44 protein-coding genes and 2 pseudogenes are annotated in these 45,725 nt (G+C 44.2%); 32 read left to right on the plus strand and 14 right to left on the minus strand.

All coding sequences use genetic code 11. The features are described 5' to 3' along the window. The 9 genes from HP568_RS25570 to mleBRB all read left to right on the plus strand — a co-directional run. A partial coding sequence (locus HP568_RS25570; RefSeq protein WP_173630571.1) for a TraB/GumN family protein occupies positions 1-798 on the plus strand: 798 nt, incomplete at its 5' end. A gap of 142 nt (positions 799-940) precedes the next feature. After that, complete coding sequence (locus HP568_RS25575; protein ID WP_048031763.1) at positions 941-1,444, plus strand: tellurite resistance TerB family protein; 504 nt, start codon at positions 941-943, stop codon at positions 1,442-1,444. 183 nt (positions 1,445-1,627) lie between these two features. Further along, a complete protein-coding gene (locus tag HP568_RS25580; RefSeq protein WP_048031764.1) occupies positions 1,628-2,347 on the plus strand; it encodes a lipoprotein BA_5634 family protein in 720 nt (239 codons plus the stop codon). 26 nt (positions 2,348-2,373) lie between these two features. Beyond that, the gene (locus HP568_RS25585; RefSeq protein WP_173630572.1) at positions 2,374-3,060 is read left to right on the plus strand and encodes an ABC transporter ATP-binding protein; all 687 of its coding nucleotides are present in this window, start codon (positions 2,374-2,376) and stop codon (positions 3,058-3,060) included. Between the two features lie 24 nt (positions 3,061-3,084). Next, positions 3,085-5,067, plus strand: a complete 1,983-nt coding sequence (locus tag HP568_RS25590; protein WP_173630597.1) for an ABC transporter permease — start codon at positions 3,085-3,087, stop codon at positions 5,065-5,067. Positions 5,068-5,207: 140 nt separating this feature from the next. Beyond that, the gene (locus tag HP568_RS25595) at positions 5,208-5,906 is read left to right on the plus strand and encodes a response regulator transcription factor (protein ID WP_173630573.1); all 699 of its coding nucleotides are present in this window, start codon (positions 5,208-5,210) and stop codon (positions 5,904-5,906) included. A 4-nt stretch (positions 5,907-5,910) separates the two neighbouring features. Beyond that, on the plus strand, positions 5,911-7,146 hold the full coding sequence (locus HP568_RS25600) for a HAMP domain-containing sensor histidine kinase (protein WP_173630574.1): 1,236 nt from the start codon (positions 5,911-5,913) through the stop codon (positions 7,144-7,146). Positions 7,147-7,319: 173 nt separating this feature from the next. Continuing rightward, a complete protein-coding gene (locus HP568_RS25605) occupies positions 7,320-7,721 on the plus strand; it encodes a DoxX family protein (RefSeq protein ID WP_048031766.1) in 402 nt (133 codons plus the stop codon). Positions 7,722-8,153: 432 nt separating this feature from the next. After that, positions 8,154-8,999: a BRB family alpha/beta fold macrolide esterase gene (mleBRB, locus tag HP568_RS25610; protein WP_173630575.1), complete on the plus strand. Its 846-nt coding sequence runs from the start codon at positions 8,154-8,156 to the stop codon at positions 8,997-8,999. Positions 9,000-9,149: 150 nt separating this feature from the next. Here mleBRB and HP568_RS25615 read toward each other — a convergent pair whose 3' ends face one another. Next, positions 9,150-10,202: a 2,3-butanediol dehydrogenase gene (locus HP568_RS25615; protein WP_173630576.1), complete on the minus strand. Its 1,053-nt coding sequence runs from the start codon at positions 10,200-10,202 to the stop codon at positions 9,150-9,152. Between the two features lie 336 nt (positions 10,203-10,538). Here HP568_RS25615 and HP568_RS25620 point away from each other — a divergent pair, with 336 nt between their 5' ends. Continuing rightward, positions 10,539-11,570: a LacI family DNA-binding transcriptional regulator gene (locus tag HP568_RS25620; protein WP_173630577.1), complete on the plus strand. Its 1,032-nt coding sequence runs from the start codon at positions 10,539-10,541 to the stop codon at positions 11,568-11,570. Between the two features lie 74 nt (positions 11,571-11,644). Here the strand turns inward: HP568_RS25620 and HP568_RS25625 are convergent, their stop codons facing one another. Next, positions 11,645-12,382 carry a cyclase family protein gene (locus tag HP568_RS25625; RefSeq protein ID WP_173630578.1) on the minus strand — a complete coding sequence of 246 codons (738 nt, stop codon included), beginning with the start codon at positions 12,380-12,382 and terminating at the stop codon, positions 11,645-11,647. A 267-nt stretch (positions 12,383-12,649) separates the two neighbouring features. Between HP568_RS25625 and HP568_RS25630 the strand changes: the two are divergent. Beyond that, positions 12,650-12,742 (plus strand): annotated as a pseudogene (locus HP568_RS25630) (winged helix-turn-helix domain-containing protein); the annotation flags it as partial. Positions 12,743-13,001: 259 nt separating this feature from the next. Here the strand turns inward: HP568_RS25630 and HP568_RS25635 are convergent. From HP568_RS25635 to HP568_RS25655, 5 genes are all read right to left on the minus strand, one after another. Continuing rightward, complete coding sequence (locus HP568_RS25635) at positions 13,002-14,120, minus strand: Ger(x)C family spore germination protein (RefSeq protein WP_173630579.1); 1,119 nt, start codon at positions 14,118-14,120, stop codon at positions 13,002-13,004. Further along, entirely contained in the window at positions 14,113-15,192 is a 1,080-nt protein-coding gene (locus HP568_RS25640; protein WP_173630580.1) for a GerAB/ArcD/ProY family transporter, read from the minus strand. Before HP568_RS25640 ends, HP568_RS25635 begins: the two co-directional genes overlap by 8 nt. A gap of 13 nt (positions 15,193-15,205) precedes the next feature. Further along, on the minus strand, positions 15,206-16,723 hold the full coding sequence (locus HP568_RS25645; RefSeq protein ID WP_254551512.1) for a spore germination protein: 1,518 nt from the start codon (positions 16,721-16,723) through the stop codon (positions 15,206-15,208). A gap of 403 nt (positions 16,724-17,126) precedes the next feature. Then, complete coding sequence (locus HP568_RS25650) at positions 17,127-17,630, minus strand: EVE domain-containing protein (RefSeq protein WP_254551514.1); 504 nt, start codon at positions 17,628-17,630, stop codon at positions 17,127-17,129. Between the two features lie 563 nt (positions 17,631-18,193). Continuing rightward, positions 18,194-19,279 carry an L-dopachrome tautomerase-related protein gene (locus HP568_RS25655; protein WP_173630600.1) on the minus strand — a complete coding sequence of 362 codons (1,086 nt, stop codon included), beginning with the start codon at positions 19,277-19,279 and terminating at the stop codon, positions 18,194-18,196. A 281-nt stretch (positions 19,280-19,560) separates the two neighbouring features. On the opposite strand from HP568_RS25655, the gene HP568_RS30300 reads away from it, so the two are divergent. Beyond that, a complete protein-coding gene (locus tag HP568_RS30300; RefSeq protein ID WP_375154945.1) occupies positions 19,561-19,812 on the plus strand; it encodes a CBO0543 family protein in 252 nt (83 codons plus the stop codon). Positions 19,813-20,395: 583 nt separating this feature from the next. Here the strand turns inward: HP568_RS30300 and HP568_RS25660 are convergent. Then, the gene (locus tag HP568_RS25660) at positions 20,396-20,677 is read right to left on the minus strand and encodes a hypothetical protein (RefSeq protein WP_173630581.1); all 282 of its coding nucleotides are present in this window, start codon (positions 20,675-20,677) and stop codon (positions 20,396-20,398) included. Positions 20,678-20,868: 191 nt separating this feature from the next. Here HP568_RS25660 and HP568_RS25665 point away from each other — a divergent pair, with 191 nt between their 5' ends. The 7 genes from HP568_RS25665 (at position 20,869) to HP568_RS25695 (ending at position 24,562) form a co-directional block, all read left to right on the plus strand. Next, on the plus strand, positions 20,869-21,111 hold the full coding sequence (locus HP568_RS25665) for a spore gernimation protein GerQ (protein WP_173630582.1): 243 nt from the start codon (positions 20,869-20,871) through the stop codon (positions 21,109-21,111). Positions 21,112-21,123: 12 nt separating this feature from the next. Next, entirely contained in the window at positions 21,124-21,510 is a 387-nt protein-coding gene (locus HP568_RS25670; RefSeq protein ID WP_173630583.1) for a spore coat protein, read from the plus strand. Then, the gene (locus tag HP568_RS25675; RefSeq protein ID WP_173630584.1) at positions 21,507-22,643 is read left to right on the plus strand and encodes a zinc-dependent alcohol dehydrogenase; all 1,137 of its coding nucleotides are present in this window, start codon (positions 21,507-21,509) and stop codon (positions 22,641-22,643) included. Before HP568_RS25670 ends, HP568_RS25675 begins: the two co-directional genes overlap by 4 nt. Positions 22,644-22,673: 30 nt before the next feature. Beyond that, entirely contained in the window at positions 22,674-22,874 is a 201-nt protein-coding gene (locus HP568_RS25680; RefSeq protein WP_049738590.1) for a hypothetical protein, read from the plus strand. An 11-nt stretch (positions 22,875-22,885) separates the two neighbouring features. Further along, positions 22,886-23,182, plus strand: a complete 297-nt coding sequence (locus tag HP568_RS25685; protein ID WP_173630585.1) for a spore coat protein — start codon at positions 22,886-22,888, stop codon at positions 23,180-23,182. A gap of 368 nt (positions 23,183-23,550) precedes the next feature. After that, complete coding sequence (locus HP568_RS25690; RefSeq protein WP_254551516.1) at positions 23,551-24,054, plus strand: hypothetical protein; 504 nt, start codon at positions 23,551-23,553, stop codon at positions 24,052-24,054. Positions 24,055-24,145: 91 nt separating this feature from the next. Further along, a complete protein-coding gene (locus HP568_RS25695; RefSeq protein WP_173630586.1) occupies positions 24,146-24,562 on the plus strand; it encodes a VOC family protein in 417 nt (138 codons plus the stop codon). A gap of 70 nt (positions 24,563-24,632) precedes the next feature. Here HP568_RS25695 and HP568_RS25700 read toward each other — a convergent pair whose 3' ends face one another. Further along, positions 24,633-25,451, minus strand: coding sequence for an S-layer homology domain-containing protein (locus HP568_RS25700; RefSeq protein WP_142495807.1), 819 nt, complete (start codon positions 25,449-25,451; stop codon positions 24,633-24,635). A 126-nt stretch (positions 25,452-25,577) separates the two neighbouring features. On the opposite strand from HP568_RS25700, the pseudogene HP568_RS25705 reads away from it, so the two are divergent. The 4 genes and pseudogenes from HP568_RS25705 to HP568_RS25720 form a co-directional block, all read left to right on the plus strand. Further along, positions 25,578-25,739: pseudogene (locus HP568_RS25705) on the plus strand (VOC family protein); the annotation flags it as partial. Positions 25,740-25,883: 144 nt separating this feature from the next. Next, positions 25,884-27,890 carry a serine hydrolase domain-containing protein gene (locus HP568_RS25710; protein ID WP_173630587.1) on the plus strand — a complete coding sequence of 669 codons (2,007 nt, stop codon included), beginning with the start codon at positions 25,884-25,886 and terminating at the stop codon, positions 27,888-27,890. A 50-nt stretch (positions 27,891-27,940) separates the two neighbouring features. Then, the gene (locus tag HP568_RS25715; RefSeq protein ID WP_173630588.1) at positions 27,941-28,648 is read left to right on the plus strand and encodes a response regulator transcription factor; all 708 of its coding nucleotides are present in this window, start codon (positions 27,941-27,943) and stop codon (positions 28,646-28,648) included. Next, positions 28,635-30,014, plus strand: coding sequence for a HAMP domain-containing sensor histidine kinase (locus HP568_RS25720; RefSeq protein WP_173630589.1), 1,380 nt, complete (start codon positions 28,635-28,637; stop codon positions 30,012-30,014). The genes HP568_RS25715 and HP568_RS25720 overlap by 14 nt, the downstream gene beginning before the upstream one ends. A 43-nt stretch (positions 30,015-30,057) precedes the next feature. Here the strand turns inward: HP568_RS25720 and HP568_RS25725 are convergent, their stop codons facing one another. Beyond that, a complete protein-coding gene (locus tag HP568_RS25725) occupies positions 30,058-30,393 on the minus strand; it encodes a hypothetical protein (protein WP_173630590.1) in 336 nt (111 codons plus the stop codon). A 48-nt stretch (positions 30,394-30,441) separates the two neighbouring features. Between HP568_RS25725 and catA the strand changes: the two genes are divergently transcribed. Both catA and HP568_RS25735 read left to right on the plus strand, forming a co-directional pair. Further along, entirely contained in the window at positions 30,442-31,101 is a 660-nt protein-coding gene (gene catA / locus HP568_RS25730) for a type A chloramphenicol O-acetyltransferase (RefSeq protein ID WP_173630591.1), read from the plus strand. Positions 31,102-31,182: 81 nt separating this feature from the next. Further along, positions 31,183-32,346: a PstS family phosphate ABC transporter substrate-binding protein gene (locus HP568_RS25735; RefSeq protein ID WP_048031776.1), complete on the plus strand. Its 1,164-nt coding sequence runs from the start codon at positions 31,183-31,185 to the stop codon at positions 32,344-32,346. Between the two features lie 486 nt (positions 32,347-32,832). On the opposite strand, the gene HP568_RS25740 is transcribed toward HP568_RS25735, so the two are convergent. Next, positions 32,833-33,825 (minus strand): GNAT family N-acetyltransferase, encoded by a 993-nt coding sequence (locus tag HP568_RS25740; protein WP_173630592.1) that lies wholly within the window; start codon positions 33,823-33,825, stop codon positions 32,833-32,835. 239 nt (positions 33,826-34,064) lie between these two features. Here HP568_RS25740 and htpG point away from each other — a divergent pair, with 239 nt between their 5' ends. Then, the gene (gene htpG / locus HP568_RS25745) at positions 34,065-35,945 is read left to right on the plus strand and encodes a molecular chaperone HtpG (protein WP_048031778.1); all 1,881 of its coding nucleotides are present in this window, start codon (positions 34,065-34,067) and stop codon (positions 35,943-35,945) included. 113 nt (positions 35,946-36,058) lie between these two features. Next, entirely contained in the window at positions 36,059-36,661 is a 603-nt protein-coding gene (locus HP568_RS25750; RefSeq protein WP_048031779.1) for an MSMEG_1061 family FMN-dependent PPOX-type flavoprotein, read from the plus strand. Between the two features lie 24 nt (positions 36,662-36,685). Here HP568_RS25750 and HP568_RS25755 read toward each other — a convergent pair whose 3' ends face one another. Beyond that, on the minus strand, positions 36,686-37,321 hold the full coding sequence (locus HP568_RS25755) for a DUF5701 family protein (RefSeq protein WP_173630593.1): 636 nt from the start codon (positions 37,319-37,321) through the stop codon (positions 36,686-36,688). A gap of 162 nt (positions 37,322-37,483) precedes the next feature. On the opposite strand from HP568_RS25755, the gene HP568_RS25760 reads away from it, so the two are divergent. Beyond that, on the plus strand, positions 37,484-38,191 hold the full coding sequence (locus HP568_RS25760) for a MerR family DNA-binding transcriptional regulator (RefSeq protein WP_173630594.1): 708 nt from the start codon (positions 37,484-37,486) through the stop codon (positions 38,189-38,191). Between the two features lie 56 nt (positions 38,192-38,247). Here the strand turns inward: HP568_RS25760 and HP568_RS25765 are convergent, their stop codons facing one another. Together HP568_RS25765 and HP568_RS25770 are read right to left on the minus strand one after the other, a co-directional pair. Further along, on the minus strand, positions 38,248-40,077 hold the full coding sequence (locus tag HP568_RS25765) for an adenine deaminase (RefSeq protein ID WP_173630595.1): 1,830 nt from the start codon (positions 40,075-40,077) through the stop codon (positions 38,248-38,250). Between the two features lie 336 nt (positions 40,078-40,413). Continuing rightward, a complete protein-coding gene (locus tag HP568_RS25770; protein WP_048031784.1) occupies positions 40,414-41,784 on the minus strand; it encodes an amino acid permease in 1,371 nt (456 codons plus the stop codon). Between the two features lie 418 nt (positions 41,785-42,202). Here HP568_RS25770 and HP568_RS25775 point away from each other — a divergent pair, with 418 nt between their 5' ends. The 4 genes from HP568_RS25775 (at position 42,203) to HP568_RS25790 (ending at position 45,654) form a co-directional block, all read left to right on the plus strand. Next, positions 42,203-42,946 (plus strand): metal ABC transporter ATP-binding protein, encoded by a 744-nt coding sequence (locus HP568_RS25775; RefSeq protein WP_048031785.1) that lies wholly within the window; start codon positions 42,203-42,205, stop codon positions 42,944-42,946. Beyond that, positions 42,946-43,806: a metal ABC transporter permease gene (locus tag HP568_RS25780; RefSeq protein ID WP_048031786.1), complete on the plus strand. Its 861-nt coding sequence runs from the start codon at positions 42,946-42,948 to the stop codon at positions 43,804-43,806. The genes HP568_RS25775 and HP568_RS25780 overlap by 1 nt, the downstream gene beginning before the upstream one ends. Positions 43,807-43,820: 14 nt before the next feature. Beyond that, positions 43,821-44,774: a metal ABC transporter substrate-binding protein gene (locus tag HP568_RS25785; RefSeq protein ID WP_173630596.1), complete on the plus strand. Its 954-nt coding sequence runs from the start codon at positions 43,821-43,823 to the stop codon at positions 44,772-44,774. 160 nt (positions 44,775-44,934) lie between these two features. Beyond that, on the plus strand, positions 44,935-45,654 hold the full coding sequence (locus tag HP568_RS25790) for a YebC/PmpR family DNA-binding transcriptional regulator (RefSeq protein WP_016741001.1): 720 nt from the start codon (positions 44,935-44,937) through the stop codon (positions 45,652-45,654). Positions 45,655-45,725: the final 71 nt, after the last annotated feature.

Consider the following 45,725-nt stretch of genomic DNA (forward strand, 5'->3'; position numbering starts at 1 on the left):
AACACCATGTACTTGCTTGGCTCGATTCACATGGGAATCGCAGATATGTACCCGATGCAAAAAGACATCCGGGAAGCGTATGAAGAGTCGGATGAACTGTGGGTGGAAGCCGATATTATCAACGGTGACAATGACTATCTAACACAAAAGATGGTATATACGGATGGCACCACATTGAAGGACCATGTATCCGCTGAGACGTACCAAAAGGTGCAAACATTACTTGCCAAGCTGCAACTACCAGCCAATTCTTTTGACGCCTACAAGCCGTTTGCTGTTTCGTTGTCTGTGCCAACGCTTGGCTACGTAGACAGTGAAACGGATGTTCAGTTTGCGATGCTATCCGGAATCGACAGATACTTCCTGACGAAGGCGATGCTGGATGAGAAGCCGATCAACGAGCTGGAAGGGATTAAGCTGCAAGCAGACTTGCTGTCCGGTGTCCCGGCAGAACAGCAGGAGAAAGAATTGAACATCATTTTAGATAGCGCTATGGCCGAAAAAGGGCTGGAGGAAAGCGCAAAGCTCTTAAAAGACATGCAGACAGAATGGGTAGAAGGAGATCTGAATGGCTTTACCCAGATCATGACGACGCATGGTGATTTCGGTGAAGGCGAAGTGAATCAGCGTCTGCTCGGTGAGCGAGACAAAAACATGGCTATGAAACTGGCAGAAGTGTTGGAGAAAGAAGGGGAAACGACTTCATTCGTCGTGGTCGGTGCTGCCCACTTCTCGATGAAAGGTATGGTTATCGATCATTTGAAAGCCAAGGGCTATCACGTACAACAATTGCAATAAGAGCTAGAATAGGAAGTGTCGGCGCGCAGGCTGGCACTTCTTTTTTGTTTGCTGAAAAATTGCTTACCCTGACAAGTGTTGCTAACAATATCCAGCGAATAGTAAAATTATACTATCTTGGCATACATAGGAGGTATTTTGCGTGGGCTTGTTTGATATGTTTAAGACAGACAAAGGGGAAGAAATGACCCCTCATTTTGGATTCGCATGTTCCTTGCTCTACATGATGAAATCAGATGGAGAAATGGACCACGAGGAAATCGGTCAATTGCTTGCTGTATTGGGCGGCGAAGAAAGCAACGGCGTGATTGGTGTCGGTGCTAATAACAGACAGTTGCTCGATAACGCAATGAAATATACACGCAATAACTCCATCGAGAAATTCCTGAGCGAAGTAACTCCATTGCTCACAGATGCTCAAAAAATGTGCATCCTGGTTAACCTGATTGATTCCTCTCTGGCAGATGGCCAACCTGAGCGTGAAGAGCAAGAGCTGTTTGGCAAGTTCTTGACTGCATTTGGTATTTCGGAAGATCGTTTCCGTCCATTCTTTGAAGTGATCGTGTTGAAAAATGACCGTGGTGTGTTCGTGAATCAAAACCATCCTAAGAACCAACCAGGTTACAGAGTGACGCTTCCTGTTTAATCTTTTATACGAATGTAAAGAGGCTGTCCCAAAAGTCATGAACAATGACTGAGGGACAGCCTTTTTATTTGATTTCTTACTAAAATGTAAGAGAGAGGGCGAAATCGTTAGATAGGAGTCATTCATTTGCATGAGAGTCTCGTCTATAATCCAGACATAAATCATTTTCAAGGAGATGTTCAGATGAAAAAAATAATAGGTTTCGTGTTGGTTATCGCTCTTTTTGTAGGCATAGGGTTTGGCGTAAAACGATATGTAGAAGGTCCATCGCAACCGGTCAATGGAGTTCTCGTTATCGGCACAGAGAAAGATACGAATAAGGTCAAAGAGTTGTATAAAGATAACACCAAACATACAAGCGACTATAAACTGAAATTGGTTACAACAACAAAAATCACGAAATTGACAGAGCAAGGTCAGAAAGAAACGGGTCAAGAATTTGATAGCCGAGATATTAAGTATTCGGTTGTGAATCGATCTACAGCTGAGCAATTCGTCAAGAAGGGGATTCTCAGAGCCAGACAAGATCCAGACAGCATGTCTATTATTTCAGTCCCTGTTACCAGCATCAAAGAATTATCGAATGGTCAAAATCTGTTTTACTCTATAAGTGATGCAGACATGAAGAATAACCAAATCGATTTGAACGGTCAGATGGTACCTGTAGCGTATGTGAACCATCAAATGTGGATCGGGTATATACCACAAGCGGATCTTGTTATTGTTGACGACAAAACTTACAACCAATTAACTGAAGCAGAGTCAACGCTCTCCTTGATCCAGTTTAGAAATGGCGGCTTCGATTATAAGAATAAAGATAACGTGAACCAGGTCTTACAGGAAATCGGGAACGTTTATGCAGATAGCGCAGACAAAGTAAATTTTGTAGATGTACAAGATTGAGTTTGAGTGATGAGAGGATGAGCTGTATGGAAGTTGTACGGATGGAAAACGTAGTAAAAAGTTATGGGGAAGGCAACAACAGGGTAGATGCGTTAAAAGGGATTGACCTTTCTATTCAGCAAGGAGAGTTTGTCTCAATCGTAGGTGTTTCCGGCTCTGGAAAAAGTACACTGCTGCATATTTTAGGAGGGTTGGATCGGCCAAGTTCAGGGCAAGTATTTATTGGGGACCATAATCTTTATGATTATACAGATGATGAGCTTTCGATATTCAGAAGAAGAAAAGTCGGGTTTATTTTTCAGTTCTTTAATTTGATTCCCGTATTGAATGTCCAGGAAAATATCGCGTTGCCCATGTTATTGGACGACGAACCGATCGATATGACGTATTTGGATGAAATTATTGAAATCCTGGGGCTCCATGAACGAAAAGACCACTTGCCTTCCGAACTATCGGGTGGCCAACAGCAACGAGTTTCCATCGGTAGGGCCTTAATTAATCGGCCGCATTTGATTCTGGCGGATGAACCCACAGGTAATCTGGATACGCGAAATACGAAGGAAGTCATGGAATTATTAAGATTGACTGCAAAAAAATACAATCAAACCATCGTATTGATTACGCACGATCTTACCATTGCATCGGCTTCTGACCGTGTTATTACGATAGAAGACGGTGCGATCATTTCAGATCAACGGCTTGCTGCGAATTAGCCAAAAGACTGGAGGTGAATGATTTTGATCAGTAGTTATAAACAATTAAGCAGCAAGTATTTAAAAGGAAATATAAAACGAACCATTTTGACCTTGGTCGGAATCATACTCTCGGTAGCGTTAATTTCCACGATCGGCCTTTTTATGAAAGGATCACAAATCTCCCAAATTGAGAACATTAAAAAGATAAACGGGCATTCTTTTCATGTCGGTATTTCCAATTACGATAATGCGTTATTAAATAAAATCAAATATAATCCCCAGATTGAATCGTTTGGTTTGATGTCTCAAGGCAACATTGTGCCAGTTGGAGAAGTTTCGGTGCAAATGAATTTCGCCGATCATCGCGCCTTGGAGTTTTTAACGTACAGCCTCGCTGATGGTAAATTACCAACCAATGATCAGGAAGCAGTTGTCGATTCATGGGTGCTTCCTTTTATAAAAAAGGGTCTTCAGATCGGCGACTCATTTGAATTGGATGGCAAAACCTATCAACTGGTTGGTTTGCTGGATAATCGCGCGTTCACTCAGAAGAATAAAGTGGGCCGTTTCTTAACCTATAAACGTGATTTCGCTATTGGCGAAGGCAGGATTTTACTCGAAATAAACGAGAAAGCGGACTTTCAAGAGGTTGTAGAGGAAATAAAATCACTTACGCAAGACGAGAATATTGTGATCAATGACGAATTGATCAAAGTTTTGAAACCGGGATCGAACCAATCGATTTTCGCCATGCTCGTCATCGTCGTCAGTATTGTTGTGATCGCGACGGTTGTTGTGATTTACAATGCTTTTCAAATCAGCGTTGTAGAGCGGATGAAGCAATTCGGCTTGCTCCGAAGCATCGGTGCTACACGAAAGCAAATTAGACAAATTGTGATGAGAGAAGCTGTTGTGATGGCTGTCATCGCCATACCGATTGGGCTAGTATGCAGCATATTAGGGGTTGCTGCTCTTCAATTCATTTTCTCGATCCTTTTAGAAGATAGTGCAGCTGTTTCTTTTTTTCATATCGATTGGCAGATTTTATTCATCAGTTCGATCATTACCCTGACGGCCGTCTTAGGGTCCAGTTATTACCCGGCTTTTTTTGCTGGCAGAATATCCCCTTTGCTGGCAATCAGCAGCAGGTTATCCATTAAGAAAGAGGCGATCAAAAAACATAACAAAAATGTGTTGAAAAAGCCTTTCTCTTTTCCTTTGAGCCTGGCCTTGAAAAATATCAAAAGAAATAAAAATCGTTATACCATTACGATTCTATCAATCATTATATCCAGCGTATTGTTTATTACTTTCTCGTCTTTGATGGATATCGCCTTTGCATCTAAATATGTGAAAAATTTATCCGCTACATCGGATCTGACCATCTATCTGGAACAGGATAAAGAGGATTCTTCCGTAGAAAGACAGCAAATTTTGGAGCGATTGAAGTCGCTTGAAAATATTTCCGAAGTGAAGGAACAGGACGACCGTTTTGAAATCAATTTGAAGGATACGACTCAGTCTTCTGCTACTGTTGCTGACATCAAGCAGACTGTCGGAATCAAACACTCCATTACCATTGCGAATCACATGGATGAGAATAAAGTAAAGAGGGATTCAGAGCTGGTAATAAAAGTGCTGGTCTATAGTTTTATTGCGGTCATTTCTTTGATTGGCAGTCTCAATATCCTCAATACGATTACGATCAGCATTATCATCAGGCGAAAAGAATTGGCTGCGTTAAAATCGATAGGCATGTCGCAAAGGGATTTGAAAAAAATGATCATCTATGAAGCGTTGATTTACGGTTTTTCGGGAAGTTTGCAAGGGATCTTTTTCGGTTGTATACTTTCTTATATTATCTATTTGGCTGTTTCTGGTATCGTGAGGATCGAATGGATGATCCCCTATGAAGCTTGTATCATTACGTTTGTTTCCGCTTTGTTCATCAGTTTTTTAGCAGTTCTGATCCCACTGAGAAAAATTCAAAAAGATAATATTATCGATATTATCAGGGAACAATAATAAAAAACGGTCATGACTGTTTTGCTGACCACAAGCGGTCACACCCACTTTTTATGAAAAGCGTTGAGACGTTTTTCACAGAAAAAGGCCTGGCTATTTGATAGTCGGGCTATTCGGATTGGTCAAAAGGAGGGGACTTCTTGAATAAAATTTTGCTTGTTGAAGATGATGAAGCTCTCGGTCTAGCCATCGAATTTTCATTGAAGAATGAAGGTTATGAGGTGGTCAGAGCCGCTAGCGTAAAAGAAGCGAAACAAGAGTTTGTTCAACATACTTTTGATTTGACTATCCTCGATATTGGCCTTCCAGATGGAAACGGCTATGATTTATGTCTGCATTTCAAAAAACAAAAAGAGTCAGCGGTTATTATTTTTTTAACCGCCCTGGATGAAGAAGCAAATGTGGTAATGGGTCTGGATATTGGTGGGGACGATTATATAACGAAACCTTTTCGAGTCAAGGAACTCATGTCCAGAGTGAAAGTGCAAATGCGCAAACAAAGGCGGTCGGAAACTTCTCCCATGATCTTAGCGTCTGAGAATGTAAAAATCGATACGAACCTAATCAAGGCTTATAAAAATCATGAAAATATTCCATTAACGAATCTAGAATATAAGCTTCTGCTAACTTTCATGATGAACCCTCATAAAGCTCTAAAAAGAGATGAGATCCTCATGAAAGTATCGGAAGGAGAAGATGCTTTTTTTGATGAAAACACGTTATCTGTATACATTAAACGTTTAAGAGACAAAGTTGAAGATAACCCCAAGAATCCACAGTTTATCGTCACCCAAAGGGGATTGGGTTATCGGTGGAATAAGGATGTGAACAGAGAGTAAGATGATGAAGAATACCGAATGGAAAGGGTATATAACGATACTAGCTGTTCTGTTATCTCTATTTACCATTTACCAGTTTATCGCACATCAAATGTTTTATGATGGTTTGAAACGCGATTATATTTCAAGCTGGGGTGAAATTACTGCCAGATTGGTTGAACTAAATCCCGAGAATGAAGCAGAAATTATGAAAGTCATAACGATGCACACTTCTGATTCAGGTGAGTATCAGGAAAAAGGAAGAGAGATATTTAGGCAGTACGGATTATATGAAGATTTGGAAACAGAGCTTTTTCCGCTTTTACATCAACATATTTTCAGCCATAATCAATTTATTATTTGGGGATTGCTTTGTTTCGGATTGATGCTGTTTGGGGCAAGTTATATGCACCATAAGATGGTCTTCCATAAAATTAGACAACTTACTTCCGCAGCCAAAAAAATAATCGATGGGGATTACTCGGTTGTCATCAATGAAAATAAAGAAGGGGATCTCGCCAAACTAGCGGCTTCCTTTCGTTCTATGAAAGATATTATTAGAAAAAGCATGCAGGATCTACTGGAAGAGAAAGAGTTTTTAGGACAAATGCTGCAAGATATCTCCCATCAATTAAAAACGCCTCTTTCCACAATATCCATCTACAATGAAATGATGTTGAATGCAGAGTTGCCCAGGCAGCAGCAAGTTCAACTACTGCAAAACAATGAAGTTCAAATCTCGAGAATGAATGTCTTGATTCAAAATTTGCTAAAGGTAGCGAAAATCGACGCCAGAGCCATATCATTTGATAAAGAACCAGCAAATTTGGTGGAGACCATCGAGGAAGTATTGGATCGTTTGGCGAGCATGATCAGTGATAAACATATGTCGATTGACTGGGATGCTCCGGAGGAAATAATCGTTGTTCACGATAAACTATGGATGCAGGAAGCTTTGTTAAACCTGCTGAAGAATGCGATCGAGCATTCCAAACCCGATAGTAAAATCATGATTCAAGTCAAAGATACGCCGATCTTTACAGAATTGGTGATTCAAGACTTTGGGGAAGGGATTGCAACTGAGGAATTGCCGCATATTTTCGATCGATTTTACAAAGCAAGAGGTTCAAAGAAGCATGACTCGTCAGGGATTGGATTGGCGCTGGTCAAAGCCATTATCGAAGCACATCATGCCTTGATTAAAGTGGAGAGTGAGAAAAGTAGCTATACAAAATTTACAATTACCTTTATAAAATTTTAGGGACAGAAGAAATAAAATGGTTCCTTATGCTTAACGATGACTTCTGAATTTCACCAGGGGTCATCTTTTTTATTGACCTGATGAGGAGATCCTCAAAAGAGCAATACAGAAGAAATGTCGTCTCTTTGATTGTGCTACGATTTGTTTAGGAAAAAATGAAAGGTGGGACACCCATGCGGAGTCAAATTTCAAAAACACGACTGTGGATTGCACGGATTATGAGCGGACTTGTCATTCTTTTTATGCTTTTTGACGGTGTATTCAAACTCATCCAGCCTGCTCCTGTCGTAGAGGGAACCCTCGTACTCGGCTATGCGGAGCATCACATTGGCGTGATTGGAATTCTCGCCCTTGTATCAACAGTATTGTATGCGATACCACGGACAGCAGTTTTGGGTGCACTTCTGTTAACTGGATTTTTCGGTGGGGTCATCGCTACCCAGATCCGTGTAGATGCACCACTCTTTTCTCATACGCTGTTTGCTGTCTACCTTGCGATTTTGATGTGGGGCGGATTGTGGCTGCGGGATGAACGAGTGCGAAAACTGCTTTTCACGGTCAAAGAAGAAAAGTGATATACCGCCAGCAAGGGATACGAACAACCATTGAAACTGCCAATCGTTGACAGATGAAAAAGCATGTGGTAGGATGGGCACAACTTATCAAGAACGGAGGGTTACGTGTGGCAAATTAGTTTTTCGATACTTTATTCGCACAACACAATCGATGTAATAGCGCAAAAAGGCTATGTTGTGTGCATACGAATCGGAAAATGGATTGCCGCTACGGTAACCCAATTGAATCATGGGCAAATGGGAGTGAGGAAGGCAAGCGTGCTGCCCCTTCTGTTTGCATGATCTGTGAAGAGAATGGAATCCATCCTGTACAATCAGATGCTAGTATCTGATGTTCATGGTTTCCGTTTCTTCTTCCTTTTTCGATGACGTAAGCACAGGTAGCCTAGCCTGTGTTTTTTTATTTCCATTCGTTGAGGAGGAAAACATACAATGGCAGAACAGATTTTAAAAGTAAACGGTGTGGAAATATGCGCGGAAAGCTTTGGGAAGCCGACAGATCCGGCGATTTTGCTGATTATGGGAGCCCAGATGTCCATGGTTTGGTGGGAAGAAGAATTTTGTCAGCGAATAGCCGACGCTGGACGCTTTGTTATTCGTTTTGATAATCGGGATGTCGGACGCTCCACGACCTACGAGGTTGGTCAACCGGGTTATACGTTTGAAGATATGGCGGATGACGCTGTTCACGTCCTTGATACATTCGGCGTACAGCAGGCGCACTTCGTTGGTATGTCAATGGGCGGAATGTTGACACAAATGATTGCATTGCGGCATCCTGAAAGAGTTCAAACAATCACATTGCACGCAACGTCCAATTTTGCTCCTGGCCTACCACCAATCGATGAGAAGCTGATGGAGTTTTTCAGCAAGATGGGGGAGATCAATTGGGAGGATGAACAAGAGGTTTTAGCAGCGGCAGTGGCGAGTTCGAAAGTTTTGATCGGCTCCAAGCATCCTTTTGACGAGGCGCGTGTTCGGGCATTGACCCAAATCGATATCGCTAGAAGCAACCATTATGCGAGTAGAAACAATCACGCCTTTGTGACGGCCAGTGAACCGTACTTGTTGCGGACAGGGGAAATCGCTGTACCAGCTCTCGTGATTCACGGTACAGAAGACTTGCTCATCCCTTTCGCGCATGCCTTACATCTTGCAAACACCATTCCGGGAGCAGTCTTGCTCACGTTGGAAGGGACAGGGCATGAGCTTCCACATGGGGATTGGGATGTCGTCATCGAAGCGATTTTGAAACATACGCAAGAAAAGGAAGCGTAATGACACTCCTTCTCTTCGCAGAGTGCAAGGTTAAAAATCGAAGAGGGGAACAAGAAAAAACGGAGCGGAAAACAGGAAGTAACCCTGCTTTCTCTCCGTTTTTTGTAGCGGAATAAGGAAACAGCACGATATTTATGGAATCGTTTTCGCTTATGCTCTCGGGCTAACGAGAATTTTCACCTGGTTTTTCTCTTTCAGCAGGGCTTCAAAACCATGCTCCACGATGTCGTCGAGCTTGATGCGCTGTGTGACCAGCTTGTCTGCTGGGAAAAAGCCTTTTTCCATCAGGCTGATGACAGCAGGGAATACGTCACGGTAGCCGATAATGCCTGTCATATTGCGCTCTTTCATGACGATGTGATTCGGTTTGATCGACGCTTCTCTTTCGAAGATGCTGACGATCATGATTTGTCCAGCGATTTTGGTAGATTCGATGGCTTGCGTGAGGACAGGAGGCACGCCTGTGACTTCAAAGGCGATATCTGCGCCGCCATTTGTCCGGTTGTGAATTTCCTGGACTACGTCGTATTCTTTTGGATCGATGACGATGGCGCCCAGCTCAGCTGCCTTGTTTTTGCGTTCAGGGGACAGCTCCACTGCATAAATCTCAGCCGCACCTGCTGCTTTTAGTGCTTCGATGACCAGCAAGCCGATAGGACCGGCGCCGAATACGACAGCTTTGTCACCAGCTTTCAACTGACTCGAACGAACTGCATAAAGGGCTACGGCAGATGGCTCCACAAGAGCGCCTTGCTCATAAGAGAGACTGTCCGGGATTTTGTGGACCATGTGCTCATCGCAAGCCACGTATTCCGAGAAGCCGCCACCACCGCCGGCCAAACCAAGGAAGCCCATTTTTTCACAAAGATTGTATTTGCCTTGTCTGCACGCAGCGCATGTTCCGCAAGCGAAAACCGGCTCGACAACGACGCGATCACCAACCTTGATAGTGGTTACGCCTTCCCCGATTTCCACTACTTGTCCGGAAAATTCATGTCCCATTACGATCGGGGCTTTTTCGCCTGTAAGCGGATGTTCAGCTCCCTGTGGGATGAAGATCGGGCCAGCAACGTATTCGTGCAAGTCGCTTCCGCAAATACCGCACCACTCGACTCTAATTTTCACTTTACCTTTGGACGCAATCGGTTCCGAAATGTTTTCCAAACGGAGGTCTTTCAAACCGTGCCAACGTAATGCTTTCATATCTGCCATCTCCTCGTTCGATTTGGATTCTATATGAAATTCAGCAAGAAAAATAGGAAACGTTTCCGGAAATAATATGCCATAGGTTTGGTGTCTTGTCAATTTGATTTCCTAGGCAAGGTTTGGGGGTGGTGTGCAATTGGTTGAGGAGAGGATGTTGATTGTAGCTAAGTTGGGAGGATGTATACTTGTTGTGCAACAGGTTCGGAGTTGTCTGCTTTGTTTGGTTCACGCCTCGTTACCATTGGTTTTGTGTATGCTATAATAACGGTAGGAAAACATATATTAGCTTGGAAACATAGAAAACGATTCCGATATGGAAAGGAAAGCAAGGCGTTGGATACAAAAAATAAAGTGACAATAGAAGACGTAGCCAAGAAGGCGGGCGTAGGAATCGCAACAGTATCGAGAGCCATCAATGACAGCGCGGGAATCAGTCCGAAGACGAAAGCGTTGATTTTGCAGGTGATTGACGAGCTGGGCTTTATTCCGAACACTTCTGCGCAAAGTCTAAAGGTGCGCCAAACCTATCAAATCGCGCTGGCTGTTCCTGACATTCGAAACGCAATTATTCCAGATATCGCCTGGTCAGTCGAGCAAGCGGCCAAGCAGCATGGCTACCGTGTCGTACAGATAAATACAGCAGGAAATGCCCGAATGGAGCTTGAGACTGTGCGTGAGGTCAAAAAGCTGCATGTAGACGGGCTGATTATCATGCCACTCGCCTATCCGAAGACGTTGGTCCAGATGATTAACAAAGCGAGTGTCCCCGTTTCGATTATTAACTATGGAAAAAAGCTTGAAGATAGTGTGAAAGCAGATGTGGTCAGCATGGCCCGTCAAGAAGGGCGACTCGTCATGGAGCATCTGATCAAAATTGGCCGTACGCGAATCGCATACGCTGGTGCGCCGAAGGACAAGATCGAGGAGCGGTATTTTGCCTATGAGGCGTCACTTCAGCACGTCGATCCTTCGCTGGTGTATTTTGGTGAGGACTTCTCGTTTGAGACGGGCCTTCGTGCTGCCGATTACTTTTTTAGCCTGAAAAACATGCCGGATGCTATCTATGCGGTCAATGACATGGTGGCAATCGGGATCGTGAATCGGTTCAAGGAGCTCGGCGTCCGCGTACCAGAAGATGTCGCGGTCGTGGGAATTGACAACAATGTGTGGACGACGATTACGACTCCGCAGATCAGCTCTGTTTCGATCATGGGGGAAGAGGTGGCACGGCTGGCGACTGAGCTTTTGCTGAAACGGATTCGTGAGCAGGGGGCAGGAGCGTACGAACGCGTACAGTTCGAGCCCCGGCTGATTGTAAGGGAGTCCAGTGTGGCGGTTATCCGTAAATCGTCATTGGATACGTAGGGCATTTTCAGCTGAAAAGCCGAGTGAAAGACAGGTGATCGGTGATGATACCTGGCGTTTCCTCGGCTTTTGATTTAAGGCAATATGGCAAACGAACGAACCGGAAACCCGGAGGCTTTTTCGGGCTTCGGTGTAATGTTTACTATGACAGCGCCTTTTGCTGGTAGCTTATCGAGATTTTTGAGCAGCTCTACTTGATAGGTGTCTTGATCGAGGACGAAATACTCACCCAAGAGCGCTCCGTTTTTTCGGTAATCGATCGTCGCATCCGTATCGAAGGTTTCGTGACCAATTGCTTTGATTTGTCTTTCCGCGAACAAAAATTGTAAAGCCTCCAATGACCAGCCAGGAGCGTGGTTGTTGCCATCTGCATCCTTATTGTTGAAGGCCTCCACATCTGGCCAGCGCTTGCTCCAATCTGTACGCAAGGCGACGAAGGAGCCGCTCTCGATTTGACCATGCTCGTTTTCAAAATGCAAAATGTCTTCCACGGAAAGCGAATAGTCGTTGTTGGCTTCGGCTTCTTTTGATTTGTCGATGACGACGAGCGGCAATACGAGTTCTTTTAGCTCGATCTCGTCCAAGTAACGCTTGTTGCGTACGAAGTGAATCGGTGCATCCAAGTGCGTACCGTACTGTCCAGGAAAAGAGAAGCGCTGGGCGAAGAAGCCGTCGTCATGTGTGAACAGTGTTTGGAATTCGGCGGCGTCAAAGGCGTGGAAGTGCGGAGATTCCGGACCGAATGTGTGCGTGAGATCGACCCATTCTTTTTGTTTTAACAGGGTAATTGCTTGAATCAAATCGTTTGCCATGTGCCCACCTCGCTACTATTTTTAGAATTTCCGCGCTTATAAAACCGAGTTTATCCAATACTTTATCGCTTCTAATTCCGAGTGTCAATATCGGAAATAATATGGATGAATGGTTTAACAAAAAATAGCAATCGAGAAGAAGCGTTCGAGCATGATTCTGCTATGCTTTAAAGGAGAAGAATGAGTATCATCCAAACAAAACGCGAAGGAGAAATTCCCATGACAAAAGAGCTTTGGATCAAGTTGCCCGTCAAGGACCTCGAAAAGTCCAAACTCAGGGAGAAGATTGAGGATAACCCAAGAAAGCCAGTTTATCTTATTACGATCAGGGGGTTAGGCTACCGTTTTGAAAAAAAATGAGAGCATCCCCGACAAGCGGCCGATGCCCCGAGTCGTTTCCTTTATTGCTTTAAGAGCATGAAACCCTGCATGACCACAATCGATGATAATGCTTCTAAAGTCGTTCATTTCCTTAGCCCCTTTACGTTTTAAACATGTAACAATGTAAGGCGCTGATTTGTGACATCGGAAAACGATCGAATAAATTTGTATGAGCCCTTATTATCAGCCGTTCTTTCATGCCTGGTGGACATCTTTCAAAAAGAAGACGTCCTTTTTCTTATTTTAACTTGCCGAAATCACGGATTTTCACCTCAATATCGTGCACCACTTCCAAGTTTGAATATACTTCATGCCATTTCATCGCTTTCCACTCTTCGTACGTCGAATGATTTCGTACAGCTGTTCCAATACCAAATCCATCTGCTTGCACTTGCTGCATGTATGCAGTGATATCGTGAGCAGTTTTTTTGATGTATTGGGCAATGGCTTTCTCTAAACTCCTCTTCTGATTATCATCACTTAACTCTAGGCTTCCATCGTACTCTAAGACAGAACCTATGATAGCAATTTTCATGATGATTTTATACTTTGTAGGACGATTTGTTTTGATTACATCAATTTTACGTTTATTAATTAATGAGCTAAGCAAAACGATTTCTTTCTTCTTCGTTTTTTCATTCGTAACCTCCATGCTTATTTCTCCACGACGAAAATCACCTCGTAAGAAAGAGAAGATGACCCCATTTTTCTGTTCTATTTTACCTACGTATTTGTGTTCGTTGAAAAGTGCCACTCCACTTATCATTACATGGTCTTTTGCATCACGTATCAAAGGTGCAACAGGGTCAATTCCATCGTCGTAGAAATCTCTGCTCCAAGTGTATATCGTAGCTTCTGGTACGGATTGAACTTGCGCTTCTTTTTCAATAAGTCTATCAATGTATCTCCCTGTAACCTTGTGTTGTGGATAGTTCTTGTGCAAAATTTCATAGGGACTTCCATCAACAATGGTAATTTTTACGTTTGGACCGATAGCAGGGTCACGAACAAGCGTATCGATGTAATTGAGCAATCCCTTTTTTGCTATGTCGATGCCAAACAGAGCATTTCGAATTTGACCACTAACGAGTTGTTTATCTGTTTGTTGGGCTAGTTTTATTCTTGCTTCTTTATTTCCTTTTGAGATTGCTGTAAGGACTTGTCTTTTCTCGGTTTTCTGATGTTCCAAATTAGGAATACTCAACATGATTCGTCTCATACCTGGTTCTGTTACTTTCTCAGGTAGGTCGTACCCAACCGTGTGTATGAAGCCAAGGTCTTCAATTGTTCTTTGGTCATCGCATCCTGCGAGGAAACACACGATAATGAATAGGATGCGGCAATTGGACCTAAGCATTGTCGTGTTTCCTCCCTCTGATAAGTAAGATGAGTAAAAGCATAATGGGTAAACTGAATGCAATCCCAATCTCTATTTTAGAAAGAAATGAAGACACTTTCTTTAAATCACTTATCGCATCGAATTGTATGGAATAAAAAAAGGTAGCAGCGACCAGGACAAAGCCGATAACATTCGTTTTGATTTTGGGAAGCATTCTTTTCACCGTTTCCACCGATGCCCAGTAATACATGACGGAAGTGGATGTAGCCAAGAAGAGAAAGAAACCAAACAAGAGGTTTTCGATTCTTTCAACGAAAGGCAATCGTATGTAAGCCAGAAGGTCAAGGAGTGGATATAGCATGTTTCGTAATTGCTCATACCCGAAGAATCCGAAAGCAATAATACTGACCGATAAGTAAACAATCGTGGATAAAAGGTTTCCGGTTAAAACCGATTTAGTGAACTTACTCTTTTGGTTTATGTAGGGAAATAGAAATAAAGAAAGTTCATATCCCAGAAAAGAAAAGTATGCATGATATCCACCTTCAAGAAAATGGGTATCTCCTTTAAACAGGAATGGGGTAAAACGTGAAAATTTGAATTCTTTAACGACGAATACCTCCAATAGTACCAACCACACAGAAAGAAAGAAGAAGGCTGTAGAAGTTTTTCCGATGACGTAGATTCCTTTTACTAATATGAGAACGACAAATGCATCAATGATGAATTTGAAAATATAGGTAGGCACTGTCGGAAAAGACATCATTTGTAGAATCAACACGTACTCTTGAAGGATTAAACACGAAAATATGGACCAGACAGCAATGAAACCTATGTATAGCGGCACTAATAGAAACTTAGGAATTGCGGATTCAAGAATAGTAAAGACTGACTCCCCATTTCCCTTGCGATAAACCAAGTGAATGAGGAAGATATTGATACTGGTTATCGCCAATATAATAAACAAAGCAACCCAACCATTGGTACCGAAGTACGTTGCCAATACACCAGGAAGACTAAATATCCCGACTCCTTGTTGGGTCATATAGATGAGGATGGTAATATGAAATCTACTCAGTTTTTCTTTCACATGTAACCCATCCTTATCGTCTCATTTTCTGCTTAGTATCATTAGGTGTTTTGGTTTGAGAGGGTCTAAGCTTGATTGCCCGAAAAGGTGCTCGTATGAATACATCGCGCCAATCCCCAAGATTCATAGGGGCAATAGGCGTTACATAAGACGTTCCTAAGTTTGTGATTCCGCACATGTGAATGACCACGAGACCAATACCGAATATAATCCCAAAGTTCCCCAGTAAACCAGCCATAATAATAAGCCCAAAACGTATTAATCGAATGGAAGCGCTCATGATGTAACTGGGAATCACGAAGGAAGCAATTGCCGAAGATGCGACGGAAATAATAAGAATGTTACTGGTCAATCCGGCTTGTACAGCAGCTTGACCAATGACAATACCTCCAACGATACCGATTGTTTGACCAACTTTTGTAGGCAATCTCGCTCCTGCTTCGCGTAAGAGTTCGATGGTCACTTCCATGAGCAAAGCTTCGAAAATAGGCGGGAAGGGAACACGACCCCTTGATTCAACTAGGGTACGCAATAGAGTTTCCGGAATCATTTCGTAGTGAAAGGTGGTTACAGAAACGTACAAAGCTGTAAACCCAACTGTAATGACAAAGGCAGTAAATCGCAGCAGACGCAAAGCTGTTCCCAAGAGCCACCGTTGGTAGTAATCATCCGGCGATGAAAAGAACTCAAAAAACGCAGTTGGTGCAGAAAAGGCAGTAGGACTTCCTTCAACGATACCAATAACCCTTCCTGATACCAATTTCGAGGCAATTACATCAGGTCTTTCCGACGTTAAAAATTGTGGAAAAATAGAATACGGGCATTCATCGATGAATTGAACCAACATATTTGTGTCCTGAATAGAATCGATTTCGATGTCCTGAATTCTACTCACAACTTCTTCTACGTACGCCATATTTACAATGTCCTTGATGTATAGCAGGTAGACACTTGTTTTCGTTATTTCTCCTACTTCAAACTTCATCACTTTAAGGTGTGAACTTCGAATTCGCCTTCGGATTAATGCGAGGTTTGTGCCATAGGACTCTACAAAAGCTTCGTGAGGTCCGGTTATAACTGCTTCGGTTTGTGATTCTTCCACATTTCTTGTGGCGGGTCCGTAGGCTGCTACAACATAAGTACCATTGGGTGTAAAAACAGCGACACTTCCATTTAAAATCCCCAAAATTACATCTTTCGTATTTTGAGTCTCAACAAACTGAGACCACGATAGTAAATTCTGTAACTCATCCAATTGAATATTAAGGAGAGGTTGAATGACATCGTTACGCAGTTCATTTTTGCTTACTAAATGCCCAAAATAGACAATATCTGTTTGAATTTCGGGAAATCTTCTATGAGTTAAATCAGCACAATCAGCTAATTCGTGAAGCGTATGCTGTAAGGTCGCTACATGTGTATCATTGTCCATTTCCAGATGAGTAGTTGGTTCAATATCCATTTCTATCTCGCTAGAGGTTAGGGATTTGAAAAATTTCTTAAACATCGACATGAATCCCACGCCTTCCATTTTCCATGAATAGGAGTTAGTATGATGGTAAACCCTTTTTTTATTCATTGTACGGAAAGTCTCTGACAACGAAAAAAGACGCAGCTCCAACCCCAATTTCGGCTATTGCCCAAATATGAATGACTGCTCCGTTTATTCCCTTTACTAACCCCTTATTCTTCACCGACTGTGATCGGCTCCCACGGTGCCAATGGTTGCAGTGCAATACTCTGTCAATCTGCCTTGAAAAAAACACCGTCCCCCTTATTGCAGTCGTAAATCCATTTGCATGTTATCTTTATTAATCCCTCTCAGTTCCATTTCATGTTCAAACGTAGCATTGCTCTCTTCATGTTTGACTGATATTGTGATTATTCCATTGAACTATCGATCCCTGTTAGTTTTATGCTGACTAAGGTTTCACTTAATGATGTAACTTCAAAATATGTTGAATGTTAGCCGTATCGCCTAGCATTGCTCCAGCAATCGTCCGAAAATCTTCAAACCCGATCTCAAAATGTCCAAAGCGGAAGTTATAACCCCAATTTCGATTCCCGCGTGTAAAGGTAAGCTGTTCCATTAGGGCGGTAATCTTTACTTCGCGACACGGGAGATAGCGGATATTCCGACGATATGGCATAAAGGATTCGGACATCGGATATTCGTAAACTCTGTCATCCGCAACAAGACCAATGGCGGTAAATGCTTGAAGCGCCTCTCCTCTCGACAAGTCCGTTCGTGGAGAGTAGTATATCAACCAATCATTTGATGACATCCGCCGTAATGGTGTCGACTTGCCATGGCAGAGCTGTGCGAATCCACCCTGCACCCCCATTTTTACGTGAGAAGCAGATACAACTCCAATCCAGTAGCGGCTTTGCTGGTGTTTTAGATTGATCGTCATCGTTCCTGTCCCTTCTTTCTCCATGATTCATGGGTTACATGTTTAAAAATTTTGAAACAGTCCATTTGCAGAATATGATGACGAAAGAGCATTTCGATAAGCAAAAAAACTCTCTAATAATCATCTGGTGTAACGATATAAAAACGCTACTGACACCATCTTGTCAGTAGCGTTTTACATTTTTCAGCTTCATTTATGTTAATCTATCGTACCCGTTAGTTTAATTGTGACCGAATAATGTAAGGCTCATAGAGCATTGATTTACTTCTTTTATCGATATGAGTGCCACCACTACATCCACTTATAAGAAAACACAGTATTAGGAAAACAAAAGAAATACATCTCATTACATCACTCCATCTAATAACATTAACGCAAGAAGTTGCAATATGTTACGTTATACTGCCCGTTAGCGTAACAAAGCTGCCGATCATGATCGCGGCAGCTTTGTCGTGGTGTGTTTTTGGTTATCGATCCCGTTAGCTGAACAAGCTGCCGAGGGGCAGCCTCCAAATTCTTAATAACCATAAAGTCATAAAATACATTTTCTATGCAAATAAAGTCAACATTGTAAAGTGAAATTTTTATTAAAAGGTAGGAGCAGGTGGTTCGTCTATTTTCATACGGAGTAAACTATAAGGCTTCTGCCGCAGGTCATTTCCATAATGAAATCTTGCCTGCCGATGTAATTGGTTCACGATGAAATATAAGTATTGATCTGGACCAATAGAAAAAGTATCCGGCCATAAAATTCTCGGATCATGTGCGATGGTTTCCATTATTCCATTTGACAATATCTTTCGAATACTATTGTTTTCATAATCTCCAGCATAAACGTTTCCGTTTGCATCGGTGATCATTCCATCTGAAGCACCTTTTTCTCCCCAATACTTCACGTGATACTGTAAATTCATATCCGGTATCGTTCGGTCTCTTAGGGCTTCCGTTGAAATCGAGTACAGATGACGACTGGAGAGAGGACAGAAATACAACATCTTGCCGTCCGGGGAAATCGCTATACCATCGGATGCCAATCTAAAGGGTGAAGTAGATCCGTCTTTGTTTCGATTCATCAAGATTTTACCTTCAACTTTCGGTAAGAGAAAGAGATCGGGCGAAGTTGAATTTGCCCCGTTTAACCGTCTCCAAGCATAACCCGTTTCTAAATCAACGACAATAATGGCTCCTGGTCCTCGGGATGACGAATCCGTTATATAAGCATAACCTGCTTTACCAACACGAAAATCAAATCGGACATCATTCAGATAAGTAGTTGGCAGGACAACATCTTCCGCAAATGTATATACACTTCTTATTGTATTTGAAATTAAATCTACAGCGACTAACTTCGCCCCCCCTTTGATAGGTTCTGAGAAATTAGGAGCTCCTGTATCCAGTACCCAAAGCGTTCCATTTCCATCAGCAACGACACTTTGGACACTAACGAAGGACGTTGTGATATTCGATGGGCTTACCACATTAGCGTCTAAACTAGGATAAGGCTGTAATGTATCGTGTACGATTTCAGCCACCGTAAATTTAACGTCGTCTCCCCATTTTGGAAAGCAAATGAAAATACGTCCGGTTTCAGAAACAGTAACGCCTGTAGGCATGGCTCCGTAAAATAAAAAAACCGCCTCAAACTTACCGAAATACTTTTCACTCGGTAACATCACTTGTATAAAATCCTCCTCAATAGGTTCGAACTGCTATTACCTATATATGACTGAATGTGGTTCAAGTGCCTGAATAATAAAATATTTTTACGGGAACCCCGCAAGTTCGTGTCTATGCATAGGATCCTCCTTCCTTGTACACGCTATGGCCATGGACATGGAACGAAATTTATTGCTGCTATTCTGGTTTGTGTGCGTGACCTCCATCTATTTCCTTGTTCCAAAAGTGAAAGCTCATGAATGTGATGTGCTTTCTTGCGTGTCAGGCTGTGGTATGAATGGTAGAACTATTGCTCGTTCAATTTGATTTGGTGGCCCACCCGTTGCGTGAATTTCCCAAAGCTTCGGATTTGAATATCACGTTCAAAGTGGTGTGGTCGCCTATTGCGAGCAGTCTTTATTACATCTACAGACCTCGTGAGAATAATTTGACGAAGTGTTTTTACTTTGCCGCCTGGATTTCACTGCTCACCTTAATTGACGGGTTGCTAGCCGCAAATACTGGGCCACGATTTTTCTCACATTCCTGATGACTCGAGTGTTCTGTGTGATCTACTTCGGAACCATGACACGAGTGGAAGCGGCAAAACAAAAGAACGCAGCCAGTACGACACGTTCTTAAATATGGGGATCCCCGAAGACGTCTCCCAGCTTGCGCTGCTGCGCACCTGCTGTCGCCGCGCTGTAGTGCTGAAGAACGTCATCATTTTAACGACCAACCCGTAATAATTAGGAAGCAGAAGAAAGAGGGAGGCCCCTTAAGGGGCCTCCCTTTCGCTTGTCGTGATTCGCTGCGCTGGTCCGGCAAATCAAGCGCGTTCGCCGACGTGCAAAAATGTCTCATTGAAAGGGGGCAATTCCGTAGTCAGCTTATATCCACTTAAATATTGTGGTCTTCAACATTAAGAGGTTATTGACGGTGACTCTCCGTATCTATGGCAAATACGTTCCTTCGAGCGTCAACGCAGCATTTGCCCATGCGGAGATTGTCGGCTAAATTCGGAAAACATCATATGCATCTCCTACATACGACCATACCTCGACATTAGTGAGCTTGACTCCACTTGTATCCGAAAAAGAAGGAGAATCTCTGCCACTACCAAAGCTACTGATTTATTGTTGGTCCGGCAGACGTAATGCGTTTGCTGAAGTTTGCGCTTGATCTAAAAATTCCTCTGCTTGGGTCAATTGCTGCCGGGCTGTCTCCAATGCTTGTGAATTTGTTGCCGCATTAGATTCACTTATCGAGCTGATCGCCTGATTTAAAGCCGTTTGCGCCTCAGAAACAGCGTTAGATGCATGCTGCTCCAGCATATTGCCGCTCGAGTTAAGTGTACCTTCTGCCGGTTTTCTTGCATTTTCGGTGGCTAGATCGATTTTGTTTTTATTGGGCAAGGTGAGTCCTCCTTCCTTGAGCAAAGATCAATAACTTAAACAGAAATAAGTATGCGGTTGAGATTTTGTTTATATTCTTACGACTACACGGGAAATATCTGGACCCCAAATCTCCGGCAATCATTTTTAGTATAAGATCCGATGAGTCGGAGAATCTAAGGTTGATGAAGAAAGGGGGGAATAATTTTTCAATGAATACGCCAACGCTAGCGCTGCACGAATCAATGGAACTGCATGAAGCGTTAAACTTTAAAACGCTCTGCCTGGCTAAGTCAAAACTTATGCAAGGCTTGGTCTTTGACCAAGAGCTAAAAGCGTTAATGCAGAAAGACGTATTTCAATCCACACAACAGATCGCCGAGCTGCAAGCAATCTACGCGAGAGCTCCTTTCCAAGGGCCTGTTCCGAATAGCCCCACACCTATAACACATTAAAGGGGAACGCAAATGAATACTGATTATCTAGACCCGATTAATTCATTAAATATGCCGGAAATGGCAGATATGACTTTTGCAATGGACTTCCTTCTTCGTGCCAAGGAGGGTGTGCGAAATTTGTCCATCGCCTTGACGGAAACAGCTTCTCCGGATGTAAGAGCTCTGCTGCGCAATCATCTTATGCAGGGGATTGCGATGCACCAAGAAATCACGGAGCTTATGATTCGCAAAAAATGGTTCCATCCTTACGAGATGAACGAACAGTACCAACTCGACCAGCTTTCGGCGAAAAATACGGTGATGATCGGGCAGATGAATTTGTTCCCGGAAGATACGTCGCGTAAAGGGATGTTTGATCGTACCCCAGATGAACATATTGGAGGACATAATGCATGAAGGCGGTAACTTACCAAGGGATTAAAAATGTTGTGGTCAAAGAGGTACCGGATCCGAAGATTGAGAAACCGGACGATATGATCGTAAAGATCACCAGTACCGCCATTTGTGGTTCTGACCTTCACCTTATTCACGGGATGATCCCTAACCTTCAGGAGAATTATGTCATCGGACATGAACCGATGGGGATCGTAGAAGAAATAGGCCCCGGCGTTACAAAGGTAAAGAAAGGTGACCGTGTGATCATCCCGTTCAACATCGCATGCGGAGATTGCTTTTTTTGCAAAAATCAGCTGGAAAGCCAATGTGACAAGTCAAACGAACACGGGGATATGGGGGCATATTTCGGCTACTCCGGAACGACCGGCGGATACCCTGGTGGGCAAGCCGAGTACTTACGAGTCCCGTTCGCAAATTTTACCCACTTCAAGATTCCCGAAAACTGCGAACAACCGGATGAAAAGCTAAGTTTGATCGCCGATGCAATGACGACGGCATTCTGGAGCGTAGATAACGCGGGCGTAAAGAATGGAGATACGGTCATCGTGCTCGGCTGCGGTCCGGTCGGACTTCTAGCCCAGAAATTCTGCTGGCTGAAGGGAGCAAAGCGGGTCATCGCCGTTGACTATGTCGATTACCGCTTGCAGCATGCGAAGCGAACGAACAATGTGGAAATCGTAAACTTCGAGCATGATAAGAATATCGGCAACAATCTCAAGGAAATGACCAAAGGCGGCGCCGATGTCGTAATTGATGCGGTAGGAATGGACGGTAAGATGAGCGATCTCGAATTTCTAGCCAGCGGTTTGAAACTGCAAGGCGGCACCATGAGCGCATTTATCATTGCGTCTCAGGCTGTCCGCAAAGGCGGGACCATCCAAGTCACTGGGGTATACGGCGGACGCTATAACGGATTCCCGTTGGGCGACATCATGCAGCGCAACGTGAATATCCGTTCCGGACAAGCCCCGGTCATTCATTATATGCCGTATATGTACGAGTTGGTTACGTCGGGGAAAGTGGACCCTGGAGACATTGTTACGCACGTCATTCCGCTCAGCGAGGCCAAGCGCGGCTATGAAGTGTTCGATACGAAAACGGACGATTGCATCAAAGTCCTCTTAAAGCCTTAAATATAGATAAATAAATGGGAGGAAAATCAAATGAATTCCAATTACGCCTTGCATGAGATGCTGGAGGTTCATGAGATGGCTGCGTTCAAGACTGTTTGCATGACCAAATCCAAAACCATGCAAGCTCTGGTAACCGACCCGGAGCTCTTACAAATTTTGCAGCAAGACGTGCAATTATCTCAGCAGCAGCTTCAGGAGCTCGGTGGAGTGCTATCTAAAATGACCCTATAGGAGATAAAACAATGAACACAATATTAGAACACATGACAGGGCTTCAAACGCTGACTGACGACGTGATCGCAATGGATTTTTTGATGAACGCCAAGAGCGGAGTCAGAAACTACGCCATGGCCGTAACCGAATGTGCCACCCCCGAAATCAAGCAAGTTTTGATGAAACAGCTCGACGAAGCTATAGACTCCCATGAAAAGATAACAAACTACATGATGCAGCGGAGCCTATACCATCCCTACCATATTCCGGAGCAAATTCAGCTCGATCTGAAAAATATTCAGACCGCTATGAACATTCCGTCCTGACACGGTATTCGTCTCGACAAAACGCGCAAAACCTCCATGGTTTTAGGCGCGTTTTTGATTTTAGCCGAAAACTTTAGAGAATAAAATGTTCCCCGTGTCAAGAATCCAACAATACAATAAGGGCCGACACGCTTCGCACTTATTTTGGCTTCGTCACAAACAACTTGAACAAGCGTTCCCTCGTTTGTCTTGCTTCTGATTGTCATCGCCACGCACTCTGTGGATCTTTGCTCTCACGTCTTTTATATGGTGTTCTTTTTACCAAATATCATTTCTAAACATTCTAGAAATATGCCAATAATTAAAACTTAAAACAACTGTTTTTTCGACACTATGTTGTAATAAGCGGTTTGTTCTTATGTACGATTATGATTGCTCTTTTGGGGACAGACCTGCTGATGAACAACTATTTTGATAAAACGCCTGATTTGACCCAAGTGGACGGCAGTAAAATATACCAATACCCTTTTGAAAAGATGGATAGTCGGTTGTTAGATGAATACGTCGGATGGTTTGAGATCGTGGATGAATCGGGGACAGTCATCTATGTAAAAGGCAACAAGGAAGACAATATCATGACATATAGCGCTGGAATGCTGTACGCTAAAGTGGACATACAGCGAAACGATGATTTAATTTTCTACCATGTCTATCAAGTGCAAGGGCCAGAGGGTGAGAACTATGTTCTGTTATGGAAAATTCCTCAGCGGTTGGAAAATCTATCATTGGCACTTGGAATCTTTATAGCGTTGTTTGCCGTTCTGTTGTTCATCGCCCTTTATTTCTATACCCGGTACACCGTCTTGCAGATGAAGAAGCCTCTCCGGCAAATTGTAGAGGGCATTAAAGAAATGGAAGGCTTCAAAAAATAGCAATCGAGAAGAAGCGTTCGAGCATGATTCTGCTATGCTTTAAAGGAGAAGAATGAGTATCATCCAAACAAAAAGCGAAGGAGAAATTCCCATGACAAAAGAGCTTTGGATCAATTTGCCCGTCAAGGACCTCGAAAAGTCCAAATCATTTTTTGCCGCACTCGGATTCTCTTTTCATGCTCGCCATGAGAATAGCAAAGAGATGGCGGGCTTGGTGATTGGTGAGAAAAACATGCTCATTATGCTGTTTCCAGAGGCTACCTTCCAAACCTTTACGCAAAATGAGCTGGCAGATACGAAGCGCGGAACGGAAGTGTTGTTTTCGATCGATGCCGAGAGCAGAGAAGAAGTGGATGAATTGGTGAATCAGGTGAAAGAGGCTGGGGGCACTGTTTTCAGTGAGCCACGGGAACATGGTCCAGGGATGTACGGGGCGGGCTTCGCTGATTTGGATGGTCATCGGTGGAATGTGTTGTATATGGATATGAGTAAAGTAGATGGAGTATAGAGGTAATTGCTGAGAAAGGAGCCTTCCGAACGGGAGGGCTCCTTTTTCAAAATGAGAGTTTGAGCGAGGATCATTTACTCGTATAAGTTGAGAGAGAACCGTCCACTAACAAGACGTTGTAAGTGCGGTGCAGCATCACGACTGCCTCTGCTCGTGTGAGTGGATCATGTATTTCCAATTCGTTTCCCCACGTACTCATGATGTCGTTGCCTACCAGCCATGCGAGTGCATAAGCTTTTAATGCGTCAATGTCACCGTTGGCGAAAGTTATTTCTCCAGTGTCGAGGTGACCGTAGCTAATTGTGTATTCGTCGTCAGGAAAAGGAGCTGAACCAGGATAAGGTGATCGATAGTTAGGTGAATCGACCGACTGTACGGTAATGTCGTCAATTCGAGCAAGGATTTGCAAAACTTGATCGTCGGGTATTTCATACATCTTTTGATAGAAAAATGTTTGGAAAAAGTATATAGCTTCCCAACGTGTTACTTTTTTTTCGGGATAGATGTAAACTTTGTCCCAGTCCCAATGTACAACACCAAATGAGTTTGCGTTGTACATTTCCATCAATGGCTGATAGGCCCAATGGTTTTTGGGGACATCTTCAAACTTCTGTATTTTCTGCTCGGAGAATTCTTTGTTAAGATTCGGACGAAGCTTAGTAAACAGCTTATGAACCATAACAGTTAACTCGGCTCTATCAATCGCCTCATTCGGTCTGAAGGCTCCATTAGAATAGCCACTTAATACACCTTTTTTCACCATGAAATCAACCGATTCCCGTGCCCAATGTCCATTAGGGATATCGCTGAACTGACTGGCTTGTACAGGTACGGGAGTTGAAAAAAGAATAGAAACGATAAGAGCTACGCATAAAATGATATTTTTCATCATGTTCCTCCTTTACCATCCCTTTCCTTTTCCCTTCCCTATTTCTGCTTAAACATTGCAGCTATACACAGGCTGAAGTCAGGAAGAGATGCAAATAGTATGTTGGAGGGGTAAGGCAGGAATTGAGAAGTGGATGAATTGGTGAATCAGGTGAAAGAGGCTGGGGGCACTGTTTTCAGTGAGCCTCGGGAGCATGGTCCGGGGATGTATGGGGCAGGCTTCGCTGATTTGGATGGTCATCGGTGGAATGTGTTGTATATGGATATGAGACAGATATCGAGAGAATAGAGGAGCGTGCCCCTGAGAAATCAGGGGTTTTTGCATGAACAAGCAAAAAATTCATGTTCTATTAAGGTTGTATAGAAATACGATTAAGACTGATTGTGTATTCTTCTAGAGAAGGAAATAAGGGTAAAGGAGAGGAGCAATCTTATGAAAATGTTTTCGAAGTTACAGACAGTAATGGCGACTGTACTTGTATTTACTATGAGCGTCAGCCTTGTAAGCGGAGTTGTTTCTCCAACCAAAGTGTTCGCAGCTTCTGTATCTGGGCCGGATGATCCAAGAGAGGTAGAGCAATTTGCAGATGAATTTTTTAACCGGTCTGAAATTAAGAACAACATGGCAGGGGCTACGTTTGTAGTTGTAAAAGGAGACAAGGTCCTTTTTAAAAAAGGGTATGGATATGCGGATGTAGAGAAGAAGATTCCGGTCGATCCTGATCGCACCGTATTTCGTGTAGCGTCAGTATCCAAGGTTATTACAGCTACAGCCGTTATGCAATTGGCGGAGCAAGGAAAAATAGATTTGAACAAAGATGTATCCGCATATATGGGGGATGCCCGGATTCCGAATAATACAGGCACTCCTCTAACAATGAAACATCTGTTAACGAACGCCACTGGATTTGACTATGGAGACACTTCTGACTCTTCAACAACCGACTTGAAACGGGAGGTTTCTTTAAAGAAATACGTTAGGGACAATCTCCCAAATGTCATTCGCAAGCCAGGAGAGTTTTACAGATATGACAATCTCGGCTTCACCATTCAAGGTTATGTTGTAGAACAAGTAGCAGGAAAACCATTTGGAGAATACGTGCAGGAACGCATCTTTAAGCCACTTGGCATGAAGAATAGTGATTTTCGACTTACACCATCAATAGTCAAAAAGTTGGCTGTACCTTATAATCTTATCGGACAGCCGATCCCGACTTATGCAACGGTACCAACTGAGCTTCCTGATGGTGGAATGCTCTCAACTGGTTCTGATATGGCTAAATTCATGATTGCTCATCTCAATAAAGGAAAGCTTGGGAATGCGACGATTATGGAAGAAGAAACGGCGGCAGAAATGCAGAGACCTCATCTTTCCGTGCATCCAAAGCTGAATAACATGGCGCTTGGTTTCGAATATGCCAACCAGCAAAATTACAATGGACAATATGTTATTGAAAAAGCAGGGGATTTACAAGGATACCATACCGGGATGTGGTTGATCCCGGAAGAAAAAGTGGGGGTATTTGTTACAGTCAATAAGGACTTCGAAATTCGTACGCCTTTGATTGAAGCGTTTATGGATCATTACTACCCGAAAAATGAGCAGAAAAGGGGAGCGTTTGCGTTAGCGAAACAAGAACTCACGAAGTTTGAAGGGACATACAGCGATTTGCGAAACCGGATGTGGACGACTCGTATACGTGCTGAAGGCGGCAAACTCATTGTAAAAGATCCGCTGGGAGAACATGTCCTATATGAGGTGGAGCCACTCTTATTCCAGGATGAACAAGGTATTAAAGCTGCTTTTAAGCTGAACCATCACGGAGATGTGCAGGCTTTCTATTACGATTTAAAATCAGATAGTTGGGCAGAAAAATTGCCTGAGCCGCAACGTTATCAGGATGTGGAGAATGACCATCCATATGCGTCCTATATTTATCACCTGCGCCAGATCGGTGTCTTTGCTGATATGGAAGGAGACAATCGCTTTTCGCCCGAACAACAGATAACAAAAGGAGAGTTTGTTGGCTGGTTCATCAAGTGGAGTGGCATTGCCCCATCAAAACATAAACCGATTTACACGGATCTTTCGGGTAACAAGTATGCGCGGGAAATTCAAGCAGCTTACGAGTTAGGTTTACTAAAAGCATCTGCTGATGGCAAATTTTATCCGAACGAGCCATTGACGCGTCAAGAAGCAGCAACCATCGTATGGCGCATGGCATTTGGCTATCTTCATGCAGAGCCGAAAAAAGCCAAGTTGAGTGGTAGGACAGATGCTTGGGCTTTAGATGGAGTCCATTTCGTAGTGGCAAAAGGATTATACGGACCAGAAGTGGTGAAAGGCAGAGATGGCAGTCTCGATTATAAATCAGAGCAGCTGATGGTAAGGAAAGAAGCGGCTGCGTTACTATCTCGGTTCGCAGACCAATTATTTTAGTGTACAACAAGCCGTGACTTCTTGTTTGTGCTTCGTTGCGACATGAGGCGATGGAGGGAAATACAATCAAAACGATACTGATCATCGACGATGAAGCACAAATTCGTGAACTACTCAGTATTTATTTGAAAAATTACGGGTTTGCTACTTATGAAGCAGGTAATGGGGTTGATGCGCTGGCTGTATTCTCAAACGTGCAAATCGATCTGGTTATTGCTGATATTATGATGCCGATGATGGATGGATACGAGTTATTAAAAAAGATGCGACATATTTCCGAAGTTCCGTTTTTGTTCCTGTCCGCGAAATCGGACGATATGGATAAAATTATTGGACTGCAGCTTGGCGCTGACGACTATGTGGGGAAGCCTTTTAATCCCATAGAAGTCGTCAGCAGAGTTCAAGCGTTATTCAGAAGAATGGATGTATTTTCTAAAGGTGAAAAGCAGAGCCATGAAATCATACAAATTGGCGATGTCATGCTCGATTTGGTGAGCTGTAAGCTGTACAAAAATGGACAGCAGAAAGAAGTGACATCGTATGAGTTCAAGATTTTGTCTTTACTGATGAAGCATGCGGGGAGAGTTTTTACAAAAGCATCCATTTACGAGCATGTTTGGGGGCAGGAATACATAGGGGATGAAAACCTCATCATGGTCTATATCAGCAAACTCAGGGAGAAGATTGAGGATAACCCAAGAAAGCCAGTTTATCTTATTACGATCAGGGGGTTAGGCTACCGTTTTGAAAAAAAATGAGAGCATCCCCGACAAGCGGCCGTTAAAACAACTGTTTTTTCGGCACTATGTTGTGATAAGCGGTTTGTTCTTATGCACGATTATGATTGCTCTTTTGGGGACAGACCTGTTGATGGAGAACTATTTTGATAAATCGCCTGATTTGACCCGAGTGGACGGCAGTAAAATATACCAGTACCCTTTTGAAAAGATTGATGGTCGGTTGTTAGACGAGTACGGCGGCTGGTTCGAGATCGTGGATGAATCGGGGGCAGTCATCTATGTAAAAGGCAACAAGGAAGACAATATCATGACATATAGCGATGGAATGCTGTACGCTAAAGTGGACATGCTGCGAAATGATGATTCAATTTTCTACCATGCCTATCGAGCGCAAGGGCCAGAGGGTGAAAACTATGTTCTGTTATGGAAAATTCCTGAGCGGTTGGAAAATATATCATTGGCGCTTGGAATTTTAATAGCGTTGTTTGTCGTTCTGTTGTTCATCGCCCTTTATTTCTACACCCGGTACTCTGTCTTGCAGATGAAGAAGCCTCTCCGGCAAATTGTAGAGGGCATTAAAGAGATGGAAGGCTTCAATTATCAGAAGAGGCTTACATTTTCGGCTGAAATGGAATTTGCAGAAATCCGAGAAGCATTTAACGGAATGGCAGAACGACTACAGCAGACCTCTGCAGAGATAGAAGCGGTAGCGAACAACAAAAGAAACATGCTGTTGCATTTGTCTCATGATCTGAAAACACCGATTACCTCTGTATTCGGGTATTCTCAGTTGTTGCTGGATAGGCCGGAGCTAGAAGAAGAGCAAAGGCGTCAGTATGTTCAATATATTAACGACAAATCGTCTTATATGGCCCATTTGATTCAAAATTTGTTCGAACTGGCAAAGCTGGAAGACCAGCACGTGAGACTGGATCAAGAAAAGGTGAATATTAGTAAGTGGTTTATGCAGCTTGTTGCGGAATTTTATCCGGAAATAGAAGATAGGGGATTTCAGTTGGAAGTGAAAATTCCAGAGGAGCCGCTGTTTGTCATGTTCGACAAAATGCATATGAACCGCGTTATTACGAATTTGATCGGTAACTCGCTAAAACATAATCCGCCGGGAACGCAGCTATTCGTTTCATGCGAGAAAATAGAGACCGGCGTTGTTCTGTGGTTGGGTGATAACGGTACAGGTGTTCAAGAGAATGTTAGGGAACACATTTTTGAAGAGTTCATAAAAGGGAATAATCCTGTGAAAGATAGCACCGGACTCGGTCTAGCCATTTGTAAAAAAATTATAACGTTACATCAGGGGACCATTCATTTGGAGAGGGATCAACAGTTTACGACTCTATTTAAAATCACTTTGCCTCTTGAATGAGCGGTACTCTTCTTGTGGCTGTCACGACGGTCGTTTTTATCATCTATTGGTGCGTCAGGTGGTACAAGGCTGGGTGCGATGCAGATGGAGTAAAGAAGAAATGGCGGAAAAAGGAGCCTTCCAAATAGGAGGACTCCACCTCACTTCCCAACGTGTTATCTTTTTTTGGATAGATGAATAATATATCCTCTTTCTCTTGTACAACCCCATAAGAGTCTCCATCGTACATTTCCATCAATGGTTGATAGGCCCAATGTCCATCCGGGATATCGCTGAACTGACTGGCTTGCAGGCTGATGTCAGGAAGAGATGCAAATGGTATGCTGGAGGGGTAAGGCAGGATTGGAGAAGGGGATGGTGTTATGAAAAGGACACGCAAAATCACCTCCTAAAATCATCATGTTTTCGATTTTAGGAGGGATACCCAATGAAATTTCAGCGAATCGATCTAAATAATTGGAGCAGAAAGCCTTATTTCGAGCATTATCTGAACCGAGTGAATTGCACCTTCAGTATGACTGCCGATATAGATATAACGGAATTGCTCCCCGCTCTACGGCAAAAGGGGATGAAGCTGTATCCGGCTTTTCTGTATATGGTGACAAACGTTGTCAATGCGCATCGTGAATTTCGAACTTCCTTTCATGCGGATGGCGAGTTGGGCTTTTGGGAGAGGATGATACCCAGCTATACTTTTTTTCACCAGGACGATCAAACTTTTTCTACGATGTGGACGGAATTCGCTGACGAGTTCCCTATGTTTTATCAAAATTACGTAGCGGACATGAAACAGTACGGGGACAACAAAGGTCTTGTGGCGAAAGAACTGGAACCGCCTTATACGTTCCCTGTCTCGTGTATTCCCTGGGTTAGCTTCAGTGGGTTTAATCTGAATATCTCGGGAAATGGGCGGTATTTGCTTCCAATCATTACAAGTGGAAAGTATTTCGAGCAAGAAGGCAAAACGTTATTGCCTGTTTCTTTACAAGTCCATCATGCGGTTTGTGATGGCTATCACGCCAGTCTGTTCATCAATGACTTGCAAAATTGGGCAACAACTTACAAGGAATGGTTAGGTGTCGAGTGAATTGGCTCGTTTGGTATGCTTCTCCTTCCTAATCTCTTCCAATCATTTATAATAACGATAGGAGAATTGGGAGGAGAAGGAATGAATAAAGAATTGGTAGGGAAAATCTTCGGCTGTATCGTTTTGGGTGCGATTATCACTGTGATCGGAGTCGTGGCGGTGGTGATGACTGCCCTGAACGCAGAGGGAAGGGTTTATTCCCTTCTTGTCGCTGTCACAACAGTTGTTTTTATCATGTACATCATCGGACAAATGTTCGCCCCACAAAAGAGTCGGCTATGGAACCGAGCCCTCTTTGTTTATTTTCTCTTTTGTACGCTGCCCGTTGCAGGATATGAGATCAGCAGCTATTACCATAACAGCATTCCTGTGGTCAGTGAGGCGGAGGTCGATCTGGAACAGTATAAACCATTCAGTTCAGACTCCAAGGTTCATAAACTTGATCAACCAGCGACACTGTCGTTACAGTCTGATTTGCCCAAAATAGATGGGGCGACGGCTTTATATCCGCTGTACGCTTCCTTTGTGCAGGCTGTTTATCCCGAGAAAGATTACGACCTTTACGACAGCGAAGTCATGGTAAGTAAGACGCCAAATGCGTACGAAAACTTACTGGATGGAAAAGTCGATGTCATCTTTGCAGCAGGTCCTTCTGAGGAACAGCTTTTAGCAGCAAAAGAAAAAGGCGTAGAGCTGAAACTGACACCAATCGGAAGGGAAGCCTTTGTCTTTTTTGTCCATGCAGAGAATTCTGTTCAGGGTCTCACTACCGAGCAGATTCGGGGTATCTATGCGGGAGACATCATTTCCTGGGATGAAGTCGGGGGCGGGTATGAGTTTATTCGGGCCTTTCAGCGTCCTGAAAATAGCGGAAGTCAGACGATGCTCCAGAAGATCATGGGAGATAAAGAGCTTATGACTGCGCCGCAAGAAGACGTGGTAACAGGAATGGGTGGAATCATCGAGCAAACAGCCAACTACAAAAATTATTCGAATGCCATCGGTTACTCGTTCTTGTTTTATGCCACGGAGATGGTGCGAAACGGAAACATTCGTCTACTTGCAATTGATGGGGTAACGCCTAATAAGGAAACGATAAAAAGCAGAGCGTATCCGTTTGCGGCCGAGTTTTATGCAGTGACAGCTGGGACGGACAATCCGAATGCAGAGAAACTGATCGAATGGATTTTGTCTCCACAGGGACAAGAATTAGTAGAAAAAACGGGCTATATTCCGGTGAAATAAAAAGTAGCAAGCAAAGGAGACCCTTGGGCGATTGACCCGAGGGTTTCTTCTTCAGCTTTGACGTGCATTTAGGCTTCTAATGACAGCCGTGTTTGTCAAAGTAAAGTCGCGCTAGATTTTCGCCAAATACTTTACTTACGCCAAACAGCGTATCGGGACGATGCATGACAGAAGAGTCAATGGTCTCACTCCGCAGATAAATTCCTCTTCAGGCTGTAAGTCTTGAATCGAATTGATGTCGGTTAGACGCAAGCGGAATTCATCACGTAAACGGGTTCACAAAACTGTGCCAATCGCCTAGCTGCTCCTGTAATGAATACCTGTTTCATCTGATAATAGGTGAAGCGTTGGGAAGCTCGGTAATATAAGGTAACCGACACCGGACATTAAGTGTCATTTCTTAAAGTAAACAGGCTGATCCAATGTAGATCAGCTTAAAAGGAAATTTATAAAAACTAGACGGATTCGTGAAACGGGGATTTGGAACTACTCTTTCACCGAGGCTATTCTGCTATCAATAAGGCGAGAAACTCTGTAAGAAACAGGAAGGAAGCCTTGACGAGGCCAATAACGTGAAGATTGTAAATTCGTTTCTCTCCAATCTGTCATGCAGTAGACATATCCTTTTTTCTTCGCATGGGCAAGTCCATGTAGTGTAAGCGCATAATTGATACCTTGCCCGCGATATTGATCTAGAGTACCAGCAACCCCTAATTCAACACAACGATCCGGCACATTCAAATTATGATCACTTTTATCTAAGGGGAAGTATCCTTGGAAAGAAACAATTTTTCCATCTTTTAAGGCGATCCAGAAATCGACATCATGATCATCAAGGAGACCTGCATAGCCTTTACGTAATTCCTGAGGGTCATCACCTAAAGAATAACCAAAAACAGGTGCCTTATTTTGATGAGTTCTAATAATATTTGCAATATCCTCTACCAAACTACGGTCTTCTGGGGATGCCAAGCGAATTTCAACATCTGGAATGCTCAAGGGAAGGGGAAATTCCCGATCAAGTAAAGAGAGTAATGCATGTGTTTGTTCAAAGCCAAATCCTAAACGGAACCAAGAATGAAGTAATTCCGGTTGACTGGCTGGGATTAGCGCAAAATGACTGAAATACCCCTCATCTACCCATAGCTGAGAAGCCTCTGAATAAAGATCTCTATATAATTCAAAGGAGGTATTGCGAGAGATTGCGTGACCCTCCAAATTCATCCAGACATGTCGACCCCGAAGAGGATTTTCAATCTTTTGTCCAATTAGGTACCCGATTAATTTACCATCTTCAATTGCGGCGACTCCGCTACTGTTTGGTTTTGACCATATCATTTTAACAGCATTCGTTGCATAATTTTCATCTTCACATTCACTTGGTAATACGGAAAGGATTTCTCGATCTTGTCTATGTCGCTTGGACAATAGTTGCCCAGCCTCTGAGATTAGCTCATCAGTAAATGGTATGAAATACATGAAATGCCACCTCTGTTTTTTATCATCATAAAGTTGCTCTTAATCTATTGCAATACGCTCCCTTAAGCCAATTAGGCGCAGTCTTTCGAAAACCTTCACGTTGGAGAGTTTTCTTTCTAGCTAGATCATATTGACAGAAAAATCTAAGACTGTTATAAAAATAGTAAATAGCACTCGTGAGGTGAGAGTGCTAATATTGAAGAAGGAATACATAAGAAGTCCGGAAGGGTGGGTATTTCATGGAAAAAAAGCAGTTTCAAGCAGAATCTACACGTCTGTTGGAAATGATGATCCATTCTATTTACACACAAAAGGAAATCTTTTTGCGCGAGTTGATCTCCAATTCCAGTGACGCGATTGACAAAATGTACTACAAATCGCTCGTCGATGATCAATTGGTGTTTGATAAAGAGAACTATTTTATCAAAATAGCGGTTAACAAAGATACCAGAACTTTGACCCTGACAGATACCGGGATCGGCATGACGCAGGATGAGTTGGAAAATAATCTGGGCGTCATTGCGAAGAGCGGTTCGTTGGCGTTCAAAAAAGAAAACGACGCGAAGGATGGCTACAACATCATCGGTCAATTCGGCGTAGGCTTCTACTCGGCTTTCATGGTTGCCGACAAGGTTACGGTCATCAGTAAGGCACTGGGCAGCGACACTGGGTACAAATGGGAGTCCAGCGGTGCGGATGGCTACACGATCGAGCCTTTTCACAAAGATTCCGTCGGGACCGAAATCATTCTCGAAATCAAGGAGAATACAGAAGAAGAGAACTACGACGAGTTTTTGGAAGAGTACCGTTTAAAAGCGATTATCAAAAAGTACTCTGACTTTATTCGTTACCCGATCAAAATGGACGTTACGCAGCATAAGCCAAAAGAGGGCAGCGAAAACGAGTATGAACAAGTGACGGAAGAACAAATCGTGAACAGCATGGTTCCGATTTGGCGAAAAAATAAAAGCGAGCTGACGACTGAGGATTACGAGCAGTTTTATGCGAGCAAGCATTATGGCTTCGACAAGCCGCTGGCGCACATTCACATCAGTGCAGATGGAGCCGTTGTTTATCAGGCGATTTTGTACATCCCGGAGAGCATGCCATTTGATTATTACTCGAAGGAGTACGAAAAAGGTCTGGAGCTGTATGCCAACGGTGTACTGATCATGAACAAATGCGCGGACCTGCTTCCAGACTACTTCAGCTTTGTCAAAGGGATGGTTGACTCCGAGAGCCTGTCGCTCAACATTTCCCGTGAGATGCTCCAGCATGACCGTCAATTGAAGCTGATTGCGAAAAACATCACGAGCAAAATCAAAAGCCAGTTGCAAAGCTTGCTGAAAACAGAGCGGGAAAAATACGAGCTGTTCTACAATTCATTTGGCAGACAGCTAAAATACGGCATGTACAGCGACTACGGAACGCATAAAGAAACGCTGCAAGACCTGTTGATGTTCTACTCTTCCAAAGAGAAAAAGCTGGTGACGCTAGAAGAGTATGTTGAGAGAATGCCAGAAGATCAAAAGTACATCTACTATGCATCCGGCGAGTCGATCGAACGAATCGAAAAGCTGCCGCAAACAGAGCTCGTATCCGAAAAAGGCTACGAAATCCTGTACTTTACAGATGACGTCGATGAGTTCGCGATCAAAATGATGATGAACTACAAGGAAAAAGAATTCAAATCGGTATCGAGCGGCGATTTGGGAATCGAACCGGGCGAAGAAGAAAAAGCAGCCGAAGCCGAAAACGAGAACAACAAAGAGCTGTTCGACTATATGGCATCGATGCTCGAAGGAAAAGTTAAAGCTGTAAAAGCTTCCAAGCGTTTGAAGTCACACCCTGTCTGCTTGTCGACAGAGGGTGAAGTGACGATTGAAATGGAAAAAATCTTGAATGCGATGCCGAACAATCCGAATGTGAAGGCGGACAAGGTACTGGAGATCAATGTGAACCATGCGGTCTTCCAGTCATTGAAAGGTGCCTTTGACACAGACAAGGAAAAGGTCAATCTGTATACCGCCCTCCTGTACAATCAGGCTCTCTTGATCGAAGGCTTGCCGATTCAAGACCCGGTAGAGTTTACGAACGACATTTGCAAAGTTATGGTGTAAGGCAAAACAGGGGATGCGATTCCAGCATCCTCTTTTTCTCGTATTGATTTTCCCATTACAAGGGATTTATGATGGAACGCAAGGATATACATAAAGAGAGGAGAGTAGAACCTATGTGGAATCCGTTGGAAGTAAAAGATCTCATCACCAGTGCAGAAGAGCTGAAAAGCCTTGTAGGAGAACCGCACGAGGCGGTTGTGAAAAAAAGCATCGCGCAGGTAGAGTCGCATGTGATCCATTACGTGTCCATGTCGCCGTTGTTTTTCTTGTCTACAGCAGATTCTTCAGGCAGATGTGACGTTTCCCCTCGAGGCGACGAGCAGGGCTTCGTTAAAGTGCTGGATGAACACCATATTATTTTTCCAGAGCGAATGGGGAACAGACGGGTCGACTCTTTACTGAATATCATCGCAAATCCGCAGGTGGGTATGATTTTCCTGATTCCTGGTCTGGAAGAAGTGTTGAGAATTAACGGATCAGCCCGGATTACAAAAGATACAGAGCTACTCGCCGCGCAAGAATGGAAGGGCAAAACAAGCGGCATAGGCGTGATCGTGAAGGTAGAGGAGTGCTTCCTCCATTGCCCGCGCGCATTTAAACAAGCAGGCCTGTGGAAGACGGATTCATGGCCAGAAAAAGAGGCGATGCCTTCGATGCTGGAAATGTTTCGCGCTCATTTGAAAATAAATGGCGTTCATTTGAATGAAAAAGAATAAGAAAGAAAAAACCTTGAAAATGCTTCAAGGTTTTTTTTCGTCCAAACGAGCTTGGCAAGAAGCCGAACCGAGCCACGTATGTGGATTGCCGGCCCAGCACCAGCCTAGCTTTGGTTTATTTTCGCTGATCCACATGGCCGTTACGCGTCGGTCGCCACAACGGGAGCCGAGCAGTGAAAAGCCGTTATTTTTCTTTACCCGATCCGGGAAGTGAGTGATCAGGGCAATCCCTTCCTCCAGTGTGAGTGGGGAACGCTGTTGCTCCAAGAGGATGGGCATAGCGTCATTCGGTGTGACGTTCAGCGTCTCTTTTCCTGTATCAATTCCGGTCATCAAGTAAGCCATTCCTGTAGGAATCTCGATGCCCTCGATAGGTGTAAATCGCCGGATTTCTTCTGCATCCATGACACTGAAGCCAGCTTTCTTTTTCCGCTCGATTGCTTGCATCGCTTTTTCTCCGTCGAACCAATCACCTTTCACAACGAGAACAAAGGGGACGAGGCCCTCTTGCTGGTCGTCTTCTCGTATGGGGAGAGCTTCTGCCAGTAGTTGCAGCGGGGCCAGATTTTTCCCAAACTCATCTGCTGTCATGCCCGCCATTTCAGGATAGCCCTTTTGAATGAGCGTTGTCAGTTGCCGTTCGAATTCAGCTTTGTGCATGGGGTAATGCGCCTCCTTCCACTTGTCACATTCATCTTACAACATTGGTGCTAATTAAAAGGTTTATCCAAAAGAAAAGGAATAAAGCAGATTCGGATTGAAGTAACTTTATAACTAAGCTTTAATCTTTATAGAAAAAAATGAGGAAGGAGGCTAGCTGCCATGCGTCCCATTGATATTGCACGTAAGCTAAAGCTGAGCACAAGTGCCTTGCGCAATTATGAAGCGCATGGACTGGTTCCGCCTGTGGAGCGGTCAGAGAGCGGCTACAGGAAGTATACGGAGGAACACGTCGCTTATTTTACATGTATTCAAGCCATGTCTCCTGGCTTTGGGATGGAAGTGACGGCGCAGGTGGTGCGGCTGATCCAGGATAGACAGTTGCAGGCTGCTATGTGGCGTGTGAATGAGGTACAGGCTCATTTGCAACGGGACAAGCAGTTAGCCGAGCGAAACGTGGCAATGCTTGAAGACAGCCAAGCAGGGAAGGGTGAGGAAGCTGGAAGCAACGAATGGATGACGATTGGAGAGGTAGCAACCATGACTTCTCTGCCCAGCTCAACCATCCGCCACTGGGAAAAGGTTGGACTCATTACGACTTCCCGCGATGAGAAAAATGGCTACCGTCTCTTCAATCGCTCGCAAATCCGCAAAATCATGCTGCTTCGTACGCTGCGACCTGCTGTCTATTCCTTATCGGTTGTGGAGCTAAAGGATGCCATCGCGAACATGAATGAGGAGGATGTGAGAGAGGCGCGAAACATTGCTTTGGAAACGTTGCGCTATCTGGATCAGATGAATCTCGTACAAACGCGTGGGGTTTTCTATTTCTATCAATTATGCAAAGTGGTTCAGTTGGTCGAAGAATGAGATAGCCAAAAGAGAAAACCCTCTCCTGCACATTCGCAAAAGAGGGGATGTCATCGTTATTCCACAAACAGTGATACTCGCTCAAATCCTGCATCTGAAATGCGAATCAAGCCCGTATCCGATATATGCAAGGTCGGAATGACGACCAGAGCAAGCAAGGACAACGTCATAAAGGCGTAGTTCATCGTGCAGCCCGCCTTCACCAAGGCTTGGCTAATCTCCATGGATTGCTGCACAACTGTTTCATAAGGCTCGGTCGACATCAGTCCAGCTAAACGCAGCGGAAGCTCCACAATTTCGCCATCTCCAGTCACGACAGCGATACCGCCTTGCATGCTGATCACAGCATTGGCTGCTTGTGCCATCCGCTCATCGTCGTTTCCGATGACAAGCACGTTATGGCAGTCATGGGCGACTGTCATGGCAATCGCTGCTGGCTGGTTAAATCCGACATTACTGACAATCCCAATGCCAGAGCCACCTGTTTTCCCATGGCGTTCGAAAACAGCCATTTTGCACAAGGTGCTCTCGGGCGTAATCTGTAGCTCGCCATTTGCGACAGCCACATCGACAAACACTTCGTCCGTCTCAACGTGATTTTCCCGGACAACTGCGACGCGCGTCTTGATCGTCCCAGACGGAACAGGGGTCTTGATGATGAAGTCAGATGGAGTGAGCTCAGCCTTGATTTTCACAGAGTTGACAGCAAACGCAGGGTACGGGAACGGAGGAAGCTCCAGCGTCATTTCACCGTTTTCCGCCACTACTTCACCGCGTGCGATCGTCGTCACGACATTTACATCGGCCAGATTCCCGTCGAGCAAAATGATATCGGCGATAATACCCGGTGCGATTGAGCCTACATCTCGTGCGACACCGAATCGTTCTGCTGTATTGATGGTCGCCATCTGGAAGGCAGTAACGGGCTTCACCCCTTGCGAGATCGCGTGTCTGACGATGAAGTTCATATGTCCTTCTTCTTTCAACGAATCACAGATGCGGTCATCGGACACGAGCATCATCCGGCGGGAGTCAATGCCCTGTTCGGTGTGTGCTTTGATCGTTGCTGCAACATCGTGCCAGGCAGAGCCGCGGCGCATTTTGGCATACATGCCGAGGCGTACGCGCTGTGCGACATCTTCGCTGGTCACACACTCATGGCAGCCGGTTACACCCGCAGCGGCATAAGCAGCCAGACGCGGGTCACTTGACGGCCACGTATAGTGACCATCCACTACTTTTCCTGCCCGCAGTGTCGCTTGTATTTCTCCAATCATTTTCGGATCTCCGTACACGACACCAGGGAAATTCATGACTTCTCCGAGTGCGATCATATCTGGTCCCCAGCTCAATGCTTCCGCGACCTCTGCTGGTCCGAATTCTGCACCAGCCGTTTCAAAAGAAGCATCCGTTGAAGGGACGCATGAAGCGACCTGCATGTAAGCAGCCATCGGTGTCTGCCTTGCCTCATCCAGCATGATGCGCAAACCGGGTAGACCGAGAACATTCGAGATCTCATGCGCATCGAAAAAGCCACCTGTCGTTCCGAGCGGCAGTACCGCATCGGCGAACTGCGTCACGGACAGCATGCTGCTTTCGATATGACAGTGCCCGTCCAACAGTCCTGGTGCCATATACTTTCCTTTTGCATCGATGATTCTGGTGGATTCATCCGTCATCCCTTCCACAAAAGGACCGACATAAGCGATACGGGTGCCAACGACAGCCACGGACATATTCGGCAAGATTTCACCGGAGAGAACATTGACGAGCGTGCCGTTATGAATGAAGAGGGTCGCTTTTTTCTCCCCTCTGGAAAAGGCAACGAGATCAGGAATGCAATCTGCGAGTGGAGGTCTTGCAAAGGACGAATGCTGCTGTGTCATGTTTACTATCACCTCATGCTGGATTTGGTTTTTAACATATCGTACACATCGAAGTGGAAGGAAGCTAGTTTTCTTTTGAAAAAATTGAAAAAGAAGGTGCAGTGGATGACAAGAGTAAAAGTCACATACATAAAAATATCGTCCTACCTAAAGCTGTGCGTGGGAGCTGGGGTTTCAATCGGGGCTTTGGATGGGGCATTCCGTTTATGTACTCCCTAAAGTGCAAGAAGGGTATTTTGATCGAAGGGGTATTTGAAGGGGAGCAGCGTGAGGATATACCAAAATAAAGCACCTCCCATTTTCACTGATTTTGAATGTGAAAACAGGAGGCGCTGCTTAGTGTTCTGCTACTTCTATTTCATTTGTCTTCGTTTTCCGCAGTTTGTAAATCGCAACGAGTAAAATAAACCACACAGGTGTGATGAACAAGGCGACTCGTGTATCTTCCGCTAGAGCCAGTACGACCAGAATGAAGGCAAGGAATGCCAGGATCAGGTAGTTGGCAAAAGGATAGAGCGGCATTTTAAACGAATTCGCTTTTGCTAAATCTGGTCTCGTTTTGCGATATTTCAAATGACAGATGACGGTGATTCCCCAAATAAAGATAAAGCAAACGGTCGAAACGCTAGTGATCAGTGTAAATACGCCCTCAGGCATGACGTAGTTCAATACGACTGCGATCAGGATGACAACCGTCGAAAAGAATAGTGCATTTGCCGGGACCTTGTTGGTAGTCAGTTTCGTAAGGGGCACAGGTGCATTCTTTTCTTTGGCAAGCGAGTAAACCATCCGGCTTGTACTGAAAATGGCGCTATTACATGCGGAAGCGGCGGATGTCAGTACCACGAAGTTGACGATACCGGCAGCGGCTGCAATGCCAATCGCTGCGAAGACCTGCACGAATGGACTCTCCAACGGGTTGATCGCGTTCCAAGGATAAATGCTCATGATGACGATGAGTGCGCCAACGTAGAAAATCAAAATCCGAATCGGGATTTGGTTAATCGCTTTTGGAATGACTCGTTTTGGGTCTTCTGTTTCACCGGCTGTCAGCCCGACGAGCTCGATCCCAACAAATGCGAATACGACCATCTGGAAGGAAAGAAGGAACCCATTAAAGCCGTTCGGGAACATACCGCCATGACTCCAGAGATTCGTGAAGCTAGATGCACCTGCATTCGTAGAAAAGCCCTTGATGATCATGAAGATACCGACAAAAATCAGGGCGAGAATCGCGATGACCTTTACGAGCGCGAACCAAAATTCCATTTCTCCAAAAAGCTTCACCGTAGCCAGGTTCATGATTAACAAAATCACGAGGGCAATTAAGCCTGGCATCCACTGCGGTATTTCCGGAAACCAGTATTGCGTATACAGACCAACGGCTGTAAGGTCAGCCATGGCGATCGAAATCCAGCAAAACCAGTAAGTCCAACCCGTGACAAATGCGGCCATATTCCCCAGATAATCTTTGACGAAATCCACAAAAGAATGGTAATTCAAATTGCTCAAGAGGAGCTCCCCGAGTGAGCGCATGATTAAAAAGCAGATGATGCCCGTAATCAAGTAAGCAAATAAGATGGATGGGCCGGCCAAATGAATCGATTTTCCTGCGCCCAAAAATAATCCTGTTCCGATTGCTCCACCGATCGCGATGAGTTGTACGTGTCTGTTTTTTAGACCTCTCTCCAATTTTTGATCCTGCATACGATCCACCTCTTTCTATTTTTAGTTAGTTTTTAATTTTTAGATTTTTATCAAACAGATAATGTTCATATTAACATAACTATAGTTGTTTCACATATGTTTATTTATTTTTATAGAAAAAAAGCTTTTAATTATGAACGAAATAGGGACATTTTGGAAGTGTTGGCTCTTTTGAACAAGGAGCTGCACTTTTTTTGTATTTCAGAAAAAAGAATATATTGACATGGTAATGGAAATCATTTAATTTTGCATTAAGGCAACTTTTTTATACGAATGCATATTAGTTTGTTCGGGTGAATATTATTGGTACAAGACTACATTGTTGTGTGTGGGCATATGGGCATGGAGGAATTACCCGTTTCACCATCGGTTTTTGGGCGGGATCATATAACGGGCTATTATTTGGAGGGAAAAAATCATGGATTCTGCTATCGCTGTAAGGGACCTGCATGTCTCTTACTTTGGGAACGAAGTTGTTCGGGATGTTTCGTTTGATGTTGAGCTAGGGAGCATGGTTGGGATCATCGGTCCAAACGGGGCAGGGAAGTCAACCCTGATCAAAGCGCTCTTGGACCTCATTCCGAGAGATAAGGGGAACGTGCGGATTTTTGGGAAAGAGACAAATGAATTCCGGAAGAAAATCGCCTATGTACCACAGCGGAGCATGATTGATTGGACGTTTCCGATCACGGTCATGGATACAGTGCTGATCGGGACGTACCCAAGTGTCGGACTGTTCAAGCTTCCGAAAAAAAAGGAAAAAGCGTGGGCGCTGGAATGCCTAAGAAAAGTGGGGCTGGAGGATTTCCGCGACAGGCAGATTGGGGAGCTCTCCGGCGGGCAGCAACAGCGTGTCTTCCTGGCAAGGGCACTTGCGCAAAAACCGGAGCTGCTACTTCTGGACGAGCCATTTGTGGGGATTGATGTGGCGAGCGAGGACACCATCATTCGTATTTTGAAAGAGCTGCAATTTCAGGACAAAACGATTGTCGTCGTCCATCATGACTTGTCCAAAGCATACGCGTATTTTGATCAGCTTCTTCTAATGAACAAAGAATTGATCAAGTTCGGTACGGTCGATGAAGTGCTGAATCGAGAAGTCATGTCGAGAGCATATTCCTATCAGCTACCATTTCTCGAAAAGACCGAGGTGCTTGCATAATGGATTTCTTGATGGCAATTGGACAGTATGAGTTTTTGCAAAAAGCATTGTTTACATCTGTAGTGGTTGGGTTAATCTGTGGCGTCATAGGAAGCTTTATCATCTTGCGGGGAATGTCCTTGATGGGGGATGCCATCTCACATGCTGTTTTGCCTGGGGTGGCCCTCTCCTATGCTTTTGGGATCAATTTCTTCGTGGGCGCTGTTTTAACGGGTGTACTCACCGCTGTTGGAATTGGCTACGTGAGCCAAAATAGCCGCATCAAGAACGACACGGCGATTGGAATTTTGTTCACATCGGCCTTTGCGATCGGGATCATCATGGTTACGATGCTGAAAAGCAGTACCGATCTATATCACATTTTGTTCGGGAATGTATTGGCTGTGCGTTCGTCAGACATGTGGGTGACCGTTGGCATCGGGGTCATCGTCATCGTGACAGTCTACGCTTTTTTCAAAGAACTGTTACTGACTTCGTTTGATCCGACCATTGCGGCTGCTTACGGTTTGCGTAACAACCTCATTCACTACTTGCTGATGACATTGCTGACGATGGTAACTGTTGCTTCCTTGCAAACCGTAGGAATCGTATTGGTTGTTGCCATGCTGATTACGCCGGCTGCTACCGCTTATCTTTTGACGGACCGCTTGTCGACCATGATCTTTTTGGCTGGCGGTTTTGGGATGCTGTCTTCAGTTATCGGTCTTTATTTTAGCTTTACTTATAATTTGGCCTCTGGTGCCACGATTGTCGTGGTTGCAACTGTGTTCTTCTTCCTGGCCTTTCTCTTCTCCCGAAAACACGGGGTGGTATGGAAATCAATCCGAGCTCGGCAAAAACGGGTCGAGCTCTCAAAGTAAAGGAGAATATCGTCATGAAGAAGTGGAATCTGTTTTTTGTTTTTCTAGTCTCAACCATATTAATGGCGGCGTGTGGTGCTCCGCAAAGTGCGAACGAGCCCGCACCTGCAAAACAAGACAATAGCGAGAAGCTGCAAGTGGTCACGACGTATTCCATCTTGTATGACATCGTAAAAAACGTTGGGGGAGATCGGGTGGAAATTCACAGCCTTGCTCCGATTGGCTCCAATCCCCATGAATATGATCCACTGCCTGCTGACGTGCAAAAAACGACGGATGCAGACGCGGTTTTCTACAACGGACTGAATTTGGAAGCAGGTAACTCCTGGTTCGATAAACTGATGACCACAGCAGGCAAATCAGGTCCGGATGCACCTGTATTCCGACTCAGTGAGGGTGTAGCGGCCAAGCACTTGACCACCAAAGGCAAAGAGAGCGAAGAAGATCCGCACGCTTGGTTGGATGTACGTAATGGGATCAAGTATGCGGAGAACGCAAAAAATGCCCTGATCAAGCTGGACCCAGCGCACAAGGATACGTATGAGCAAAACGCCAAGAAGTATATCGAACAGCTAACTGCTCTGCACGAGGAAGCGGTTAAGCAATACAACCAGATTCCGAAAGAACAGCGTTTGCTTGTGACGAGCGAGGGAGCGTTCAAATATTTCAGCGAAGCGTACGATTTTGAAGCGGCGTACATTTGGGAAATCAACTCGGAGAACCAAGGAACACCAGAGCAGGTCACGCAGGTGGTCGATACGATCCGTGCGAAAAAAATCCCGGCTCTGTTCGTAGAGACGAGTATCGATCCGCGCAGCATGGAGATGGTATCGAACGAAACGGGTGTACCAATTGTCGGGAAAGTATTTACGGACTCTCTCGGAAAGCCGGGAGAAGATGGCGATACGTACATCAAAATGATGGAATGGAATATCAAAACGATTTACGAAGGATTGACCAAGAAATAAGGTTCGTAAAAGCAAAGCACAGCTCTCCTTATCAGGGGCTGTGCTTTTAAATTCTTCCACTGCTTAACATCTTTCATCAGATTGAGGTATAATAGGCTAGTGTGTAAAAGGAATCCGGAGTATTCATATTTAATCTGTCATATTGAAAGAGAGTGGGATTATGGGTCGTAAGTGGAACAATATTAAAGAGAAGAAAGCTTCTAAAGACGCGAGCACCAGTCGTATTTATGCGAAGTTCGGGAAGGAAATTTACGTGGCGGCAAAGCAAGGCGAGCCGGACCCAGAGTCCAACCGTGCTCTGAAGGTCGTCCTGGAGCGTGCTAAAACGTACAGCGTACCGAAAGCGATTATCGACCGCGCGATTGATAAAGCAAAGGGCGGTTCTGATGAAACCTTTAGCGATCTGCGCTATGAAGGCTTCGGGCCAAATGGTTCCATGATCATCGTGGATGCACTGACCAACAATGTAAACCGCACAGCTCCGGAAGTGCGTGCCGCTTTCAACAAAAACGGTGGGAACATGGGCGTATCCGGTTCGGTTGCTTATATGTTTGATCCAACAGCGGTCTTTGGTTTGGAAGGCAAATCCTCTGATGAAGTGCTGGAAATCTTGATGGAAGCGGACGTTGATGTGCGTGACATTTTGGAAGAAGACGGTGCTGTCATTGTTTACGCAGATGCCGAACAGTTCCACGCTGTACAAGAAGCACTCAAAAATGGTGGCGTCACAGAGTTTACCGTAGCTGAACTGACCATGCTGCCACAAAACGAAGTAACGCTGACAGAAGATGTACAAGCTCAATTCGAAAAGCTGATTGATGCTTTGGAAGACTTGGACGATGTGCAGCAGGTGTACCATAACGTTGATTTAGGTGAATAATGTTTTTAATGGAGAAGACCTTTGTTTTAGGACAAGGGTCTTTTTTATGTGCTGTGTATTGGCTGTGGTGA

It is taken from the genome of Brevibacillus sp. MS2.2, assembly GCF_013284345.1.
GTDB lineage: Bacteria > Bacillota > Bacilli > Brevibacillales > Brevibacillaceae > Brevibacillus > Brevibacillus brevis_C.

Coding starts and splice junctions, on each gene's coding strand:
- HP568_RS25580 (WP_048031764.1), top strand. CDS start 1,628: ATGAAAAAAATAATAGGTTTCGTGTTGGTTATCGCTCTTTTTGTAGGC.
- HP568_RS25585 (WP_173630572.1), top strand. CDS start 2,374: ATGGAAGTTGTACGGATGGAAAACGTAGTAAAAAGTTATGGGGAAGGC.
- HP568_RS25600 (WP_173630574.1), top strand. CDS start 5,911: ATGAAGAATACCGAATGGAAAGGGTATATAACGATACTAGCTGTTCTG.
- HP568_RS25605 (WP_048031766.1), top strand. CDS start 7,320: ATGCGGAGTCAAATTTCAAAAACACGACTGTGGATTGCACGGATTATG.
- mleBRB (WP_173630575.1), top strand. CDS start 8,154: ATGGCAGAACAGATTTTAAAAGTAAACGGTGTGGAAATATGCGCGGAA.
- HP568_RS25615 (WP_173630576.1), bottom strand. CDS start 10,202: ATGAAAGCATTACGTTGGCACGGTTTGAAAGACCTCCGTTTGGAAAAC.
- HP568_RS25625 (WP_173630578.1), bottom strand. CDS start 12,382: ATGGCAAACGATTTGATTCAAGCAATTACCCTGTTAAAACAAAAAGAA.
- HP568_RS25635 (WP_173630579.1), bottom strand. CDS start 14,120: ATGCTTAGGTCCAATTGCCGCATCCTATTCATTATCGTGTGTTTCCTC.
- HP568_RS25645 (WP_254551512.1), bottom strand. CDS start 16,723: ATGGAAGGCGTGGGATTCATGTCGATGTTTAAGAAATTTTTCAAATCC.
- HP568_RS25650 (WP_254551514.1), bottom strand. CDS start 17,630: ATGGAGAAAGAAGGGACAGGAACGATGACGATCAATCTAAAACACCAG.
- HP568_RS25655 (WP_173630600.1), bottom strand. CDS start 19,279: ATGTTACCGAGTGAAAAGTATTTCGGTAAGTTTGAGGCGGTTTTTTTA.
- HP568_RS30300 (WP_375154945.1), top strand. CDS start 19,561: ATGGTAGAACTATTGCTCGTTCAATTTGATTTGGTGGCCCACCCGTTG.
- HP568_RS25665 (WP_173630582.1), top strand. CDS start 20,869: ATGAATACGCCAACGCTAGCGCTGCACGAATCAATGGAACTGCATGAA.
- HP568_RS25670 (WP_173630583.1), top strand. CDS start 21,124: ATGAATACTGATTATCTAGACCCGATTAATTCATTAAATATGCCGGAA.
- HP568_RS25675 (WP_173630584.1), top strand. CDS start 21,507: ATGAAGGCGGTAACTTACCAAGGGATTAAAAATGTTGTGGTCAAAGAG.
- HP568_RS25680 (WP_049738590.1), top strand. CDS start 22,674: ATGAATTCCAATTACGCCTTGCATGAGATGCTGGAGGTTCATGAGATG.
- HP568_RS25685 (WP_173630585.1), top strand. CDS start 22,886: ATGAACACAATATTAGAACACATGACAGGGCTTCAAACGCTGACTGAC.
- HP568_RS25690 (WP_254551516.1), top strand. CDS start 23,551: ATGATTGCTCTTTTGGGGACAGACCTGCTGATGAACAACTATTTTGAT.
- HP568_RS25695 (WP_173630586.1), top strand. CDS start 24,146: ATGACAAAAGAGCTTTGGATCAATTTGCCCGTCAAGGACCTCGAAAAG.
- HP568_RS25700 (WP_142495807.1), bottom strand. CDS start 25,451: ATGAAAAATATCATTTTATGCGTAGCTCTTATCGTTTCTATTCTTTTT.
- HP568_RS25710 (WP_173630587.1), top strand. CDS start 25,884: ATGAAAATGTTTTCGAAGTTACAGACAGTAATGGCGACTGTACTTGTA.
- HP568_RS25715 (WP_173630588.1), top strand. CDS start 27,941: ATGGAGGGAAATACAATCAAAACGATACTGATCATCGACGATGAAGCA.
- catA (WP_173630591.1), top strand. CDS start 30,442: ATGAAATTTCAGCGAATCGATCTAAATAATTGGAGCAGAAAGCCTTAT.
- HP568_RS25735 (WP_048031776.1), top strand. CDS start 31,183: ATGAATAAAGAATTGGTAGGGAAAATCTTCGGCTGTATCGTTTTGGGT.
- HP568_RS25740 (WP_173630592.1), bottom strand. CDS start 33,825: ATGTATTTCATACCATTTACTGATGAGCTAATCTCAGAGGCTGGGCAA.
- htpG (WP_048031778.1), top strand. CDS start 34,065: ATGGAAAAAAAGCAGTTTCAAGCAGAATCTACACGTCTGTTGGAAATG.
- HP568_RS25750 (WP_048031779.1), top strand. CDS start 36,059: ATGTGGAATCCGTTGGAAGTAAAAGATCTCATCACCAGTGCAGAAGAG.
- HP568_RS25755 (WP_173630593.1), bottom strand. CDS start 37,321: ATGCACAAAGCTGAATTCGAACGGCAACTGACAACGCTCATTCAAAAG.
- HP568_RS25760 (WP_173630594.1), top strand. CDS start 37,484: ATGCGTCCCATTGATATTGCACGTAAGCTAAAGCTGAGCACAAGTGCC.
- HP568_RS25765 (WP_173630595.1), bottom strand. CDS start 40,077: ATGACACAGCAGCATTCGTCCTTTGCAAGACCTCCACTCGCAGATTGC.
- HP568_RS25770 (WP_048031784.1), bottom strand. CDS start 41,784: ATGCAGGATCAAAAATTGGAGAGAGGTCTAAAAAACAGACACGTACAA.
- HP568_RS25775 (WP_048031785.1), top strand. CDS start 42,203: ATGGATTCTGCTATCGCTGTAAGGGACCTGCATGTCTCTTACTTTGGG.
- HP568_RS25780 (WP_048031786.1), top strand. CDS start 42,946: ATGGATTTCTTGATGGCAATTGGACAGTATGAGTTTTTGCAAAAAGCA.
- HP568_RS25785 (WP_173630596.1), top strand. CDS start 43,821: ATGAAGAAGTGGAATCTGTTTTTTGTTTTTCTAGTCTCAACCATATTA.
- HP568_RS25790 (WP_016741001.1), top strand. CDS start 44,935: ATGGGTCGTAAGTGGAACAATATTAAAGAGAAGAAAGCTTCTAAAGAC.